This window comes from Colwellia sp. SU-HH01217 (assembly GCF_057543495.1).
The window spans coordinates 57,672-115,342 of sequence record NZ_BAAJLX010000001.1 but is presented as its reverse complement, the minus strand read 5'-3'; the positions used below and the strand labels follow the sequence as shown (position 1 = coordinate 115,342).

Annotated in this window: 47 protein-coding genes (2 of these 47 cut by a window edge); 23 read left to right on the top strand and 24 right to left on the bottom strand. The window is 37.2% G+C overall.

All coding sequences use genetic code 11. The features are described from left to right. Positions 1 to 55, bottom strand: partial view of an A/G-specific adenine glycosylase gene (gene mutY / locus AC27G3_RS00405; RefSeq protein ID WP_487117844.1) — the beginning only. It extends 1,040 nt beyond the left edge of the window; only the first 55 of its 1,095 coding nucleotides appear in the window; it begins with the start codon at positions 53 to 55; its stop codon lies beyond the left edge, outside the window. A gap of 193 nt (positions 56 to 248) precedes the next feature. Here mutY and AC27G3_RS00400 point away from each other — a divergent pair, with 193 nt between their 5' ends. Together AC27G3_RS00400 and trmB are read left to right on the top strand one after the other, a co-directional pair. Continuing rightward, on the top strand, positions 249 to 587 hold the full coding sequence (locus AC27G3_RS00400) for a 50S ribosome-binding protein YggL (RefSeq protein ID WP_487117843.1): 339 nt from the start codon (positions 249 to 251) through the stop codon (positions 585 to 587). Between the two features lie 96 nt (positions 588 to 683). Continuing rightward, positions 684 to 1,424, top strand: a complete 741-nt coding sequence (gene trmB, locus AC27G3_RS00395) for a tRNA (guanosine(46)-N7)-methyltransferase TrmB (RefSeq protein WP_487117842.1) — start codon at positions 684 to 686, stop codon at positions 1,422 to 1,424. A gap of 9 nt (positions 1,425 to 1,433) precedes the next feature. On the opposite strand, the gene AC27G3_RS00390 is transcribed toward trmB, so the two are convergent. After that, complete coding sequence (locus tag AC27G3_RS00390; RefSeq protein ID WP_487117841.1) at positions 1,434 to 1,775, bottom strand: hypothetical protein; 342 nt, start codon at positions 1,773 to 1,775, stop codon at positions 1,434 to 1,436. A gap of 169 nt (positions 1,776 to 1,944) precedes the next feature. Between AC27G3_RS00390 and AC27G3_RS00385 the strand changes: the two genes are divergently transcribed. Further along, on the top strand, positions 1,945 to 2,973 hold the full coding sequence (locus tag AC27G3_RS00385) for a S1C family serine protease (protein ID WP_487117840.1): 1,029 nt from the start codon (positions 1,945 to 1,947) through the stop codon (positions 2,971 to 2,973). Positions 2,974 to 3,054: 81 nt separating this feature from the next. Here the strand turns inward: AC27G3_RS00385 and kynU are convergent, their stop codons facing one another. From kynU to AC27G3_RS00365, 4 genes are all read right to left on the bottom strand, one after another. Continuing rightward, positions 3,055 to 4,290: a kynureninase gene (kynU, locus tag AC27G3_RS00380; protein WP_487117839.1), complete on the bottom strand. Its 1,236-nt coding sequence runs from the start codon at positions 4,288 to 4,290 to the stop codon at positions 3,055 to 3,057. Position 4,291: 1 nt separating this feature from the next. After that, on the bottom strand, positions 4,292 to 5,131 hold the full coding sequence (locus AC27G3_RS00375) for an alpha/beta hydrolase family protein (RefSeq protein ID WP_487117838.1): 840 nt from the start codon (positions 5,129 to 5,131) through the stop codon (positions 4,292 to 4,294). A gap of 127 nt (positions 5,132 to 5,258) precedes the next feature. Continuing rightward, entirely contained in the window at positions 5,259 to 5,738 is a 480-nt protein-coding gene (locus AC27G3_RS00370) for a methylated-DNA--[protein]-cysteine S-methyltransferase (RefSeq protein ID WP_487117837.1), read from the bottom strand. A gap of 15 nt (positions 5,739 to 5,753) precedes the next feature. Beyond that, on the bottom strand, positions 5,754 to 7,184 hold the full coding sequence (locus AC27G3_RS00365) for a DNA-3-methyladenine glycosylase 2 family protein (protein WP_487117836.1): 1,431 nt from the start codon (positions 7,182 to 7,184) through the stop codon (positions 5,754 to 5,756). Between the two features lie 324 nt (positions 7,185 to 7,508). Between AC27G3_RS00365 and AC27G3_RS00360 the strand changes: the two genes are divergently transcribed. From AC27G3_RS00360 to AC27G3_RS00340, 5 genes are all read left to right on the top strand, one after another. After that, positions 7,509 to 10,208: a TonB-dependent receptor gene (locus AC27G3_RS00360; RefSeq protein ID WP_487117835.1), complete on the top strand. Its 2,700-nt coding sequence runs from the start codon at positions 7,509 to 7,511 to the stop codon at positions 10,206 to 10,208. Positions 10,209 to 10,441: 233 nt separating this feature from the next. After that, positions 10,442 to 11,404: a homoserine O-succinyltransferase gene (locus AC27G3_RS00355; protein ID WP_487117834.1), complete on the top strand. Its 963-nt coding sequence runs from the start codon at positions 10,442 to 10,444 to the stop codon at positions 11,402 to 11,404. Continuing rightward, positions 11,394 to 15,131 carry a methionine synthase gene (metH, locus tag AC27G3_RS00350; protein WP_487117833.1) on the top strand — a complete coding sequence of 1,246 codons (3,738 nt, stop codon included), beginning with the start codon at positions 11,394 to 11,396 and terminating at the stop codon, positions 15,129 to 15,131. Before AC27G3_RS00355 ends, metH begins: the two co-directional genes overlap by 11 nt. 287 nt (positions 15,132 to 15,418) lie before the next feature. After that, positions 15,419 to 15,928: a PepSY-associated TM helix domain-containing protein gene (locus AC27G3_RS00345; RefSeq protein WP_487117832.1), complete on the top strand. Its 510-nt coding sequence runs from the start codon at positions 15,419 to 15,421 to the stop codon at positions 15,926 to 15,928. Beyond that, positions 15,928 to 16,395, top strand: a complete 468-nt coding sequence (locus tag AC27G3_RS00340) for a hypothetical protein (RefSeq protein WP_487117831.1) — start codon at positions 15,928 to 15,930, stop codon at positions 16,393 to 16,395. The genes AC27G3_RS00345 and AC27G3_RS00340 overlap by 1 nt, the downstream gene beginning before the upstream one ends. A 156-nt stretch (positions 16,396 to 16,551) precedes the next feature. Here the strand turns inward: AC27G3_RS00340 and nhaD are convergent, their stop codons facing one another. Next, positions 16,552 to 17,949, bottom strand: coding sequence for a sodium:proton antiporter NhaD (gene nhaD, locus AC27G3_RS00335; protein ID WP_487117830.1), 1,398 nt, complete (start codon positions 17,947 to 17,949; stop codon positions 16,552 to 16,554). Between the two features lie 207 nt (positions 17,950 to 18,156). Next, entirely contained in the window at positions 18,157 to 19,260 is a 1,104-nt protein-coding gene (locus AC27G3_RS00330; RefSeq protein WP_487117829.1) for a 1-acyl-sn-glycerol-3-phosphate acyltransferase, read from the bottom strand. Positions 19,261 to 19,476: 216 nt separating this feature from the next. Here AC27G3_RS00330 and AC27G3_RS00325 point away from each other — a divergent pair, with 216 nt between their 5' ends. From AC27G3_RS00325 to AC27G3_RS00315, 3 genes are read left to right on the top strand one after another with little or no spacing between them, the layout of a single operon-like run. Continuing rightward, positions 19,477 to 21,246 (top strand): vWA domain-containing protein, encoded by a 1,770-nt coding sequence (locus AC27G3_RS00325; RefSeq protein ID WP_487117828.1) that lies wholly within the window; start codon positions 19,477 to 19,479, stop codon positions 21,244 to 21,246. A 45-nt stretch (positions 21,247 to 21,291) separates the two neighbouring features. After that, positions 21,292 to 21,921: a sigma-70 family RNA polymerase sigma factor gene (locus AC27G3_RS00320; protein ID WP_487117827.1), complete on the top strand. Its 630-nt coding sequence runs from the start codon at positions 21,292 to 21,294 to the stop codon at positions 21,919 to 21,921. Then, positions 21,911 to 22,786, top strand: a complete 876-nt coding sequence (locus AC27G3_RS00315; protein ID WP_487117826.1) for a hypothetical protein — start codon at positions 21,911 to 21,913, stop codon at positions 22,784 to 22,786. The genes AC27G3_RS00320 and AC27G3_RS00315 overlap by 11 nt, the downstream gene beginning before the upstream one ends. A 263-nt stretch (positions 22,787 to 23,049) precedes the next feature. On the opposite strand, the gene AC27G3_RS00310 is transcribed toward AC27G3_RS00315, so the two are convergent. Further along, positions 23,050 to 24,417, bottom strand: a complete 1,368-nt coding sequence (locus AC27G3_RS00310; protein WP_487117825.1) for a leucyl aminopeptidase family protein — start codon at positions 24,415 to 24,417, stop codon at positions 23,050 to 23,052. Positions 24,418 to 24,479: 62 nt separating this feature from the next. Beyond that, positions 24,480 to 24,818 carry a ferredoxin FdxA gene (fdxA, locus tag AC27G3_RS00305; protein ID WP_487118669.1) on the bottom strand — a complete coding sequence of 113 codons (339 nt, stop codon included), beginning with the start codon at positions 24,816 to 24,818 and terminating at the stop codon, positions 24,480 to 24,482. A gap of 201 nt (positions 24,819 to 25,019) precedes the next feature. Between fdxA and AC27G3_RS00300 the strand changes: the two genes are divergently transcribed. After that, positions 25,020 to 26,663, top strand: a complete 1,644-nt coding sequence (locus AC27G3_RS00300) for an NAD(P)/FAD-dependent oxidoreductase (RefSeq protein WP_487117824.1) — start codon at positions 25,020 to 25,022, stop codon at positions 26,661 to 26,663. A gap of 44 nt (positions 26,664 to 26,707) precedes the next feature. Here the strand turns inward: AC27G3_RS00300 and AC27G3_RS00295 are convergent, their stop codons facing one another. Then, positions 26,708 to 30,376 (bottom strand): response regulator, encoded by a 3,669-nt coding sequence (locus AC27G3_RS00295; protein WP_487117823.1) that lies wholly within the window; start codon positions 30,374 to 30,376, stop codon positions 26,708 to 26,710. Between the two features lie 190 nt (positions 30,377 to 30,566). Between AC27G3_RS00295 and ggt the strand changes: the two genes are divergently transcribed. After that, a complete protein-coding gene (gene ggt / locus AC27G3_RS00290) occupies positions 30,567 to 32,339 on the top strand; it encodes a gamma-glutamyltransferase (protein WP_487117822.1) in 1,773 nt (590 codons plus the stop codon). 93 nt (positions 32,340 to 32,432) lie between these two features. On the opposite strand, the gene AC27G3_RS00285 is transcribed toward ggt, so the two are convergent. Together AC27G3_RS00285 and AC27G3_RS00280 are read right to left on the bottom strand one after the other, a co-directional pair. Beyond that, positions 32,433 to 33,014: a TetR/AcrR family transcriptional regulator gene (locus tag AC27G3_RS00285; protein ID WP_487117821.1), complete on the bottom strand. Its 582-nt coding sequence runs from the start codon at positions 33,012 to 33,014 to the stop codon at positions 32,433 to 32,435. Positions 33,015 to 33,315: 301 nt separating this feature from the next. After that, the gene (locus AC27G3_RS00280) at positions 33,316 to 34,743 is read right to left on the bottom strand and encodes a coniferyl aldehyde dehydrogenase (protein WP_487117820.1); all 1,428 of its coding nucleotides are present in this window, start codon (positions 34,741 to 34,743) and stop codon (positions 33,316 to 33,318) included. Positions 34,744 to 35,152: 409 nt separating this feature from the next. Between AC27G3_RS00280 and folD the strand changes: the two genes are divergently transcribed. From folD to AC27G3_RS00265, 3 genes are all read left to right on the top strand, one after another. Continuing rightward, complete coding sequence (gene folD, locus AC27G3_RS00275; RefSeq protein WP_487117819.1) at positions 35,153 to 36,010, top strand: bifunctional methylenetetrahydrofolate dehydrogenase/methenyltetrahydrofolate cyclohydrolase FolD; 858 nt, start codon at positions 35,153 to 35,155, stop codon at positions 36,008 to 36,010. A 99-nt stretch (positions 36,011 to 36,109) separates the two neighbouring features. Next, complete coding sequence (locus tag AC27G3_RS00270; RefSeq protein WP_487117818.1) at positions 36,110 to 36,508, top strand: hypothetical protein; 399 nt, start codon at positions 36,110 to 36,112, stop codon at positions 36,506 to 36,508. 131 nt (positions 36,509 to 36,639) lie between these two features. Next, positions 36,640 to 37,020, top strand: a complete 381-nt coding sequence (locus tag AC27G3_RS00265) for a YacL family protein (protein WP_487117817.1) — start codon at positions 36,640 to 36,642, stop codon at positions 37,018 to 37,020. A 77-nt stretch (positions 37,021 to 37,097) separates the two neighbouring features. On the opposite strand, the gene AC27G3_RS00260 is transcribed toward AC27G3_RS00265, so the two are convergent. The 3 genes from AC27G3_RS00260 to AC27G3_RS00250 are packed head-to-tail and all read right to left on the bottom strand — an operon-like array spanning position 37,098 to position 40,173. Next, the gene (locus AC27G3_RS00260; RefSeq protein WP_487117816.1) at positions 37,098 to 38,243 is read right to left on the bottom strand and encodes an ABC transporter permease; all 1,146 of its coding nucleotides are present in this window, start codon (positions 38,241 to 38,243) and stop codon (positions 37,098 to 37,100) included. Continuing rightward, entirely contained in the window at positions 38,243 to 39,232 is a 990-nt protein-coding gene (locus tag AC27G3_RS00255; RefSeq protein WP_487117815.1) for an ABC transporter ATP-binding protein, read from the bottom strand. Before AC27G3_RS00255 ends, AC27G3_RS00260 begins: the two co-directional genes overlap by 1 nt. Further along, on the bottom strand, positions 39,229 to 40,173 hold the full coding sequence (locus AC27G3_RS00250) for an HlyD family secretion protein (protein WP_487117814.1): 945 nt from the start codon (positions 40,171 to 40,173) through the stop codon (positions 39,229 to 39,231). The genes AC27G3_RS00255 and AC27G3_RS00250 overlap by 4 nt, the downstream gene beginning before the upstream one ends. Before the next feature lie 326 nt (positions 40,174 to 40,499). Here AC27G3_RS00250 and AC27G3_RS00245 point away from each other — a divergent pair, with 326 nt between their 5' ends. Beyond that, the gene (locus tag AC27G3_RS00245; protein WP_487117813.1) at positions 40,500 to 40,724 is read left to right on the top strand and encodes a DUF6500 family protein; all 225 of its coding nucleotides are present in this window, start codon (positions 40,500 to 40,502) and stop codon (positions 40,722 to 40,724) included. Positions 40,725 to 40,779: 55 nt separating this feature from the next. Here the strand turns inward: AC27G3_RS00245 and AC27G3_RS00240 are convergent, their stop codons facing one another. Beyond that, on the bottom strand, positions 40,780 to 41,622 hold the full coding sequence (locus AC27G3_RS00240) for an HDOD domain-containing protein (RefSeq protein ID WP_487117812.1): 843 nt from the start codon (positions 41,620 to 41,622) through the stop codon (positions 40,780 to 40,782). 183 nt (positions 41,623 to 41,805) lie between these two features. Between AC27G3_RS00240 and AC27G3_RS00235 the strand changes: the two genes are divergently transcribed. From AC27G3_RS00235 to ovoA, 6 genes are all read left to right on the top strand, one after another. Next, complete coding sequence (locus tag AC27G3_RS00235; RefSeq protein ID WP_487117811.1) at positions 41,806 to 44,328, top strand: marine proteobacterial sortase target protein; 2,523 nt, start codon at positions 41,806 to 41,808, stop codon at positions 44,326 to 44,328. Then, a complete protein-coding gene (locus tag AC27G3_RS00230; RefSeq protein WP_487117810.1) occupies positions 44,310 to 44,942 on the top strand; it encodes a class GN sortase in 633 nt (210 codons plus the stop codon). The genes AC27G3_RS00235 and AC27G3_RS00230 overlap by 19 nt, the downstream gene beginning before the upstream one ends. A 36-nt stretch (positions 44,943 to 44,978) precedes the next feature. Then, positions 44,979 to 45,203: a glutaredoxin family protein gene (locus AC27G3_RS00225; RefSeq protein ID WP_487117809.1), complete on the top strand. Its 225-nt coding sequence runs from the start codon at positions 44,979 to 44,981 to the stop codon at positions 45,201 to 45,203. 120 nt (positions 45,204 to 45,323) lie between these two features. Beyond that, entirely contained in the window at positions 45,324 to 47,228 is a 1,905-nt protein-coding gene (locus AC27G3_RS00220; RefSeq protein WP_487117808.1) for a tetratricopeptide repeat-containing diguanylate cyclase, read from the top strand. Between the two features lie 20 nt (positions 47,229 to 47,248). Next, entirely contained in the window at positions 47,249 to 48,394 is a 1,146-nt protein-coding gene (locus tag AC27G3_RS00215; RefSeq protein ID WP_487117807.1) for a hypothetical protein, read from the top strand. Between the two features lie 65 nt (positions 48,395 to 48,459). Further along, positions 48,460 to 50,658 (top strand): 5-histidylcysteine sulfoxide synthase, encoded by a 2,199-nt coding sequence (gene ovoA / locus AC27G3_RS00210; RefSeq protein ID WP_487117806.1) that lies wholly within the window; start codon positions 48,460 to 48,462, stop codon positions 50,656 to 50,658. Positions 50,659 to 50,692: 34 nt separating this feature from the next. On the opposite strand, the gene AC27G3_RS00205 is transcribed toward ovoA, so the two are convergent. The 7 genes from AC27G3_RS00205 to pulA all read right to left on the bottom strand — a co-directional run. After that, the gene (locus AC27G3_RS00205; RefSeq protein ID WP_487117805.1) at positions 50,693 to 50,959 is read right to left on the bottom strand and encodes a hypothetical protein; all 267 of its coding nucleotides are present in this window, start codon (positions 50,957 to 50,959) and stop codon (positions 50,693 to 50,695) included. 232 nt (positions 50,960 to 51,191) lie between these two features. Further along, complete coding sequence (locus AC27G3_RS00200) at positions 51,192 to 53,243, bottom strand: glycoside hydrolase family 97 protein (protein WP_487117804.1); 2,052 nt, start codon at positions 53,241 to 53,243, stop codon at positions 51,192 to 51,194. 221 nt (positions 53,244 to 53,464) lie between these two features. Further along, positions 53,465 to 53,671 (bottom strand): cold-shock protein, encoded by a 207-nt coding sequence (locus AC27G3_RS00195; RefSeq protein WP_033092258.1) that lies wholly within the window; start codon positions 53,669 to 53,671, stop codon positions 53,465 to 53,467. 211 nt (positions 53,672 to 53,882) lie between these two features. Then, positions 53,883 to 54,575: an aspartate/glutamate racemase family protein gene (locus tag AC27G3_RS00190; protein ID WP_487117803.1), complete on the bottom strand. Its 693-nt coding sequence runs from the start codon at positions 54,573 to 54,575 to the stop codon at positions 53,883 to 53,885. 27 nt (positions 54,576 to 54,602) lie between these two features. Beyond that, entirely contained in the window at positions 54,603 to 55,247 is a 645-nt protein-coding gene (locus AC27G3_RS00185) for a LysE family translocator (RefSeq protein ID WP_487117802.1), read from the bottom strand. Between the two features lie 53 nt (positions 55,248 to 55,300). Next, positions 55,301 to 56,461, bottom strand: coding sequence for a tetratricopeptide repeat protein (locus AC27G3_RS00180; RefSeq protein ID WP_487117801.1), 1,161 nt, complete (start codon positions 56,459 to 56,461; stop codon positions 55,301 to 55,303). A gap of 162 nt (positions 56,462 to 56,623) precedes the next feature. Continuing rightward, on the bottom strand, positions 56,624 to 57,671 hold the 3' portion of the coding sequence (pulA, locus tag AC27G3_RS00175; RefSeq protein WP_487117800.1) for a pullulanase-type alpha-1,6-glucosidase. Its footprint extends 1,829 nt past the window's final position; the window shows 1,048 of its 2,877 coding nt (coding positions 1,830–2,877); its start codon lies beyond the right edge, outside the window; its stop codon occupies positions 56,624 to 56,626.

Sequence of the window (57,671 nt, the reverse complement as noted above, 5' to 3'; positions counted from 1 at the left end):
TAAATTTCTTAGCTGAAGAAGAGGATATAGCTACTTGTGGAACAGCATTATGCATAAATAAATTTTATTAGTGTTTTATGTCGGCTAGTCTAGCTAACTTATAGTCGCCTGACTATGCAAAATACGCGATTTTTAATGAGTTAAAGTAAATAATCAACGCCATAGTAAATCACTCAATGCCTTATTATTGGACTAATGAGTTTTGTGAGGTAAAATGCGCACAATGTAAATTAATGTTGGATATAAATATGAAAGTAAATGCTAAAAACCGTAATCGTCGATTGAGAAAAAAATTACGTGTTGATGAATACCAAGAGTTAGGTTTTGACCTTGCATGGAAATTGCCAGAAGGTACTGACAGTGAAGGAATAGACGCATTTATCGTGAAATTTTTCAATGAAGTTATAGAACCAAATGGCTTAGGCTTTGGTGGCGAAGGTGATCTGCTATGGCACGGAATTATCTGTACTCAAAAATTAGGTAAATGCACAGATGAACATCGCAGCATCGTTGAAAAATGGTTGAATGAAAACGGTGCTACTTCAGTAAGTGTTAGCGAATTGTATGACGTATGGTGGGCCGAATAACTTTTACGCGTCATCAATGGCTTTTATGCTGCGTTGCTTAATAAACATTGATTTGTGTTTTAGCCTCTAACCCCCCCATTTTTAAAAGAAAAAGATATGACAGATAATGAAAATGAAAACCGTACTCATAAAACAATTGAGCAGGCGGAAAAAGAAGGTAAATATATCCGTAAAGTGCGCAGCTTTGTTAAGCGCGAAGGGCGGTTAACTAATGCTCAAGGTCGTGCGTTAGAAGAGCATTGGTCTACCATGGGGTTAAATCATAGTGATGGCTTACTGGATTTCGCTAAAGTCTTTGGGAATAACAATCCCGTGGTCTTAGAGATTGGTTTTGGCATGGGAAAATCTTTAGTTGAGATGGCTAAAGCAGCGCCCGAGCTTAACTTTATTGGTATTGAAGTGCATCGCCCTGGTGTTGGGGCTTGTATTGCTACAGCACAAGAAAATAATGTAACAAACCTAAAAGTATATGAACATGACGCCATTGAAATTCTTGCTGATTGTATTCCTGCTCAAAGCTTAACAACTGTACAGCTATTCTTCCCTGATCCATGGCATAAAAAGAAGCATCATAAACGTCGTATCGTGCAGGCAGATTTTGTTGAAACAATCCGTCAAAAACTTAAAGTTGGTGGTGTTTTTCATATGGCAACAGACTGGGAAAACTATGCTGAATGTATGTTAGAAGATATGCAAAGTGCGCAAGGGTTTACTAACTTGTCTTCAACAAATGATTATGTGCCACGTCCTGATTCTCGTCCGTTAACTAAATTTGAAAATCGTGGGCAAAATTTAGGCCATGGTGTGTGGGATATCCAGTTTACTCGTAAAGATTAGTACTGAGTATTAAAGTAACTTATCTCGTTCAATAAAAAAAAGATGCTGGCTGTTTTTCATGTTGCCAGTATCTTTTAACCACTGCTCGTCGACAATCTCTCTGATTAATGCCGCTTGTAAAATCCTGCTGTTATATTGGCCCCAAAAATACAGTGTTGCCGCTTGATGAACATCATTATTGGGAAACGTTTCTGAGCGTGTTTCGTTAAGCTCATTAATAATATGAGCAAACACTTTAGGTTTAATTTCATTTTCAAGACAGTGCTTAAATTGGGTAAATCGTTTAGCTTGCACTAATTGCCAAATAAGCCAAATTAAAACTCCTAACGCAGCCGCAACAATAAATTCCACACTAATGCCCAATACTTTTAAATAAATATATAATTAATGTTAGTTTAACTAGATTCACACTTGTTTAATACATTATTTCAACTAAAGCTAAAAAGTACTTATAAAAGCAAGTAAACTGTTACCTATATATCTATAGTAATAACAAATATCAAATACACAGGGAATTTTAATGTTAAGAGCTATTCTATTGTTAATCGTGGCTGCTTTATCTTTTTCAACTAAAGCAGAGAATACCATACAAAAACTTTATCAAACGATGAATAATACCGTGGTAGAGCTTCATGTAAAAGCACTCTCAGAGCCGGTTCCAGGGCAGGTGAAATATAAAGCGACTACCAAAGATTCACTTGGTTCAGGTGTACTCATTAGTAAAGGCGGCCGTATTTTAACGGCTGCGCACGTTGTTGACCGTGCCACTGAAATAGAAGTTAATTTTGCCGATGGTACTAAAACATCAGGGCACGTGGTTTGGGTCGACTCATTAATTGATTTAGCGATGATACAAGCGGCTCAAGTACCTGAAAGCCTTGAACCTGCATCATTAGCTAAGGCTGGAAGCTACAGCGTAGGCGATCAGTTACTTGTTATTGGTGCACCGTTAGGTGTTAGTCATAGCTTATCGGTTGGTTACTTAAGTGGTATTCGCGATCGTGAAGCTATTCCCGGCACTGGCATTGTTCCACGTTTTATCCAAACCGACGCTTCTATTAATATGGGGAATTCTGGCGGACCTATGTTTAACCTTGATGGTGAAGTGACAGGTATCGTTAGTCATATACTTTCAAAGTCAGGCGGTAGTAACGGCTTAGGCTTTGCGGTGTCTATCGATACGGTACACGATGTAATAAACAGTGCTCCGAGCCATTTCTCAGGGTTTATCCCATTTTTATTAAATGAACAATTATCCAATGCATTGAATAACTCTTCAGGACACGGCTTTTTAATTCAGCAAGTTATTCCTGGAACACTCGCCGACAAATTAGGTTTTAGAGGTGGAAATTTAAACGTAATGATTGGTCGAGTACCCCTGTTACTTGGTGGGGATATTTTACTTAGTGTCGGTAATTACACATTAACGGATATTGAATCGGTTATTAAAGTTAAACAGCGCTTTGCAGAGTATAAAAAAGGGGATCAAGTTGTCTTTCGTTTTTTACGAAATGGCAAACAAAAGCAAGTTTCTTGGATCGTCGATTAATAGGGAAGAATAAAGACCAATTATCTGATGTAACCGTTGTTACATCAGATAATATTCGAGTCGACTATAATTAAAGCTATTTTACGTTACCTTTACGGTTAAACTGAATCGAGGTTCTTTGTAAAAGTCACTTTTTATAATATTAGCCAAAATTGTCACAGCCTTCCATATGTCTTCAAACGAAGTATAAAGAGGGGTAAAACCAAAACGTAATATATTTGGTGCGCGAAAATCAGCAATGACACCTTCTTCAATCAAGGCTTGGCAAATAGCAAATGCGTTTTCGTGCGAGAAAGCCAGTTGACTACCCCTTTCGCTTTCTATTGCAGGAGAACACAACTGTAGTGTTTGTAAACATTCATGCTTTTGAACAAGCTTAATGAAAACATTACTTAGCGCTAGTGATTTTTTTCTAATATGCAACATATCAACATCCTGCCAAACATCAAGAGCACTATCTAAAGCACTCAGGGATATTATAGAAGGTGTACCACACTGAAACTGATTAATATTCTTTGCTGTTTTGTATGTACTATCAAAAGAAAAAGGTGCTGCATGGCCCATCCATCCAGATAGTGGCTGTTTGACTAACGCATGATGTCGTTTGGCCACATATAAGAAGGCAGGTGCGCCTGGTCCACCATTTAAATATTTATAACCACAACCTACAGCAAAATCTACATTACACTTATCAAGTTCAACTGGTAAAGCGCCCGCGCTATGGGCTAAATCCCAAACCACCAAGATCCCTTTGTCATGAGCAAGTCGAGTTAGCTTTTCCATATTTAATAGTTGTCCGGTTCTGAAATTAACTTGAGTTAATAACAATACGGCGACTGAATCGTTGAGGTGTTGTTCTATGTGTTGCTCTTGTACGAGCTGAAGCTGACATAAGTCAGGACCTAATAAATCACTTAACCCTTGTACCATGTACAAATCGGTAGGAAAGTTATCTTGAGTAGACAATACAAGGTTGCGCTCTGGATTAAGGCTCAGTGCGCTACTTAACACTTTAAATAAATTAACAGAGGTAGAATCACAACAAATGACTTGCCCTTGAGCGGCGCCAATCAGTGGTGCAATCTTTTCACCTACGTTAATTGGAAGATCAATCCAACTATGGCTATTCCAGCTGCTAATTAAATGACTTCCCCATTGTTGGCTCACGACATCAGCCACTTTTGATTTTACCGCTATGGGCAGAGCTCCTAGTGAATTCCCATCCAAATAAATTGTATTGTCAGGTAAATCAAACTCAAGACGTTTAGGTGCCAAAGAATCCGCCTTATCTAAAGCGGTAACTTCATCATAATTCATTTTATAATCCATTTAAGGTTTGAGTGAGAGTACTAAAAGCCTCAGAACCAGGGTGGATCCAGTCGAAGTGACCTACGCCATCTAACATAATAACTTTTCTATTTAATTGGCTTAATTTAAAAGGAGGGACAATATTGTCTTTATTACCATGGAGAATAATGCTGCTAGCGTGTAATGGCTGCTTACTTGGATTTGCTAATGCATACTCAGTAGGCTTATCTGTCGGCATACCTAGCATAAAGTCTTTAGTCACTTTTTGACAGCTATTACCTCCCTTAGCATAGGCTTCAATATCGGTAATCGCAGCGAGACCTACCACCCCTTTAAGTTGACTGATTACCCCACCAGCAAGTAATGCTAAATGGCCACCAGCAGAATGTCCCACTACTATTGAATTACTCAGTTGAAATTCACCTTTATTGAAACTACTAGAGGCAAGAATTCCCGCTTTTACATCATCAAAAGATACAGGCCAGCCACCTCCGGTATCGCCACTACGACGATACTCTATCGACCATACATTAAAGCCTGCTTGCGCTAAACCTGTACTTAACGCATATGAATGTTTAATATCGTAAGCGCTTAACCAGCATCCACCGTGCAACAATATAACCAACGGCTTCCCTGCATTGTCTTGAGTTTGTTTCGTACGCCAAAGTAGTGCGTATTGTTCAGTGTCTTCTCCATAGAGAATTTTTTCGTTTGCTGCTGTAAATGATAATCCGGCAACTTTCGAGTAAGCGACATTTTTTTCAACGGCAGGGAATTTAACCAACGTTTCCGCTGTATTTGCAGCGACCGAGAGTAGACTCAGTGATAAAACTAATAACCAGTTCAACATAGTAGGTTTCCTTAACTAAAAAGTGACAGTTAACTGTAACTTTATTAATAGTATTTTTAACATATTGATATTACATTAATTAATAGACGTTAAGTAAAACTAACGTTATTAATTAACCTGAAGACTTCTACACCTTAAATTGTGCACCTTCATGCATCAGTAACTTTGCCTTTAACCCTAAGCCTCCTGCATAGCCAGTAAGCTTTCCATTACTGCCAATAACGCGATGACAAGGCACTATTAATGCTATTCTGTTTGCGCCATTAGCACTGCCTACCGCGCGGATGGCTTTCTCGTTATTTATTGCTTTGGCTAACCAAGCATAGCTTTTTGTCTCACCTTGCTTAATGGTACATAGCGTTTGCCAAACGGTTTGTTGAAAAGGTGTACCGACTTGAGCTAAGGGTAAATCGAAATGTTTACGCTCTTTAGCAAAGTATTGATCAAGTTGTTCGCACACTTGAGTAAAGGGCGTTTTACTTTCTTTTGCTTTTGAATCAACAACTACGGGTAAGGCGCTTTGCACAAATTGTAGGCTGGTTAAACCTTCATTTGTTGCGGTGAGTGCAATTTCACCAAAAGGTGACTGATAATAGGTGTAATACATAAGTGATGCCTGTTATTAATTTTTTGTTGGCGCAATCGCTAGAGATTGCCATAAGTAAATAGCAGCGTAGGCTCGCCAAGGCCGCCATTGTTCGCTTAATGCGAGTATGTCTTTATTGGTTGGCTTTTTATCGTTAACTGTTAACGCTTTAATTATGCCCAAATCAGCACTTGGAAAAGCATCAGGATCGCTTAAGCCGCGCATTGCTAGGTAGTTGACAGTCCAAGGACCTATGCCTTTTATCTTAATTAGTTGTTGTTCTAATGCATCAAGAGAGGCGTAGTAGTGAAAAATTTGTTCGTCTTGTTGATAAAATTCAAGCCAATTTTTTAGTGTACTAATACGCGAGCGAGTTAAGCCAATATCTTGATACTCTGCCTTTGATAATTCATCAGCACAAGGAAAAGTATGCGTTAAACCATATGGATTATCGGCACATAAACTGCCGTACTTTACAGCAATACGATTAGCTAAAGTAGTAGCACCTTTTACCGATATTTGTTGTCCCAAAATGGCACGGATAGAGAACTCAAAAATATCCCAACACCCTGGCAATCTCAGACCAGGTGTTTGTGCAATCACTTTGGCTAAACTTGGATGCTTTATTAAGGTTTTGTGAATTTGTTGCATGTCTGTATCAAGGTCAAACATTTGTCTAACCCCTTGAATTACTTTGTTAAGGTATCGGTAGTCTTCAAGTTGTACTTTAAGTAACAAGGCACTTTTGTTATTAGTTTTACTAACACTGAACCAACCCTTACAGCCGTTAATGCTAATCGTTCGACAATATTCACTGTCACTGACATGTTCAACATTAACCAATTGTCTTTTTTGAAAAAACGACAACATTAGCGGCCAATCAAAAGGCTCACGATAAGGTAGGGAGACTTCAATATAAGCGAGCTTGGTAGGGTTACTTTCTTTTCTGCAATCGCTAGGGCTGCACTGGTAAGCTTGTTTAATTGCTTCGTTAAAGCGCCTAACACTTGAATACCCCGACGCAAAAGCAACATCGGTAATGCTAAGTTGCGTTGTTTTTAAAAGTCGTCGAGCAAGAAGTAACTTTTGGTTTGCTAAGTATTTTATTGGCGATAATCCATAATGTTTCACAAATAAACGCCTAATTTGCCGTTCACTTAAAGAAAATTGTTGGCTTAGTATTGGCAGTTTAATGCCAGACTCTAACGCTTTACATAGCTTTTTAATTTCTATGGGCGGTGAGGCTTGCGGGGCTAGTTCGGGTAAGCAGCGTAAGCAAGGTCTAAAACCTGCCTCTTGTGCTTGCATCGCATTGGAATAGTAACGAACATTTTCAGGCTTAGGTGGGCGAGCAGGGCATACTGGACGGCAGAATATGCCTGTTGTTATTACTGCAGTGTAAAATTTGCCATCAAACCGAGCATCTCTGCTTAATCTTGCTTGTTGATATATTTGCGTGGTCGACATTAATAATTCCTCAATTAGCAAACATCATAGCGGAAAAAAGTGTAACTGACTGGCGGTTTTCGGACAAGGATACTGTTTTAATTTTGTCAGGATAAAAACGATTTCATCTATTGAAGTAATCTGTTTTGTGGTGTTTTTTTAATAATCACTTAGCTTATTTTAGAATTTCGTCAGTTGTTTTGAAAAATACGTAAGCAATTTAAATTAGTCATGACATATAGTTAATGAGGTAATTAGAAATGCCATTCGATAAGTTTATAAAGTTAGAAAATAATAATAAAACAAAAATTTAAAATAAATAAATCAAACAAGCAGGGAAAAATTATGACGTTAATATCGCAAAATCTTCAATTCTCAGTACCCAAGAAGAAACACTCAGTTGCCCAAGCTATTATTTCAGCTCTCGCACTTACTCCACTATGGTTGACGGCAGCCGAAGCTGAGCAAGAGCAGAAAGAGTTTGAAATAGAGGTTGTTACCGTGACGGCCCAAAAACGAGTGCAAAATATTTTAAAAGTACCGGTAACCGTTGGGACCGTATCTGCAGACACCATTGAAGAAAGTAGCTCTGTTTTATTAAGCGATATTGACAAGTTTATTCCGGGTTTTGATTTTAGCGACGGCAATATGACACAGGCGGGTGTCACAATGCGTGGTGTCTCAAGCCCAAATATTAGTGTCGGCGGCGATCCATCTTCTGCAACATTTTATGATGATGTTTATATGCCAAGAGCAGCACAAAACGTTATTTTTTCCGATATGGCACGAGTAGAAGTATTAAAAGGTCCCCAAGGCACCTTGTTTGGCCGAAATGCCGCTGTAGGTGTTGTTAATATGGTGCCAAATAGTCCTGACAGCGACTTTAATGGATTTATTAAGGCCACTCTTGGATCTGATAACTTGCAACGTTATGAAGGCATGATCAATATTCCAATTACCGATAATTTTTATATGCGCGCCAACGTACTAACAAACAATCAAGATGGCATAGTAGAAAACATTGCAACACCAGCTTGGAATGATGGTAATAAAGTGTGGGACTTAGGTGAAAGAGCACATAACGCCGCGAGATTATCGTTATTGTGGGACATTAGTGAAAGCACTAATTTTCAACTTTCTTATGATATTGACGATTTAGAGCAGGCGCCACCAATGGCGGTAGGGGTGAGTGAATATGCTTATAATAGCGGAAAAACGCCTTTTAATGATAAAGCAGAGAACGATGTACGTAACGGTGTTGAATCTCGAGATATGTACGGTATAACGGCTAAATTAAATCATGACTTTAATAATACATTATCGATGAAATACGTGTTGAGCTATCGAGATTGGCAAACAGAAAATCGCGAAGATGAAGATGGCACGGCGGATATAACGCGCTATTTCGATACCTCAAATAATGAAGACTCTGATATTTTATACACTGAATTACAGTTTAACTACGTCACTGATAATGTAAATGCGGTTACCGGTTTTTCATACTCTAAAGAGAATGTTAATCAAACAACAGAGCTCAATATTACTACCGATACTGCGGCGCGATTAATTACTGGCGATTTAAACAATCAAATTAATGGTCTAGTAAGCGCACAAGTTGCTCAAATGATAGGTGGTAACACTGATGCTGCTGCATCAGCTGCTTTTGGACCTGATGTTACGTTTGATGGAGCAGTAAGTACTCTTAAGTCATCAATGGGCTTAGACGATATGGATCATATGTGGAATTCAGATGATTGGTCGCGAACACTCATCGGCTTAGGTTATGAAGATCAAATTATCGGAGCTTTAGTGGGATTAGGCTTGGTACCTCCAGGGACACCACTAACTCCTGAGTTAATTGAAATGACGGGAAATTTAACTTACGACATGATTTCTGCTGAACTTCCTGCTTTGGTAGGCAGCAGCCAAGTGTATATTCCTGAAGTATTTGGTCCTGGCTATGCAGGTCAATTTTGGCAAGAGAGTGTCAACAACACTGGCGAGTTCACTAACTGGGGTGTTTATGCTGACGTTGATTATGCACTTACTGATAAGTGGCATGTTATTGGTGGTCTTCGATATTCGAGAGATGAAAAAGACTTTACTTGGTTAATCCCTTTGAATGATTTTTCAGGTGTGCCGGTTAATCAGGTTGTAGAAATGATGGCACCAGGACTTGGTAATTCAGAACAAATTGGTAATATTGTTTTTCCGCAAGCAAATTTAGCTGCCTCAGATACGTGGGATGAAGTCACAGGTCGCTTAGTTACCAGTTACCAATTTACCGATGATCACATGCTCTTTACATCTTACTCTACGGGTTATAAATCAGGTGGTTATGATTCACTAGAGCCTAGCATGGAAGCATTTGCACCAGAGAACACGTCAGATCTTGAGTTTGGTTATAAGGGGATTGTTTGGGGTGAGGTTGTAGCTAACATCAGTGGTTATTTTCTAGAAATTACCGATTTACAAAGTTCTATTAGCTCTAAAGTCCCGGGAAGCCCTGCTGCTGTACCTACGATTATTAGCATAGATAAAGAAGTAACAGGACTAGAAATTGATATTCGCTGGTTTGCTACTGACAGCTTAACACTAGGCGCGGTGAGTGAGATACGCTCAACCGATACGCATACCCCCGATTTTTATAACGGGGAAGGTGATTTTATTACCGCACAAAAAAGTAGTGTGGATGCTAGCTTAAATTACACCTTAACCCTTGATTGGATGCCAGATTTCGGAGTAGGAACCACGAACTTCCATATCGATTATGTATTTTTAGAAAATAATAATGCCAGTCAAGCTGGATTAGAGGATTACAAAAAAGCAGTGCCTGCCTACTTTAAAGACACCAAAAACTTAAATGCTCGAATATCTTGGACAAATGATGGTGACGACATAGAAATTGGTTTGTGGGGGAAAAATTTACTTGATGAACGCTATATGTTGAGCTTAGGTGGACTGACGGCAGACATTTTAGGCACACCATTTGGTCGTATTGATCGAGGTTTAGAAGCAGGTATTGATGTGAAATACATGTTTTAGCTGCTAAACATTTAATTGCCTGTTTAAAGCCTGATACTTCGTCAGGCTTTTTTATTGTAAATTAAGTGCAGGAATATGTTGGTTTAACCCTCTCGTTCGATCTTATTTATAACAAAATCGCCTAGGTGTTTTTAGACGTCTAAACGTTTAGATGTTGACATAGCCAGAAATCTGCGTCACATTACACGCTATACTCGTTAAATACATTTTTCTTCAGTGTTAGGTTGCTTTTTATGCCGATTAAAATTCCCGATAGATTGCCTGCATTATCTGTTTTAGATAATGAAAATATTTTTGTGATGTCCGAAAACCGAGCGGCAAATCAAGAAATACGACCTATGCAGGTGGCAATTTTAAACTTAATGCCGAATAAAATTGAAACCGAAGTTCAAATTTTACGTATGCTTGCCAATACTCCGTTGCAAATTAATATTGAATTTGTCCGTATTCATGCCAATGAGTCTAAAAATACTCCGAAAGAGCATTTAGAAAATTTCTATTACTTATTTGATGATATTAAACACAAGCAATACGATGGTTTAATTATTACTGGTGCCCCATTAGCTTTACTTGACTATAGCGAAGTGAGCTTTTGGGACAAAATTTGTGAAGTATTCGATTGGGCAGAAAGTAATGTAACCTCCACTATGTTTTCGTGTTGGGCAGCACATGCTGCTTTGTATCATCATTACGGTTTAAATAGGCATTTAAGACCTCAAAAGCTTTCAGGTTTATATAAACATACGGTATGTGATGCAAAAGAGCAGTTAACTCGCGGTTTTGATGAATGTTTTACCGTCCCTCATTCTCGTTACGGTTACATTGATAAAACCGATTATCAATCGGTTGATCAATTAAAGGTTATTGCAGAATCTGAACAAGCTGGAGTTTATCTTGTTGCAAGCGAAAATAAACAACAAGTCTATTTAACGGGACACCCAGAATACGATGCATCAACGTTACATGAAGAGTTTTTACGAGACCTTACGGTTAATGATAATGTCATTAAACCTGTGAATTATTATGACAACGATGACGATATTTGTCCGCCTGCAAACTCGTGGCGAAGTCACGGTAGCCTATTATTTACTAATTGGCTTAATTATTACGTTTATCAAATTACCCCTTATAAATTAGACGCTGACAATATAAAAGCAATGCAAACAACTAAATCTGGAGTTTCTCTTGAAAAATAAGCAAGCCGAAAGTGGTTTAAAAAAATCAGATTCATACCAATTGTTTGAACAACAATTAGAGAAACGTATTCTTATTCTTGATGGTGCAATGGGCACCATGATCCAAGCGTATAAATTTGAAGAGCAAGACTATCGAGGTGACCGTTTTGCAGATTGGCACAGCGATGTAAAAGGCAATAACGATTTACTTGTATTAACCCAGCCAGATGTGATCAAAGCGATTCATGATGAGTACCTTGAAGCAGGTGCAGATATTCTTGAAACGAACACCTTTAACGCGACAACAATAGCCATGGCCGATTACGACATGGAAGGGTTGAGTGCTGAAATTAACTTAGTTGCCGCACAAATTGCTAGAGCATCTGCGGATGAGTACACCGCAAAAAATCCAGACAAACCGCGTTTTGTTGCTGGTGTGTTAGGACCAACTAACCGTACCTGTTCTATTTCTCCAGATGTAAACGATCCTGCTTATCGTAATGTTACTTTTGATGAGCTAAAAGAAGCGTATATCGAATCAACAAAAGCCTTGATTGAAGGCGGTTCAGATTTGATTTTAATTGAGACTATTTTCGACACATTAAATGCAAAAGCAGCAATTTTCGCGGTAGAAACGGTATTTGACGAATTACAACTGCGCTTACCGGTTATGATTTCTGGTACGATTACTGACGCCTCAGGTCGTACTTTATCAGGACAAACTACAGAAGCTTTTTATAATTCACTGCGTCATGCTAAACCTATTTCTTTTGGTTTAAACTGTGCATTAGGCCCTGTTGAGCTACGCCAATATGTTGAAGAGCTTAGTCGAATTGCTGATACAGCGGTAACAGCGCATCCTAATGCTGGCCTACCGAATGCTTTTGGTGAGTACGACTTTACCGTTGAAGACATGAATACTCATGTTGCTGAATGGGCTAATTCAGGGTTTTTAAACATTATAGGTGGTTGTTGTGGCACCACGCCAGATCACATTAAAGGCATGGCTGAAAGTGTTGCTAATATCGCACCTCGTGAAATCGCACCTCGTAAAATAGCGTGTCGTTTATCGGGTCTTGAAGCGTTAACGATTGACGCAGACAGTTTGTTTGTCAATGTTGGTGAGCGCACAAATGTAACAGGCTCTGCCATTTTTAAACGTTTGATCACCGAAGAAAATTACGATCAAGCTATCGCTGTTGCATTGCAACAAGTTGAGAATGGCGCACAAATCATCGATATAAATATGGATGAAGGCATGTTGGATTCAAAATCCGCGATGATTCGCTTTTTGAATTTAATTGCTGGTGAGCCTGATATTGCTAAAGTGCCGATTATGATCGACTCTTCTAAATGGGATATTTTAGAAGAAGGCTTAAAATGCATTCAAGGTAAAGGCATTGTTAACTCTATCAGTTTGAAAGAAGGTGAAGAAAATTTCCGCCATCAAGCTGAGTTATTACGCCGTTATGGTGCAGCGGTTATTGTTATGGCATTCGACGAGCAGGGCCAAGCAGACACCCGTGAGCGTAAGTATGAAATATGTAAACGCGCCTACCATATTTTAGTCGACGAAATTGGCTATCCCGCAGAAGATATTATTTTCGATCCGAATATTTTTGCTGTAGCCACAGGTATCGATGAGCACAATAACTACGCAGTAGATTTTATTGAAGCAGTAGCTGACATAAAAGAGAACTTACCGTATGCGATGATCTCTGGGGGAGTGTCTAACGTCTCTTTTTCATTCCGTGGTAATAATCCTGTTCGAGAAGCGATTCATGCGGTATTTCTGTATCATGCGATAAAAAATGGCATGGACATGGGGATTGTTAACGCTGGACAGTTAGCCATTTACTCAGACATTCCTGAGAACTTAAGAGTTGCTGTAGAAGATGTTATTCAAAATAAAGATGACGGCGCTACAGAGCGCTTATTAGAAATTGCTGAAGAATATCGTAACCAAGGTGGGGCGAAAAATGCTAAAGCTGATTTAGCATGGCGTGAACTACCGATAAATGAACGTTTATCACATGCGTTAGTTAAGGGCATAAACGAGTTCATTATAGAAGATACCGAAGAAGCTCGATTAATCGCTGCTCGACCTTTAGATGTTATTGAAGGTCCATTAATGGACGGCATGAATACGGTAGGGGACTTGTTCGGCGCTGGCGAAATGTTTCTGCCGCAAGTTGTTAAGTCAGCACGAGTAATGAAGCAGGCAGTCGCTTATTTAAACCCATTTATTGAAGCTGAAAAAACAGAAGTTAAGTCTAACGGTAAGGTTTTATTAGCAACAGTTAAAGGTGATGTTCACGATATTGGTAAAAACATCGTTGGCGTAGTTTTACAATGTAACAACTATGAAATTATCGATTTGGGCGTCATGGTGTCTTGCGAAGATATTTTAAGAGTAGCCAAGGAAGAAAAGGTCGATATTATTGGCTTATCTGGCTTGATCACACCATCTCTTGATGAAATGGTGCATGTAGCGAAAGAGATGAAACGCCAAAACTTTACTTTGCCACTGTTAATTGGTGGTGCGACCACATCAAAAGCGCATACTGCGGTTAAAATAGAACCTCAATACGATCATCCTGTGGTTTATGTCTCAAATGCTTCACGTTCAGTTTCTGTAGTGAGTAGCTTGTTATCTGATGAATTACGTCCAGATTTTGTTGCTAAAAATAAAGATGAATATGCCAGAGTTCGTGAACGTCATTACACTAAAGGCCCTCGCTCTACATTGATCTCTTTAGAGCAAGCAAGAGCCAATGCCACTCCTCTAAGTTTCGAGCAATACACGCCTGTTAAACCGAATAAACTTGGGGTAACTGTGCTAGATGAACTTGATTTAAACGAGGTAAGAAAATACATCGATTGGACGCCATTCTTTATGACATGGCAATTATCGGGTAAGTACCCCAAAATATTGTCTCACGAGCTTATTGGTACTGAAGCGACTAATTTATTTAATGATGCTAATAAAATAATTGATGATGTTATTAGCAATAAAAAGTTAACGGCAAAAGCGGTATTCGGGTTATTTCCTGCTGCGCGTACTAATGACGATATTGAAGTTTATGCGTGTGATCAAAACAGCGGAGCAGAAAGTCGTGATGAACGTGTGATGAGGTTGCATCAATTACGTCAGCAAAGTAAAAAACCGTCAGGGCAATATAACCGTTGTTTAGCCGATTATATCGCTGAAAAAGGGAGCGGTGTCGACGATTATATTGGTGCTTTTGCTGTCTCGGCCGGTTTTGGTGCTGATGAACTTGTTAAAGTGTTTGATGCTGACCATGACGCATATAACAGCATTTTATTAAAAGCGGTAGCGGATCGACTAGCAGAAGCAAGCGCAGAGTATTTGCATGAGAAGGTACGTCGTGAATACTGGGGTTATGCTAAAGATGAAAGCTTAGACAATGAAGCGTTAATTCGTGAGCAATACCAAGGCATTCGTCCTGCACCCGGATATCCTGCTTGTCCTGAGCATACCGAGAAAGGGCTTTTGTGGGATTTATTAAATGTTGAGCAAAACATAGGTATGGAGTTAACCTCAAGTTTTGCCATGTGGCCAGGTGCAGCGGTAAGTGGTTGGTATTTTGCCCATCCAGACTCAAAGTATTTTGCTGTAGCGAAATTAGCTAAAGATCAAGTGATTGATTATGCAACACGAAAAGAAATGACCTTGCCTCAAGCTGAACGTTGGCTTTCGGCTAATTTAGATTACGAGCCTGAGTAAAAATTAGTGGTATTGATTTTGGTGAAATAAGAATAACTAGCCATTTTTTTGTGCAAATATCATAACACTGCTTTATCAGAGCGTTATAAACTTTGATTCATTAAAAGCTATAAGACACGCTAATTGTTCCGTTAGCCGGAGCCCCATAATAGCCAATGTTGTATAAACTATTAATGTATTTCTCATTAGTAATGTTATTAATATTTGCTTGAATGTTAAGTTGCTCTGTTACATCCCAACGAGCAAAAACATTTACCACGGCGTATGCACTTTGTTTAACAGCATAAGTGTCATTTTTTATTTTAGACTGCCATTTGCCACCAAGCCCTAGTGTTAACCCTTATACATTAAGCGATGCTTTGGTTATTGCTAAAAAGCAATTTCCTGACTTTAGAGCGACGTATATAACCCCACCAGAACATAACCGCGATACTTATAAACTTTATGGTGAAGGCGACTATGTTTTTTATGATCAGTACTCTTATGGCGTTATGGTTAACCCATGGACCGGAAATATTGAAGGGACAAGAACACCTGATGAAATGAATATACTACAAACATTATCACATATAGCTAACCCTCTTCATTACGGCACTATTGGTGGTATTTGGACAAAAATAATCTGGTTTGTTTTTGGTATATTATTAACGGGGATGTCGATTACAGGCTTTTTAATGTGGGGAGAAAGAACTTTTAAAGCGGGAAGAAAGCAAAGCCTTGTTGCAGAAGAGTTTACTGACAAAAATCTAACTAATGATGCATCATCTACTACATTCAACCAACAGGAAGTTCATTAATGGCTCGCGTTAAATACAACTTTTGGAACCGTTATAAATTTAAAATAAATGGCTTGGTATTATTATTATCCTGTTATTTTCTTTATCAATCGTTATTTCCACAATTTCCAGCACCTCTTGAAATAAAGCAAATCGGATCGTTTGAGGTGTCTCCAATGCCATACAATCTAGAGCCTCCTTATTTACATGACGGTGTTTACACCAAAGATTTTTTTATTACTTTCAGTAAAGGCGAGGTTAGTCATATTCGCCAAGCATATTTATCTATCGGTAAAAGTTTACAACCACTGACAGAGCTAGAAAAAGGAAGTGAAGGGATTTTGCATGGCAGTCAACATGGTCAAGAAGTTCATGCTATTGCTCCGAAATTATTAAAACCTGAGCATAAAATATGGCTAATTATAGAAAACTGGCAAGGAGAGCAAATGGTGACATTTTGGGAGCTACCTGAAGCCTTATTAGAGTAATCTCAACCTCACTCACGATGTGATCATTTCACCGGGTTAAAGTAGATCCCTAATTAATGAAATTGGGATTATAGATGTATTAGATACCTTCTTTTACCTCTAATAAAAAAGGGGCTGTTAAATTACTTTAACAGCCCCTTTTAACATGATGAAATGCTAACCATTAACTAAAAAGTGGACCCAAATGCTTGCTGCATAACCTAAGGCAATAACAGGCATCCATTTTAAATGGCTAAAAAATGTGTAGTAACCGCGTGCTTGTCCCATTAATGCAACACCTGCGGCAGAGCCAATCGACAATAAACTGCCGCCAACACCCGCCGTTAAGGTAACAAGTAACCATTGAGTTTGAGACATCTCAGGGTTCATGGTTAGTACAGCAAACATCACCGGAATATTATCTACGATTGCTGATAAAATCCCGACTAGAATATTCGCGTAAGTAGGGCCTAATTGGCCATACATGAATTCTGATGTCATGCCTAAATAACCAATGAAACCTAAACCTCCGACAGCCAAAATAACCCCGTAGAAGAAGAATAAGGTATCCCATTCGGCTCTGGCTATTTTATCAAAAACATCAAAGCCTTTGGCTTCAACTTGATGGCCTGTTGGAATATCTGAATGATCAATTTCGTTTTCTCCAGTTTTGCGGATGTAGTAGCCAAAAAACTTAAGATAAGCTAAGCCTAACATCATGCCAAACACGGGTGGTAAATGAATAAAGTTATGAAAAGAAACTGCGGTAATAATGGTTAAAATAAATAAACCAACAATTGTTAAACCACCGCGTTTAATTGTTGTTATTTCACCTGCTACCTTTTGCGGACTACCTTCAGGAATAGCAAATTGCATTATAAATGCAGGGATTAAATAATTAACAACCGACGGTAGGAATAAGTTAAAAAATTCTTCAAATTGTACAATACCTTTTTGCCAAACCATCAGTGTGGTGATATCGCCAAACGGGCTAAAGGCACCGCCAGCATTTGCACCAACAACAATGCCAATACAGCTAATAGCAATAAATTTTGGCTCATCTTTACCTACAGCTAAGACTACCGCACACATAATTAATGCGGTGGTTAAGTTATCTGCGATAGGAGAAATAAAGAAGGCAAGAATACCGGTTAACCAAAAAAGTGCTTTATAACTAAAGCCCTTACCAACCAACCAGTCACGTAAAGCATCAAATACATTACGCTCAAGCATTGCGTTAATGTAGGTCATTGCGACAAGTAAGAAGAAGAATAGTTCAGCATACTCAAGGAAGTTATGGCGAATGACCACTTCTGCCGCATGAGGCATACCATTTGAGGTGTAATAGGCGGCAATTAATATCCAAATTAATCCAGCGGCAAGTAAAACTGGTTTCGATTTTCGTAAATGTAATTGTTCTTCAAAAATAACCAAAATGTAGGAAATAGCAAAAATAGCAATTGAGGTATAGCCAATCCAATGATTTGTTAAATCAATGGATTGATGAACGGCATCTGATGAAAAAGCAATGCTAGGAAAACACATTACCAATAAAACGAATAAAAGTTTCTTCATATTATTCTCAAAATTAAGTTAGGTTGTTATGTTAAAAGTTAGAGTAATTAAATTGGCGCGATTCTATCAAAAGGGAGGGTAAATGAAAGCAGATGATTTCTAATTTAAAGAAAAGGTTATTTTAGGTCATATTTTTAGTCTGAGAAACCAACAAAATTCACGACAAAATAGTAAACAAGCCAATTAAACAGAACATATTACTTATTTTTACTGTTCTAAAGCTAATTTTGCCAATACAGGATTAGCGTACATAGTAAGTAGCCAATGTTGCTGTAATTCATCTAAATTTTTCATTCGCTCTTTTAGTTTTTTCAGTACTGCATTGTCAGCAAACTTATTATTAAGGTGAGCAAAAGCCGCAAGATTACTATCAAATAATTGATAGTGACTGATAATTTTTTCATCGATTGCCATCGCAATGTCTTTGCTACTTTCAAAATTTCCTTGCACTGGAGCGCAAAACTCAAGGTGAATTCTCCCTTTTTGTCCTAATAAACCTTGAGTAATACTGTGCAAATCTTCATTATCTGTTTTGTTATATTCGCCTGTACTTTCTTTGATAGCTAATTCAATGGCCTTTTGGTTATCACAGGGATCAAATTCATATGAAATAGCGACAGGGATAATGTTTAATTGTTGAAGATAATCACCAATTGACATTGTTTTTTCTTTATTTAATAACAACATTGATATTAATGCAGGGTTGGTTTTATCTAATCCGTCTTTTGCTCTGCCTTCTCGCTGAGCAATCCAAATATTTTGTCGATTCTGGTTAAGAGAGTGGTGAATATAAGCGGATAATTCTTTTGATGCGTTTAACATGCCGCGTTTTGTTTTTTCGCTGCGCTTAACGATAAAGCTTTTATTGACTCGCATTAAATCGGAAACCCACGGTGTGGTAAGTAAGTTATCACCAACGGCAGACTCTACAGTATCTATGCCATTTTCATGTAAAGCTAAGTTTATTAATGCGGCATCAAGAACAATGTCTCTATGGTTACTAATAAATAATGCAGGCTTACTTAAATCAAACTTTTCTAAACCGTGATAAGTAAAACCTTGAGTGCTTTTGTTAATAATTTTTTTTAAATATTTAGCCACTTCAATATGAATTTGATTGACTGTTGAAAAGCGCTTAGTTTGAAACTTCAACAAGGTTTTTATCGCTTTTTTAGCTAACCAAGATGATACACGGTACAGGCGGGGAAGCGCTAACTGAGCCACCGATGATTGAAAGTCTTCTTCATTAATTAATTGATTAATAACGTGAGTTACTTCGTTATCTCGAAAAGGGCGAATGTCATCAAACATTAAAAGTCTCAAATAGAAATTTTGCCATTTAAGGCGTCTAAAAGCAGTGTAAATTATATGACAATGTACCGATTAAATTTAGTCATTTATCGTATTTATTTTAATTATTTTAATATTAATTAAATTTAGTTAACCCTTTTTCATGACTTGTCCGTTTATTTCAATAGAGCCTATAAAACTGTCGAATATAAATTTTAACTAAAAAAGAGAGACGTCATGAAAAAACAATATATCGTTTTAGCAATAACCACGGCCTTATTAATATCAGCTTGCGCTCAAGAACAAATTGTTAAAGAGCACAATCAACAAACTAAGGTATTAAATAAAGTTGAACAAAAAGATGTCTCTAAGCCCTTAAAAGAGACATTAACTCCTAAGCCGTTACTCGCTGATGAAAGACAAATGAATTTATCGCAATTAACAAGTAAAAGCCCACATCAAAAAATGAAACGAGGACAGCAACCCCTACCGTATCAAAAAAGCATGATAGTTGCGCCTGTGTCTATGCAGCCTCCCAATGCTAAGTTAGCAGTAGATAATGAGAAATATCGTCGTCAAATTGAAAATAGTATTAAACAAGTTGTCTTATCCCCTGTATCTACTTTTTCAATTGATGTTGATACTGCGTCTTATAGTAATGTTCGCCGATTGTTAAACCAAGGAAATCTACCTCAAAAAGATGCAATTAGAGTGGAAGAGTTAGTGAATTATTTTTCTTATAACTACCCAACGACTCCAGTAAATAACGAAGCAGCGTTTAGTGTTTACAGTGAAATAGCCCCGAGCCCCTATAACGCAGATAAACATTTATTACATCTTGGTATTCAAGGGAAAAAAATAGTTGATGATGAAAGGCCACCGTCAAATTTAGTATTTTTGATTGATGTATCTGGTTCGATGAATCGAGCGAATAAGTTAGGTTTATTGAAAAACTCATTAAAAATGCTTACTAAGCAGTTAGACCAACATGACAGCGTAGCGATAGTTGTTTACGCTGGAGCAGCTGGTACTGTATTAACGCCTACACCAGGAAATGATAATCAAGCTATTGTGGATGCACTTTCTCGATTAACTGCGGGCGGCTCTACTAACGGTGGTGCCGGTATTAATGCTGCATACGCTTTAGCGAAACAATCATTTATTGATGGAGGAATTAATCGGGTTATCCTAGCAACCGATGGCGACTTCAATGTTGGCACTACTAATCAACAAGTATTAAAAGAGTTAATTGCTAAGCAGCGAGAGTCAGGCATAGCTCTGAGTATTTTAGGTTTAGGTGCAGGAAATTATAATGATGCCTTAATGCAAGAGCTAGCGCAAAATGGTAATGGTAATGCTTATTACATAGACACGCTGAATGAAGCTCGTAAGGTATTGGTGGAAGAGCTATCGTCAACCTTAATGATTATTGCAAAAGACGTAAAAATTCAACTGGAATTTAATCCTGAGATTGTCAGTGAATATCGTTTAATAGGTTATGAAACAAGGCAGTTAAAACGCCAGGATTTTAACAATGATAAAGTTGATGCGGGTGATATAGGCGCAGGACATTCTGTAACCGCGCTATACGAGATTGCTTTGGTCGATTCAGCTAATAAAGCGTTTGACCCTCTTCGCTATTCAAAACAACAACCTACAAATGGGGTTAGCGACGAGTTAGCATATTTGCGCTTACGTTATAAAAAACCAGAAGAGGCAAAAAGCCAATTAATTGAGCAACCTATTCAAGTAAGCCAAATAATGCCGAGTATTGCTGATGCCAGTAATAACTTTAAGTTTTCTGCTGCTGTTGCAGGTTTTGGGCAATTCCTTAAAAACAGTGATAATGTTTCTACATTAACGAGCGACAAAATTATTGCATTAGCTCAGCAAGGCAGGGGGGAAGACCAACACGGTTATCGCAGTGAATTTATTAATATGGTTAAATTAGCTCAAGCATTATCCCCAACGCAAAACGCACGTGAAACGAAGATAGCAAAGCATTAATATGTCAGGACTGTATTAGGATTTACGACAAGGAAATATGAGCATTTGAGTAGTTTTAACCACCAAAGTAGCGAGCAACAAACAACGGATGAGTTGTTAATGCTCGCTTATGCTAAAGGAGATGCGAGTGCATTTGATAAACTCTACCATCGCCATAAAAAAGCTGTGTTTCTTTTTTTTATTAAACAAAATACATCTGCTGCTGTAGCTGAAGAGCTTTGTCACGACACATGGCTAAAGTTGATTAATGCACGTGAGAAATATGAAGTGTCGGCATTATTTCGGACATACTTGTTCACTATTGCCAGACACGTCATGATAGATTTTTTTCAAAAAAAGAGTACTCAAAACGAACAAACTTTCACAGAACATGTTACCGATCAAGCTACACAAAATAATGTAGAGCCTTGCGAAGATAATGTTAAAAATGCGGAAGCTACAGAACAGCCATCAACAATGAATCAATACCAAATGGAACAGTTGAAACAGGCTTTAAACTCACAAATTTTACAGCTCCCGTTTGAGCAACGACAGGTTTTTTTATTGAAACAAGAAGCGGGTTTTACTGTCGACCAAATAGCAAAAATCACGCAAAATCATAAAGAAAAAGTAAAAAGCCATTGGCGTTACGCCTTACAAAAAATTAGGAAGGGGTTAACTGCTTATGTCAATTAACGATCCATTAGAAAAAGATAACGAAATAACTGAAGATGAAGCGTTTATTCAATCTTTGTATGACGATTTATCCAAGCAAGATACTGAGGTAAAACAAACCTTTGCAACTAATCCTGAGCAAGAGCAACCTAGTAAAGATGCGGATAACAAAATATTAGCTGCAGCACACAGGGCAGTTAAGTCAGCCCCTAAAGCTGAAGTAAAAAAGGTCGCTAAAAAGCTCTCGTGGTATATACCTCTTGCCTCTGCTGCATCGTTAGTCCTTGTGTTTTCATTATTTATCAATCAGTTAAATACACCTTTGATGCAACCAAGTAATTTAGCTCCAATGCAGCCGTTAGCTGAAAGTAACGATTCTGAGCAATTATTAGCCGTTGAAGAAATATCACAATTAACTAATGAACCTTCACAATCAATATATAAGCAAGCTCATAAACAAGTGAAGCCAAGTGCGATAAAACAAAAAAACAAACAATCGAGTAACGAAATGAAACGCGCATTTTCACCGGTAGCAAGCCAAAGTTTGGCTAAAAAAGAGCAACAGTTAGCTGATGAACAAGCAGCCGGTTCGCTTAGATTGCACAATGATAATTTATTAATTGATAACCATGCAGCTTCATTAGTCGCGGATAAAAAGTCGATACCTTATCTGTCGAAAAAACGCTATGAGTTGCTATTATCAGAAAAATATAACTGGATTTTTATTAGTGAAGAAAAAGAGTATTATGTAATTCAACTAGTTAGTAAAGAGGGGAAAAATACTCTTTATAAAGTGAATAAAACGACCTATTATATTAATAAGTCAATGCAAAAGAATAATATTATTCGATCATTGAAAGTGCTTGAAATGCTAACAGATAACTAAAATTTGGCCGCTAAAACTATTCTCTACTTTAGCCGCTATGTCGTTTGTCAGTCAGTTTATAATGTTAGGAGGTACTATTATGATGAAGTTTAGTGTGAATCATCCTCGTAAACTAAAAAGACTACCTATTTCAGTTGAAATATTACTGCTTTGTTTTTTAGCTACGACTGTGTGTTTAGTCTTCTTATTTACTTAAAACCCGTAATGTTTAAAACAGTCTTGCGACTGTTTTAAACGAGTTAATTTGTGTTTAACTAACTTTTTTATGAGTATTTTTCTTGTAAGTAGTCGAAAACTGCTCGAATACCGAAAGCTTCTCCACCCAGTGGACGACCCGATAATGCGCGAATATTAAACGCCATAACGTCGAAATGAACCCAATTAGTTTCACTTTTTACAAATTCTTGTAGGTAAAGCGCAGCGGTAATTGCACCACCAAAAGGTACTGTTGCACAATTAGTCATATCAGCAACCGAGCTTTTTAGTAAATTGCGATAAGCTTTATATAATGGCATGCGCCAGACAGGATCATTATTCATGTTACCTGCTTGAGTAATACCGGTAGCAACTTGATCATTAGTCGAGAAAAAGCCTGGTAACTCAGTACCTAAGGCAACACGCATTGCGCCTGTTAACGTGGCAAAATCGACGATTAATTCTGGATCATCAGCATCCGCTTCTGTTAACGCATCACATAAAACTAAACGGCCCTCAGCGTCGGTGTTGTCTATTTCTACGGTAATACCTGCACGTGTGGTAATGACATCACCAGGTCTAAGAGCATTACTTGATACCGCATTTTCTACGGCTGGAATAAGCACCCGTAAATTTATTGGCAAGTTATGCGACATAATTAATTGGGCTAACCCTAAAACATGAGCAGATCCTCCCATGTCTTTTTTCATGTTACGCATGCCTGAAGCAGGTTTAAGATCTAAGCCGCCACTGTCAAAACACACGCCTTTGCCAACTAAGGTTATTTTAGGGTGCTTGCTATTGCCCCAAGTTAAGTCAATTAATCTAGGAGCATGTACACTCGCTCGTCCAACGGCATGTATCGTTGGATAGTTATGAGCGAGTAGGTCATCGCCAATAATTTGATTAACTTTACCTTGGTACTGTTCAGCCAAATGTTGAGCGCATTCACCTAAATTAATCGGCATCATGTCTACAGCAGGTGTATTAACTAAATCTCGAACAAGTGCCGTGGCTTGTGCATATTTTATAGCGCTATCAACAAGCGCTTGATCATTAACGGCTAAACAAGGAGAAGCTTTATCTTGTGAATTATTAGAAAAGTAGCGATCAAATTTATAAGCGCCAACTAACCATGAAAAGCAAATAGCTTTGCGGTGTTCAGCTTCAGCTTGTAGTACGTATTGTTTAGGTGGAAGTTGTGTAATTAAATCACCACAAGCAAAGAAATCAGTAGCATCATCGACTACAAATAACGCTAAGGCAAGTGCGCCTTTAGCATCAGGTAATATTGCTAACCCATCTCCTTTGTAGTGACTGTTCGTTAACCATTCTTGATTAAACTGGTTTTGCTTTATTAACCAGTTGTTATAATTATCTTTGTTAATAATAACAAGTGGTATGCCACTGTTTTCAGAATTAATTAAGTGATTCATGAGCTTCCTTGGTAAGGTTAAAGGGGATGATGAAAATATAGAAACAATAGTTTAAAGAATGTTTACTCGCTAGCTTTGCCAAGATCTAAGTAATTTATTTTGTTGTTAACTCCATCCCATGTTTTTGCATCATCTGGTGGCGCTTTTACTTCGGTAATGCGTGGCCAAACTTGTGAAAGTTCAGCATTAAGTTCAATAAAGGCTTGTTGATCTTCAGGTACTTCGTCTTCTTGATAAATAGCACCGGCAGGGCATTCAACAGGACACAAGTCGCAATCAATACAGTCAGTTGGGTTAATAACTAAAAAATTAGGACCTTCAAAAAAGGCGTCAGCAGGGCATACCGCTACGCAGTCGGTATATTTACATTTGATACAGTTATCTGTTACCACAAAGGCCATAGGTTGTGCGTTATCTCTTGCTAAATAAAATAATGTTAAGTTGTCGATCATACCTTGGTTCAGACGTAATACCAAACAGATTACCTTATTTTAAAATCAAGATTAACTAAGATTAAAGTAAATTAGTTTCGTATCTTAGCTCCGATACGTTAAAATAGCGCCCGATATTACCTTATTCAAAATTGTACTACTGGATTCACTATGTTGCGCTTAACAGATATAAAACTCGATCTTAATCACCAACCCGAAGAGTTACGTCAAGCTGTGCTTGATAAACTTAATTTAAGTGATGAGCAACTTATCAATTTTACCGTGTTTAAACGGGGCTACGATGCACGTAAAAAAAATGTGATCACCTTAATATACACCTTAGATATTGAAACACCTTTAGAAGCCGAGTTATTAACCACATTTGAAAAAGATCATAATGTGAAAGCCACGCCTGATATGCGTTATAACTATGTTGCGCAAGCGCCAGTAGAGATTACTAAGCGGCCCGTAGTTATTGGTTTTGGTCCCTGTGGTTTATTTGTCGGTTTAGTGTTGGCGCAAATGGGGTTTAAACCAATTATTCTTGAACGAGGTAAAGAAGTGCGTGAGCGTACTAAAGATACCTTTGGTTTTTGGCGAAAAAAGGTACTTAATACTGAATCGAATGTGCAATTTGGTGAAGGTGGCGCAGGCACTTTTTCTGATGGAAAACTCTACAGCCAAGTAAAAGATCCTAAGCATTATAGTCGTAAAGTATTAAACGAATTTGTTGAAGCAGGTGCACCAGAAGAAATTTTATATGTTAGTAAGCCACACATTGGTACCTTTAAATTAGTGACTATGATTGAAAAAATGCGCGCTAAAATTACTGCGCTTGGTGGTGAAATTCGCTTTAGTCAGCGTGTGGATGAACTGCACATAGAAGGTGAGGGCGAAGCAAGAAGAGTTACTGGACTGACATTGGCAACGGGCGAAGTAATAAAATCCAACCATGTGGCGTTGGCGATTGGCCATAGTGCGCGTGATACTTTTAAAATGTTGTTTAACAATGATGTATTTATTAAAGCTAAGCCGTTTTCAGTTGGCTTTAGAATAGAGCATGAACAATCTGCTATTGATTCTGCTCGTTTTGGTAAACATGCCGGACATGAAATATTGGGTGCAGCCGATTATAAATTAGTGCATCACTGTAGTAATGGACGTTCTGTTTATAGCTTTTGTATGTGTCCTGGAGGTACTGTTGTCGCTGCTGCATCCGAAGAAGGGCGGCTAGTTACCAATGGTATGAGTCAATACTCACGCCATGAACGTAATGCCAATAGCGCAATTGTGGTCGGTATTTCGCCTAGCGATTACCCGCTTAAAGAAGGAAAGGAAGATGTGTTGGCGGGTATTGAGTTGCAACGTCGGTTAGAAGAAAAGGCTTTTAAATTAGGTGGCGAAAATTATGATGCGCCAGCACAATTGGTTGGCGACTTTATCGCGGGTCGTGCCAGTGGCGAGCATGGCGAAGTTGTTCCATCGTACAAACCAGGCGTAACCTATTGTGATTTGAGCCAAACACTACCCAGTTATGCTATTGATGCGATTAGAGAGGCGATTCCTGCATTTGAGAAAAAAATTAAAGGTTTTGCTAATAGTGATGCGACGTTAACAGCTGTTGAAACACGTACCTCTTCTCCTATTCAAATTAGCCGAGATAAGCTATCGTTTGAGAGTGTAAACACTAAAGGGCTTTACCCCGCAGGTGAAGGAGCTGGCTATGCTGGTGGTATTTTGTCAGCTGGTATTGATGGTATTAAAATTGCCGAAGCAATGGCGTTATCTATGCTCAAAAACCAAGAGTCGAGCTAAATTTAGCTCCCTATTCTGCTCATAGATGCTTGGGGCTGAGCACTTTAACCTTGATCGCTCAGCCAGCGAGTTATTTCAGCAATTAATAAGTTACTTTCGTTCGTAAACTCTTCCATATTTTGTGTTATCGCATCGATCCCTTCTTCTTTTAGCGTTAACTCCATAGAGGCAGCTAGTGCCTGAACATTCATCCCGCCAATATTACCTGCAGAGCCTTTTATAGAGTGAAGTGAGAATTTGATTTTCTCTTTATCTTTTTCAGAAATCGCGGTGTTTAGTTCATTAAATTTTTCTGTGTTATCTTCGATATAAGCATTAATCATCATGCTCATAAATTGTTGGTTGCCATTAACACGTTTTGACAATGAGGATTGATTCCAAACTAGATTCTTATTTGCTTGATCCAATGACATTTCAGCTACTGCTTCTGTTTTGTCATTAATGGTTTCAAGCACTGGGTTATCTCCATTATTTTTATCAACTTTCAACCAAGTCATCATCATTTTATGAACTGTTTCAGGTTCTATGGGTTTAGATAAGTAATCACTCATTCCGGCAGCTAAACACTTTTCTTTATCACCTTGCATTGCATTTGCTGTCATAGCGATAATTGGAATTTGTTTGTTCATCTCTTCTGCTGCGCCAAGCCTAATTTGTTTAGTGGCTTCATAGCCATCCATTTCAGGCATTTGGCAATCCATAATTACTATAGAATATGGCTTTGTATCTAGGGCTTTTTTTAATGCATTAATTGCTTCAATGCCATTGGCACTTACATCAGCAGTCAAGCCCATTTGTTTTAAAATACTAATAGCAACCACTTGATTTATACGATTATCTTCAACGAGCAATATGCGAGTCTCAGCCGGCCAAAGTTGCGGTAATTGTTGAATATTTTGTTTAGCATCAACAGAGTTAAGGTAGTGATGTGTGACTAAAGGCTTAGCGCCTTTTAACGCTTCACCATTATCAGCTACTACAGAAAGTGCATTAAATATATCGACCGTGGTAGCAGGTTTAGGGAAGTAGGCGCTAAAGCCAATATCAGCGAAATACTGGGCATCTCCTTTCTCCCCCATAGAGGTCATCATAACGAGCTTTATATCATCAAAAAGTGAATTTTTTCTTATTTTTATAGCTAAATCTGCGCCGTTCATTTCAGGCATTTGCATATCAAGAATAGCGATATCAAATAATTTGTTGTTATTATTTTCGATTAGATTTTCGCAGATGGTTAGTGCTTGTTGGCCATTTTCAGCCTCGGTAACTTTTGCTCCCCATAAGTTTAATTGTCCCCGTAAAACTTCTCTGTTGGTGGCGTTATCATCAACAATTAAAATATGTAACGATGAAACATCTATTTTAGGGACTACTAATTGAGACTGTTCACTCTTTTCAACTTGTAGGGTGAAAGTAAAGCAACTGCCTTCACCATCACTGCTTTCGACATGGATATCACCGCCAAGTAACTGACAAAATTTCTTGGTAATGGTTAACCCTAAACCTGAGCCTCCATACTTTCTTGTTGTAGAGGCGTCAACCTGGCTAAAAGCATCAAACATATTTTGTTGTTTATCTTTTGGAATGCCAATGCCTGTATCGGATATACTACAGCGTAATTCCATTAAGTTAGTTTGAGGTAAAGGATTAAGCTTGGCTGTTATTACTACTTCTCCGGCATTGGTAAATTTAATTGCATTACCTACAATATTGGTAAGTATCTGTCTGATTCTACCAGGATCAGACTTCACCATAGAATCCTCGACTCCTGTTAAGTCTAAAATAATTTCTAGATTTTTTTCTTGGGCATTTAGCGCCATAGACTCTGTGAAGTCGCCAAAGAGATTACGGACATTAAAATCTAAGTATTCTAATTCAATCTTTCCTGCTTCTACTTTCGAAAAATCGAGAATATCGTTGATTAAAGTGAGCAGAGCATCGGCACTAGACTTGGCAATATTAAGTTGATGGTGTTGTTCTTTAGATATTTTGCTATTGAGCAATAACCCTAACATTCCTAATATACCATTCATTGGTGTACGAATTTCATGGCTCATATTGGCTAAAAATTCAGATTTTAATTTAGCCGCCTCTTCTGCTTTATTTAAAGCGGCAATTCTTTGCTGATAAGAAAGGCTAATATTTCTACTAATAATAATTAATAAAGCGATAACGAGTAAAGTTAATATAAGGGCGAGAGTGGCAGTAAGATAAGATTCTCTGTTCTTTTCTATTAATACTTCATCTAACTTGTTTTGCATGCTTGTTGCTATGTTACTTTCAATGTCATTAATAATTAATTGTTTATCGATAATTAATTTTAATGTTTGGTTTGGATCGTATTCCCATAAACTATTTTGAAAATATTGTAGCGCTAGACTTGCTGGCTTATCGTCTATTGCGACAATCTTGTCTATTTCGGTCACGCTCAAACCTGATTCTCGATATTTTTTTATTAATAAAATTTTTGCGTTATATTCATTCATAACTTCATTAAAAGTATCTAAATATTTTATTGCTTTTACATCGTATTGAAGAATTTCTCGTAAGTTATTAGAAATACCCACAATTTTTTTATGTAAGGTAACAAACGAATTAAGGTATTCTTCATTACCTCTTAATAAATAATTTTTAAATTGGTGGATTAAGCCGTTATAGCCTAAATAAGCTTCGAGTTGGGCTGATAGTTGTTCGGTTTTTCTTTCTTCAAGTGCCTCTTGTCGAATAAGTGAATCTTTAAAGGTTTTTTGATTAAGTATTTGTAAAATATCATCTTTATACTCTTCAACGAGAGAGGAAGTGAAAATGTCGAAGTAAGTTTTTTCTTGATTGTTCTTTAATCGAATACTGCGCTTTAATGGCCTAATATCCTCATCAAATTTATCATGTTTCGCGTTATAAGTTGCTGCAGTTAACACCACGCGATTAACATTGATAATGCTTTTTATTTTTATCAAGGTGAGAAAATTAACATGCCGCTTATTAATGTCTTTATTGATTATTTGTTCAGAAAAAGTGTTAAGTCTTGACAGCATATCTTTATTTGAGGCTACGAAAAAATTGATAATGTACTGCCAAGTCACTGAGCCATCATCAACATTTTTTCGCATGAGAGCTAAATTTTGTTCAAACGTTTTAATATAGGATCTTTCTATCCGACCAACATAGACCCCTTTATTTAATAAAAAATCTTTTATTTGGGGAGATAAGTTGTCGACTAGCTTACGCTGTGCCTTTAAATCTTTTTTAATTGAGTCATCATTATTTATTAGTAGTAACATGCTCAACTCTATTTCTTTATTGTAAGCATCAATAAAGTTGCCAAAAGCAATGTCAAAATCAACAATAACTTGAGTGAATTGCAAAGTCGCAATTTGATTTTGCTTTTGAATAACGATATTAAGCATTAATGAAATAGCAATAATTAAAGGAAGCCCTGCTGAAGTAACTAACTTATTTCGTAAATTTGCTTTATTTGATAACACACCGGAGTTACGTTTTTTAATTGTTAAATAAACAATTGGGGTGATTGATAAGCTAAGTAGTATCGTGCGAAGAATCGTTTCAGAGAGTGCAGGGAATAGTGTGGCTAACCACGGAATTAGATGTGCGATTATAAATTCGATACAGCCTATGCTAATTATTAATATCAGAAGATATATAAAAATTGAATAGGGATTTTTTTTATTGCTTTTTAATTTTTCTTTTATCACAAAATATTCAACAATAATACAAAACGTAAATTATATATAAAATAATAGGCTTATATGCAAATTAAGTAAATGAATAAACAAGTAAAAACGGGAATGGCTTGAGTATAGAATTTCTAATGGCGTATACTCTTCAATCTATTAAACGATAAAGTTAATGTGTAACACACTATTGTATGCAATGGAGTAATACTTGAATAAAAGCGAACTTATTAAGTCTAAAACAACTGCAACACTACTATTTTTCACCTTTGTTTTGTTCACGTTGATGATACAAAGTCGAGCAGTGCTTGCTGAAGAAACCATTTCACCCCCTTTGTTAGTTGATTACCGTGATATATTTCATCCTACTATTGCGCGTAAAGGGTTAGTTGTCAGTCAAAGTGAAATAGCGAGTAATATTGGTGCTGATATTTTAAGTCGCGGCGGTAATGCGGTAGATGCCGCTGTAGCTGTTGGTTTTGCTTTAGCTGTTGTTTTACCACGGGCAGGAAATTTAGGTGGTGGTGGTTTTATGCTAGTGCATTTAGCAAAAGAAAATAAAACTATAGCTATCGATTATCGCGAAACCGCACCAGATGCTGCCTATAGGGACTTATTTTTAGATGAAAACGGCGAACCCAATAAAGCAATGGCATTAGATACCTTAGCGGCTGCTGGCACACCGGGAACTGTCGCTGGGTTACACCATGCTCTTAAAAAGTACGGCACTATGTCATGGGCAGATGTTATTGAGCCTGCCAAATTAGCGGCAGAAAAAGGCGTTGTTATTGACGATGATATGCAAAGTTTAATTGAGCGTTCAGCTTATTATTTACGGTTAAATGCTGAAGCATGTCGAGTTTATTTTAAAGAAGGCTGTCAATCTTATAAGAGTGGCGAGACATTAAAACAGCCAGATTTAGCTAATACCCTAACTTACTTACAAAAAAATGGTCGTAAAGGTTTTTATCAAGGCGATATAGCCCATAAAATTGTTGATGCGATGGAAAAAAGTAATGGTTTAATGACATTAAAAGATTTAGATAATTATCGTGTAAAAGAAGTTGAACCTATTCGAGGCACATACCAAGGGTATGAAATTGTTACCATGCCGCCGCCAAGCTCTGGTGGTGTTCATCTTATTCAAATGTTAAATATGCTTGAAGCGCTGCCGCTAGACAATGTGGCTCAAGGTAGTGCTAATCTGTTACACTTTCAGGCGGAAATATTCAAGCGTGCCTACGCTGATAGAACCACATATTTGGGCGATCCTGATTACGTTGAAGTACCAGTGAAAGGTTTAATTGACAAACGCTATGCTGAAAAATTAGCTCAAGGGATTAGTGCTGATAAAATTACCCCTTCTAGTGATATTAAAGCGGGCGATCCTGCTAGATATGAAAGCCCAGATACCACTCATTTTTCTGTAACCGATAGCCAAGGTAATGCTGTGAGTAATACCTATACGTTAAATCATTATTACGGTAGTGGTATTATTATTCCTGGCACGGGATTTTTCATGAATAACACCATGGATGATTTTTCAGCAAAACCAGGGAGTCCAAACAGTTACGGATTAATTGGCGGTGAAGCTAATGCTATTGAAGCGAATAAACGTCCATTAAGTTCAATGACTCCTACCATTGTACTAAAATCAGGTAAGCCATATTTAATGACAGGCTCTCCCGGTGGCAGTAAAATAATAACCTCAGTGTTTCAACAAATAGTCAATATTTTACATTTTGATATGAATGTCGCTGAAGCGACAAATGCACCGCGTATCCATCATCAATGGCAGCCAGATATTTTATATGTAGAGCATGATGTTCCAAGTGATACCGTAGAGCTTTTAAAAGCAAAAGGGTATACGGTAAAAAAATCATCATCGCTAGGGAGTTTGCAATCTATTGTGCTTAAAGGTGGTGTGATGTTAGGTGCAGCTGACCCTCGTCGCCCAGGCGCTAAAGCGGTTGCTGCGAATTAATAAGCATTCTTCAGTATAAGTTGTATAGATTTTATTGAAAAACATCAATTAACTATCGTTAAAAAACGGTATTTAATTGATGTTCAATAGAAGCTAGATAGAAAAAGCTCGCCAGAACATTTCAAAAATTGCCTCTCGATGCTTGGCATCATGCGCTAGTTCAGGGTTGTTTGCTAAGTAAGTACTACTATTAATAAATTGCCCATGAGCATTATCAACCATTAAAGCTATTGGGTAATGGGCGATAATATTGTGTTGCTGACCAAATAAAATAAGTTGCGGTAAATAACCAAACTCTTCTTCGAGTATTTGAGATTTAACTTGCGCTGAAAGCTGTTGGTATTGACTTACTTGTAAACAAAATTGTTGCTTATCTGCATTATTAATAGCCCAGTTAATTGCTTCATCCCACACGGTTCTCGCTTGCTTTTTTAATTGTGCTTTATTTAGTTGAAAAGGTGTAATTTGCAATGAAAAATCTTGCTTAATATTTTTATATAAAGCTAATACAAGAGCTTCTTTAGAAGGAAAGTGATGAAATAAAGTGCCGTTTGCTACGCCAGCATGTTTAGCAATAGATGCGGTTGATGTTGCATCAATACCTTGGCTAACAAACAAGCTGAGTGCACTATTGAGTAGTTGTTGTTTTTTGTTGATAGTTACTTTTTTATTCATCTTTATTGAATCAATCAGTTGTCGTTTATATATAAATAAGTGTTAACGGGCGTTTGGTTTGCACTAGCTAACCTGAACTCGGTTTAAGAGATGGTTAACAGTTTGAAAAATAGGTAAAGAATTATTTTACTCCACTCTAGCTTGATAGTTTTCCTTAATTCAAGGCAAATTTCGCGTCAATAGCTAGCCTATTGCAAGAAATTTAACGAAGAAGTAAGGAAAAATAGCTGCTAGAAAAATATTTGTTAAGCCGAGCTCAGGTTAACTAACCTGGTTAACACTCAAGACAGCTTGATGGTATTTATCTCATAAACATTTTTAACATCATTTTTTGTATAAAACCGCCATAAGGAGGATGCACCAGTTTACCTGTATTTAGCTTGCCACGAGATAATACCGTTTTTGCTTTTGAGAAGGTCAAAAATCCTTCTTTTCCGTGATAATGACCCATACCTGAATCACCAATACCACCAAAAGGCGCATCATCTGCCGCCACATGAAAGACAGTTTCGTTAATACAAACACCACCAGAGTGCGTATTACTTAGTAAGGTTTGCTGTGTTTGTTCGTCAAAACTCATAATATAAAGTGCAAGAGGGCGAGGGCGTTGGTTTATATAATCAATAGCTTCGCTTAAACCCGAATAACCAATAATGGGCAAAATAGGGCCGAATATTTCGCCCTGCATTAATAACATATCGTCTGAAGTGCCAGTGACTAGTTGGGTGGCTAATTGACGAGACTCTCTGTTAATTGTTTGGTTGTTGGCAGGCGTTACCGTAGCACCTTTTGCAACAGCATCATCAAGCCAAGAAAGTAAACGGCTATGCTGAGCTTCATTAATAACATTACCGTAATCTGCACTTGTTGATTGCTTACCATACATTTTTTGGAAAAGGGATTGATAAGTACTAATAAAGTCAGCGATTTTTTCTTGTGGACAAAAGATATAATCAGGGGCGACACAAATTTGTCCAGCATTTAAACATTTACCATAGATTATACGTTCCACGGCAGTTTCAATTGGCATATCGTCTGCAATAATTACCGGTGATTTACCGCCAAGCTCTAAAGTGACAGGTGTTAAATTATCAGCTGCCGCACGCATCACATGCCGACCGACAGTTGTTGAACCAGTAAACAGTAGATGATTAAATGGCAGTGCAGAAAACGCAGCAGCAACCTCGGCTTCACCTTCGACAACAGCTACAGTATTAGTGTCAAAAATGCTCGCAAGTACTTTTGTGATAATAGTATTTGTTTCAGGGGTGAACTCAGATAGTTTGATCATGGCTCTATTACCTGCGGCAATTGCAGTAATTAATGGGCCAATTGACAACATAACCGGAAAGTTCCAAGGTACCATTATCCCAATAACTCCTAGAGGTTGATAATGGACAGTCACTTTCGCTGGTGATAATAATAAACCTGCATGACGGCGTTGAGGTTTCATCCACTTTTTAAGGTTCTTAATTGTGTAATTAATATTCATTACACAGGGAAGAATGTCTGATATTAACGTGTCCTGTGTTGATCGCTGACCATAGTCTTGATCTAGCGCTTTAACCAACTCGTCTTGATGTGATAATAAGGCATCTTTAAGTTGTGTTAGTTGGCTAATTCTTAACTGTAAAGATGGAGCAGGAGCAAGTTGATATGCCGATTGTTGATTAACTAATATTTCTTGTAAGGACTCTTTGCTTAACTTTATTTCAACGGACATATTCATGCTTCTCCATGGTTAATATAGCTGATTAATTACTATGTTATTAATCAGCTATTTGTTACTTATTAATAATATAGTTACGACTGACTGATTAGTCGGTCTAGTTTGTTTATTAAACACTAATTTATTGATGAAAACAATAGTTAAGCTAAGTATAGCGGGAGTGACTTTATAACAAGTTAATTATTAATGTTACAAATCAAAAAGAGTGTCGATATTCTTTACTATAGAACTAAATATGCAATTTCCATTTTAATGTTGAATGGCAATAAGTTTAAAAACTGCACTGTTATGCCTTTTTCGTATTTTAAAGCTATTATTACCTGTTGCTGTTACCTTTATTTTCATGAACAATAGACTATCTGAAGTATACGCCAATCAATTGTAATTTAACGCTATTTGAGACTTTGAAATGATCATCGATGGTAAACAAGCCGCGGCAAATTTACGTGCCGAATTAGCTGTTGAGGTTAAAGCCCTTCAACAAGAAAAAAATATCACACCAAGTTTGACTGTCGTGCTAGTAGGTGAAGATCCTGCCAGCCAAGTTTATGTTCGAAATAAAGTTAAACAGACTCGCGAGATTGGCATGATCTCAAATGAAATTAAGCTACCTGCTAACACTTCACAAACAGAGGTGTTAACTATTTTGGAGCAATTAAATAACGACCAAAATGTACATGGAATTTTAGTACAATTACCATTACCTAAACAAATTGATGAGAGCACAATTATTGCCGCTATTGCACCAGAAAAAGATGTTGATGGTTTTCACGCAATGAATTCAGGCCGGTTAGTTAACGGTGAAGATGGAGCACTTATTCCGTGCACTCCTCAAGGCTGTATTATTTTAGCTAAACAGCATCTAGGTAATGATTTATCTGGTCAACATGCCGTGGTGATTGGCCGTTCTAATATTGTTGGTAAACCTGTCGCTCTATTGTTGTTACAAGAAAATTGTACGGTTACAGTAGTGCATTCTCGTACTAAAAATTTAGCTCAAATATGCAAACAAGCAGACATATTAGTCGCCGCGGTTGGACGACCAGAATTTGTTCAAGCTGACTGGGTTAAATCGGGCGCGACTGTTATTGATGTTGGCATTAATCGTATTGAGCGTGATGGTATAGCTAAGCTTGTTGGTGATGTCGAGTTTGCTGGTGTATCTGAAGTATGTGATGCTATTACTCCCGTACCTGGTGGTGTAGGGCCGATGACTATTGCCTGCTTATTGAAAAATACAGTCACAGCTGCAACACGAGCTAGTTAGTTATTTTAAATTAATTTTGTTTAACCTCATTTAATTTAGGTTATTTAAACACGTATAATCATGTAACTATCGAATGGTTATTATTTGGGAAGTAAAATCATGCAACAGTTTGCTCCACACGGAAAATGCAAGCTATCTATAGAAGGCTCTATTCTTATTGCCGATGTGGAAGGGCCATGGAATATTGAGTTTGTGCATTTATTGCATGAACAACTATTAGATAAAACTAAAGAGCTCAACGTTAACAATTATGGCGTTTTACTCATTCCTCGAGGAGAGGCTTTGGCTTCTCAAGAAGCTATAGAATGTCATAAAAACTTTCTTAAACAAGTAAATGCTAAGGCCGTAGCCATCAATTTAACCGATACGTTGGCGCCGAGCATAAGCAAGAATATGTACGAAAAACTCTACCAATCGGTTAATTTAACTGCTGATTTTTTCGACGATAATGTATCTGCTAAGAAGTGGTTAGCTCAGCAATTAACACCAAATGAATAGAAAGCCCCATTTCGCATGCTATCGATAGGTTAATCTTTCACTTTTTTGCTACAATCAAAGTGTGCTCTAAATAGTTGATGAGTCACTAAGGTAGTTAAGTCTCTCCTTCAGTATAAAGATACGGAGTTCCTATGGAATACGAATTTATTAATGATCCTATAACAGGTGTAGCTAAAGCTAATTTTTCACTTGAACATGAAATCATGGGTCCATGGTTAGAGGTTGAACTCGGTGAGAATACAGCTAAGCTCACGCAAATTTTAACTGCGCTTAACGATGTTAGTAAAAATCGACAGCATGAAGTGTTAATAACTGGTCATGAATATAGTGTCGAAATATCTCATTCAGATGTTGTTGTTAAAAATAATGCTGGTATTAATGGTACAGCGACTGATATTCCACAAGAGTTATCAGAGGAGTTTGAAAACTTTGATCAAAACAATGAAGCCTGCTGTGGCACAGAAGACTTTAAAGCATTGTTAATGTCGTGGGCACGCTTTACTAATAAATAGTAATAAATAGCAATAAATAGTAATAAATGTTCATGACTCCTCAACCGAGAAGAACTTAGCTGCAATAAGGTAATTTATTAATCGAGGGTTTTCTTAAATCGTATTGCGGCAACTAATAAGCCAATAACTGTAAAGGCAATTAGCCAAATCATATCAAACGTCATTTCAACCACAGCGACATCTCTTAATACTACGCCGCGAATTAAACGAATAAAGTGTGTGGCAGGTAACGCTTCTGAAATATATTGTGCTTCAATAGGCATTCCTTCATAAGGAAACATAAAACCAGATAATAATATAGACGGTAGTAAAATAAACACCGTCATTTGCATAGATTGAAGCTGGCTTTTTGCGATAGTGGAAATAACTAAACCAAGAACTAAACTAGCACAGATGAACAAAAAGGTAGCGAGGGCTAATTGAGTTAACCCACCATTAATAGGTACATTAAAGAGTAAATGGCCCAGACCTAAGATAATAAACACCTGTATAGCGCCAATAAATATATAAGGAATTATCTTTCCCAACATAAGCTCTATTGGAACAAGTGGTGTGGTGATTAACATTTCCATATTACCACGTTCTTCTTCTCGTACTATAGCTGCAGAGGTAAACATGATCATTGTCATGGTTAAAATTACACCAACGAGTCCGGGCACAATATTAACCACGCTGCGCTGTTCAGGGTTATATAAAAGTGTCACTTCAAATGTTGGTGTACTGCGATTAGCTGGTTTATCGAGTAGTTCAGTTAACGGCATGCTGCGAAGGCTTTTAATACTGCTGGCAATAACGGTGTCTGAACCATCTACTAGCCACTGCGCAATAGGACGAGAAGTTTCTTGATCACTAGACGGTGGTAGGCCAAAGCCTACGCTGGGGTGGCGAACTAAACGTTGACTAACATCTTTAGGGATAATAAAAACAGCCTTGACTTCTGCTTTATCTATTGCCGCTTGCGCGGCTTTAATTGAGTGGTATTGATGCGTAAATTTGACGATACTTGTCGCTTCAACCGTTTGAGTTAATACACGACTTAATCCTGTTTGACTATGATCAATAATGCCAACAGGAATATCACGTACATTGGTATTAATGGCATAAGCAAAAAGCAGTAATTGAATAAACGGGATCATGATCACCATACCAAAGGTCATTTTGTCTCGTTTAAGCTGTAATAGCTCTTTAAAAACGATAGCTTGAATTCTTCGGAGCGACTGCATCAAGTGTTTCCTTTTACCAAGTTTGAGCCAGTACAAGTGACAAAAACATCTTCTAGACTAGGTCTAACTAACGACAACTCATCATTGGCAGGTATGATATTCAGCTGCTTTAAAAAATGAATAGGATCATCAATACGCTTTTTAACGAGCACTCGTAAATGTGCTCCTAATTGCGCTGCAGTGACAATTTCGGGGAATTGTATTAACTGTTGTTTTAATTGACGTAAATTATTAGACGCTATCTCAACCACATGTGATGACATGTCATTCATCAGAGTGGAAGGAGAGCCATCAGCTCGTTTAATTCCGTTTTCTAGAATGGCGAGTTTATGGCAACGCTCAGCTTCGTCCATGTAATGTGTGGAAACTAAAATAGTGGTGCCTTGATCGCATAAATCAAATAATTGCTCCCAAAATTCACGTCTATTTTCGGGGTCAACCGCTGAAGTGGGTTCATCTAAAAATAATAATTTAGGTTTATGCATAACCGCTGCAGCGAGTGCTAACCGTTGTTTCTGACCGCCGCTCATACTACCTGAAAGTTGGTTTGACAAAGCATTTAGTTGATAGGTACTGATTAATTCTTCAATACGATTTTTTTGTTCTTTAGGTGTTAAACCAAAAATTTTTCCAATAAATTGTAAGTTCTCTTTGACTGTTAAGTCTTCGTATAACGAAAATTTTTGTGTCATGTAGCCGATTTGTAATCGCAATTGATTGGCATCGTTAGGTAGCGACAAGCCTAGAACATTGACACTGCCAGACGTAGGTTTAAGTAAACCAGTAAATAAACGAATAGCGGTAGTTTTACCCGAACCATTAGGGCCTAAAAAGCCATAAATCGTTTGTTTCTCAACTTGAAGACTTAGCGAATTTACTGCGGTTAAATCACCAAATTTTCGCGTTAAATTGACCGCAGATATCGCCAAATCACCATTGTCATCAATACTATTATTTATGATGGGATTTCTGATAGTTTTAATGCTCATGGCATTTGCACTTGTGCAGGAATACCTATAGGTAAATTGTTAGCAATATCAGGTAGTTGTATTTCTGCTAAATACATTAAATTACTTCGCTCTGCTTGGTTTAACGCATAGTAAGGACTAAATGCAGGCTCTGAGGATACCCAACGAACTTGTCCTTGAATCGACTCAGTTAAGCCATCAATGTTAACGGTGAGTTGATCACCGACGTTAATCATTACCCGATAAGGCTCTGGAATATAGACCCTAGCAAATGGCGCTTTGCCTGCTAAGATAATTGCCACAGGAGAGCCTGCTGTGACGCGTTCGCCAAGGTTCCAAGGTAAATTATCGAGTATACCGTCGCGTTTTGCTGTGATGGTTAAATCTTGTAAATGCTTTTCTTCGCTCGCTAATAGTGCAACAGAGGTGGCTAAAATAGCTTCTGCAATGCGTAAGTCTTCAATGCGGGCACCATTGGTAAGTTGTAATAATTGCTCTTTAGCACTATTGAGTTTAGCGGTATTTTCATCTCGGGCAGCTATTGCGCTATCAAGGGTTGCTTGGCTTGCTAAATCTTTCGCAATAAGCATTTTTGCCCGTTGATAATTTGTTTCACTTTTAATTAAAGCGGCCTTTGCGCCTTCTACTGCGGCAGACGCTGCTGCAATTTCTTCTTCTCTTGCGCCATTGTGTACCTTTTCAAGGTTTGCTTTTGCTTGCAACATTTGAGCATGCGCTTTAGCAACCAAAGCATTTTGTAAGGTATCATCTAATTGAACTAACACTTGTCCTTTGGTTACCTGACTACCCGCTTGAACGGGGATCTGGGTGATAACTTCGCTTACGGTAGCTGTATGAGCAATTCTATCTCGTTCTAACGTGCCTAAAGCAATACCTTGATCATTGTTATTACAGGCAAATAAAATAAAGGAGAGTACGGAAACAGAAATAAACTTGACCATGATGTTGTATCTTTTAAATTAAAGAGTTATTCATTAGTCTAAGTGTTTTTCTTAAAATGTAAAGCGTGTTATCTTTTGTAAGTTGTTGATTTTAATAAGGGGTCTAAATAAGTTTACTTTTAAAAGAAACTAATTTTATTAAAAGTGTGTGAGGCATAAAAAGTATCGCTCAATTAATTATCAATACTTTATTTATTAATTGTTGATTGAAACTTTTAATGGGCTAATAGCAACTTCCTAAGGTTGTTTTCTATAGTTTTGTAGACTAGGTTATGACCTTTAAATTTCACTGAAAGATAAGAAAAAAACTGGAAAGGGTATATAACATGCGAACGAGCTTACAAGCAAAAATTATTGAGGTGTGTGAGAAAAAAATTCTCGCCAAAGGAGAAAATGTCGGTTTATCGTTTTACGCGTTTTTTGCTAATAAAAACGATGATCCTCAATTGTTAATGGAAGCGGCGCATTGGTGGATTATTACCCATGAATTAGATCATTTCGAAAAAGCGGTAAAAATTAAGAAAATGGTTGAATCATTAAGTACAAAATAAGATTAATTGGCAGGGATCTGTCAAACTGTTGAAAGTAAGTTTTAGGCTAAAATGCTTAAATTAATTGTTCACTAACATCTTCAATAATATCTTGAACATCTTCTTCGTCTAAGTCGAGAGCAGTTAACACCGATTCATTGAGGTACGCCCAGTCACTATTTGCCCTAAAATGCTTATGTTGATGAACAATGTATTCACTAAGCTTTAAGATAGCAAAACAAAGCTGGCTTTCAGAGCCATCGAGCCGATATAAAAAATCACGGTCGTGATGGCGGAGAATTAACTGGCACATATCTTTAGGTAAACGCCATGAAGAAGCTACATAAAAGCCAATAGTGGCATGATTAACCTGATATTGAATCTCTTCAATCTCAGGTAAGGTTTTGCTAGGGGTATTTATAGCAGTTTCGAGTGTGTCTTGATAATTTTTATACTTCATTGCCATTACGGGTATGCCACAATCGTGAAATAGCCCTAAGGTGAATAGTTTTTCACTCGACAAGTTATGCTTAATATTTTTACCTATATACACTGCTGTGTTAGCAATATTGCTGGCATTTTGCCAAAAATCATTTAATTCAATACTACAAGTATCTTGTTTGAAGCTTTGTTTAATTAAACTACTGGTTACTAATGTATTGATACCATTTAGTCCAATATACCGTACGGACTTTTTGATATCACAAATAGTTCTCGCTAAACCGTATAGTGGCGAATTAATGGTTTTTAAAATTGTGGCACTTACTGCTAGGTCTTGCGAAATTGTGTCTGCAATAGCATTAAGGTTAATATCTTTTTCAGACATTAACTTTTGCAGTTTTATTAATAGGTCTGGTTGCGCGGGAACAGAAAACCCACGACCTATATCATTTAATACTTCATCATTAACTTCTAGCATTTATAAATAATAAGTAATGTGCTGATAAAAACAACGACTTTAGTGCGTTTCTTGTCATTATTTTTTTACCCATTATTCATCCGCCGCCTTATTTGGTCATAATTGATCATCAAAAAGGCTTTATTCACTTATTAATAAACCATTGTTGCTTGGCAATCTAAGGTTTTTAATAAGGAGGTAAAGATGAACAATAAAACGAGAATAAAGCGAACAGTTACTTTAATAAGTTTGCTTCTTTGTGGTTTTGCGATCACGAGTGTATCAGAGGTTGTTAAAGTGCCTCAGTCAACAGGGATTAAAGGTGTTAAACAGACTGCTCATGCTCTTGATATTGATAAACAACTCCCTTCTTCTTTAGAAGCGCTTGATTATTTACCTGCAAATTCAAACGGTGATGCTAATCCAGCACCAACCAGGCAGTTAAAGTCACAATCGACTATTCAAGATACAACTACTTCAGTACAGACTGATAAACAATTGTTGTCAGAGATTCCTTTTAATGAGGTTAAAACAGGCAGTTTATTTTTTAAAAATAATCAGGGCTACTATGCGCAATTGTCCCAAAAAAGTGATTTTAATGTGGAAGTTAATGGCTTATTAGCGCGAGTTAAACTTAGCCAAACTTTTACTAATAATAGTAATGAGACTTTAGAAGCGATTTATGTTTTTCCATTAAATAAAAGTGCTGCGGTTGATGGCATGATAATGCAAATAGGCGAACGAAAAATTGTTGGAGCAATTAAAGAAAAAACACACGCCAGAAAAGTTTATCAACAGGCAAAAAAACAAGGAAAAAAAGCTAGCTTAGTTTCCCAGCAGCGACCAAATATGTTCACTACTAAAGTCACTAATATTGCTCCCCACGAAAGTATTACCGTTTCGTTAAGCTATTTGCAGTCGGTTAGTTTTTCTGATGATGAATTTTCATTACGATTACCTTTAACCATTACTCCAAGATTTATTCCACAACCGACAAATTTGGCTGAGGCCAAACAACTTAATAACAAGCGCAACGACAACGAGCAGACAGGTATAGATAACTCGCCAGCCATTAAAGTGAACCAGTCGCATGGTTGGGCATTGAATAATGAGCGGGTGCCAGATGCAAATGAAATAACGCCTTACCAAACTCGCCATTCTCGTGGTCAACAAACGACAATAACGGTAAACATTAACAGTAAATTAGCTTTAGCAAATATCAAAAGTGGCTATCATCGTATTAACAAAAGTGTTTTTTCCATAAAAGATAATATGAAGGGTAATCTAGGAAATACACATCACCCGTCTGTTGTGCATTCAAGACAAGTGACGTTAAAAAACAATGCTGTGTTACTCGATCGTGACTTTGTGCTGCATTGGCAGTTAGCAGAAGGGGAGTCACCAAAAGCGGCATTTTTTTCTGACCAAGATAGTACTCATGAGTATGGCCTATTGATGGTAATGCCACCGAAAGGTGCTTTAGGTGAGGTGATCGCTAAAGAGGTCGTTTACATTATTGATACATCAGGCTCTATGGGCGGTCGAGCAATAGAGCAAGCAAAAGCGGCATTATCAACGGCAATAGACTTACTTAACGAGCATGACCGTTTTAATATTATTGAATTTAATGATAAAACGAGTCGGTTATTTGCCGCTAGCCGCCCAGTCACTAGACATTATCGTGAACAAGCAAAACAGTGGATAAGCCAACTACAAGCTGGTGGTGGCACACAAATGCTCCCTGCATTGCAATTAGCTTTAACAAATCATTCGCAAAAGCGTGAAACACAACTCATTGATGATCAAACCAAGGCTATGCCTCACCATAAACAAATTATTTTTATCACTGATGGCGCGGTTGGTAATGAAGATGAACTATTTACTTTAATCGAAAACCAAGTAAAAAATAGTCGATTGCATACCGTAGGTATTGGCTCTGCACCTAATGGGTATTTTATGAATCAAGCGGCGGAAAGTGGGCGAGGGACATATCGCTATATTGGTAAAATAAACGAAGTACAAGAACAAATGCAGTACTTATTTGATGAAATAAGTCGGCCATTAATGACTAACATTGCCATTGAGTGGCCCAACGAACAGGTGGAAAGTTTTCCAAATAAGATCCCCGATTTGTACGCAGGACAACCATTAGTCATTAGTGCCAAATGGCCAAAAAACTCTAGCAATCAATCGTTACAAGAGAATCAAATAACACTAACAGGGCAGTTAGCCTCTATACAGTGGCAACAAAGTATTGTTTTACCGGTTAAGGTATCAAAAGATCAACTCTCTAGTAACGGAGTTGGCACTTGGTGGGCGCGGCAAAAAATTAAGTATTTAAATAATTTATATCGTAAAAGCTCAGGAAATCTACAAGAGCAATTAAAACAACAAATTACAGACTTAGCCTTACATCACAGTGTGTTGTCAAAATTTACCAGTTTTGTGGCGGTAGAAGAAAAAATTACCCGTCCAGCAACGCAAGGTATAAAAAGCCAAGGCATTGCTAATGTTATGCCTCATGGCTCTACACAATCAATTCCGCTGGCGAACACCGCATTAGGTTTATTAACTTATCTGTATGTCGGCGCGATTATGTTGATGATTGCACTATTTCTAGCTTTATTATCCCTTCCACAGTGGTTAGTACTGCAAAGGCGCTTAAAAAAGAAGGTTTCGCCAAGTAGCGCACAAGATATGGTAAATAAATGCAAAACTCATATCTAAAATTATCTTTACTAAAGCGAGTTGCCATTGGTTGTTGTTTGTTGGTCAGCCTCGTGTGCTTTGCACACATTGGCTACTTAGCGTGTAAAAGCTATTTAGCACAAGTTCTGTTGGATCGTGCTTGGACTAAAACACAAACTCAAGCTGGCGAAAATTTTAGACTTAATATCAAGCCTTGGCCGTGGGCAGATGTTTACCCTGTAGCTAAACTTAGTATAGAACGTTTAAACTTGTCTTATTTAGTATTAAATAACGATTCAGGACAAGCGTTAGCGTTTGGTCCAGGGTTAAGCGGTATTGCTAATGAGTTAACTTTTGATATTAATAAAACCCAAATTGTCTCCGGCCACAGAGATAGCCATTTTCAATTTTTATCTCAATTGATTGTTGGAGATAAGTTATCTGTAGAAACAGTGTCAGGGCAGGTCACACAATATGTTATTGAGCAATTTTCAGTGATTGATAGTCGAGTAACAGAACTTTATTTACCCAATGAAATATCAGATAATACAGAAAGCTCAATAGCAGGCCTTGTTTTACTGACATGTTACCCGTTTAATAGTGCACTAACTTCTACTCCTTATCGTTTTGTAGTTGAAGCACATAAAGTTTGATGAGCTGTTTGATTGATTATTTAAGAGTAACTACACATGAAAAAAGTCGTTTTATATACCATGAATAAATGCCCACATTGTCAAACAGCTAAGAGTTACCTTGATAAACAAGGTATTACTTATCGCTTATGTAATGTGCAAACACCCAAAGGACAAAAAGAGTTTGCAAAATTGCGTTTACGCGGTGTTCCGGTTTTAAAAATAGGTGATCAAATTTTAAATGGCTTTTCAGTTAAGCAATTTAATGCCCTTTATGGTTAAAAAGGCCAACAAGTAATAAGATTAATTTATAACCAAATACGCTATTAAATCGATAAACCTTTATGTTAAGCTCTAAATAGTCCATTTTATTATGGTTTTAATTGTTGTCATGGAAGTTAAATGCCTAAAATTATACCTTTCTTTATTTTATTCATTTCAGTAATCAGCTTTGCTAGCTTTTCCAATGACGCTAAAGTCAATAAACTTACCGCATTAATTGAAGAGATTAACCTAGAGCCCTGGGAGAGTTATCAAAAGTTAATTCAATTAGAGCCAACCATTGAATCTCAAAGCGTTGAGAATAAGCTTTGGTTTTTAGTGCGAAAAGCACAAGCTGAAAACTTACTTTATTTTTATAGTGACTTTGATATTACCGTTAGTAAAGCGTCAAAGTTATTATCTTCTGAAACACCCGTTGAATTATTTACTCGCTTTAAGTTCTATCAAGGTGTTGTCACTCAAAGAAAAAGCCAATATAAAAAAGCCATTGTAATCTTTCAAGACGCTATGGAAGTAGCCAAGAAGGAAGGTTTAAATCATTTATATGTCGAAATTAAACAGGAGATGGCTTATACCAAAAGTCTTTACGAAAGCTTTGCGATATCTTTAGCCGATCTTCAAGAAGCATATATTGACGCCTTTTCGATGCAAGATGATTTACTTGTGGGAATTATTAATGAAAATTACGGTGCGATATATGGGTTTATGGGGGAATATGAAAAATCTACAGAGTACTATAAAAAAGCAATCGCGATATATACTCGTTTAGGTTATCGCGCTCATATTGCTGAAGCAACTTATGGTTTAGCTATTACCTATAGATATTGGCAGAAATATGATTTGGCTATCAGTATTTTCGAAAAATATAGCGAGTTGATTAATTATACTCCGAATCAAGATATTACATTTTTTGCTGCCTACGGCTTAGGTATGACACTCGCTGAAAAAGGTGATTGTAATCAAGCAATAACGATAATAGATCACGCATTAACGTTACAAGGTGATATTGATTACAATGCGGAATTATATAAGCGTAAAGCACAATGCTTATTGTCACAAAATAAACTACAAGAAGCGCAAAAATCACTTGAAATGGCGAAGGGTATTTTTGCCTCACTACCAGAATTAACAGGAACTAGGTGGCAACTTGAAGTAATAAAAATTGAAGCAGAAATTGCCGCTGAAATGGGAGATATTGAAAAGGCTTATCAATTTTCAACTGATTATTATCAGCAATATAATCAATTAGTTAAAACCAGTTTTTCTGAAAAACTTGCAGGTTTAAGAGTTTCTTCAGAGCTTGAACAAAAAAATATTGAAATCGCATTTTTACAACAGCGCTCGCAGGTGCAAAAGCTTGAAGTTGAAAAAGAGCGCCAACGCAATAAAAATCAGCAATATTTAATACTCTTTGTCATCTTTATTGTTATTGTGGTGTTGGCAATAGTGATGTTTCAGCGTCGTAGCCACAATAAAATTTATGCGTTATCGATTAAAGATTCACTTTCTAACTTATATAATCGTCGTTATATTTTTGAATTACTTACCGAGCGATTAGATAAAAACATAAGCTATCAACCACAAATGTCGATTATTCTCTTCGATATTGATAATTTTAAAGCGATTAACGACCAATATGGTCATCCTTTTGGTGATTATGTTATTAAAAAAATTGCTGAAATTGGTCTAAGTACCCTAAGAAGTGAAGACGTAATGGGGCGTATCGGCGGAGAAGAGTTTTTATGTATTCTATCTCGCCTAGACACTAAACAGTGTTTACGCATTGCCAATCGGTTATTAAAAAATATTGAACAATATGATTTTGCATTTAATGGTGCCGATGGTTTAATTAATGTCACTGTTACAGTCAGTATTGGTGCATCGCATACCGATAATATTGACACGCAAAATAGTGATTTAGTTAATAGCGAGGCTTTATATAGCCAAGCAGATCAGGCTTTATATCATGCCAAGAGCATAGGAAAAAATAGTGTTGTTGAATACAGCGAAATAGCCCCTAAGTAAATGCTTACTTCTTACTTTTTATGAAGCAAAATATTGCCAGGCAAACATTAACTTTATTACAGCATTATATTTATGCGATAGGCTTTAAACCTGTCGTGCATTTTGAGTTGGAAGGCTGTTATGTTTTTCCTGCCAATACTAACCATCAAAAATTAGATTTTTCAGCAGTTAATACTATTTTTTCGGCTTTAAATATAGCGGGTGAACTTATACCTGAGTATTGGAAAAATCAATGGGAATACGTCTCTAAATTTAATGGTCAGTCTCCGGTGGAAGAGGCAGATAATCTTGCGAAAGTTATTAAAAATCTGCCCGCAATATTTGCTCTGCAGGGAGTTTCAGAAACGTTAATAAAACCTGTTGTTTGGTCTGGAGATAGAGGTAAACTTGCTAGTAATTGTGAAAATGTATTTACTGCTGATAGCAGGTCGGTGCATATTCCCAACGCAGTACAAGTTAATGTGAGTGTGCTAAATAGCAATAAAGAAAATTTAGTGGCTAACACAGAGTTTGGTCAATATTTACAGCAATCATTTATCAAGCGAAGTTTAGCTTGTTGTCTTTTATATTTGCCTGAAGAAGAGGCTTTTGAACGTTTGGCGTTAAAAACTCGCTTTGGCTTAGCGCAAGAGTTATGTTCGCCTGTAAATATTTCAGGAGGACATCAAGGTAGCATCGCTTTATATAAAGAGGTCGGCAAACATAATCAAGCGATGGGAGTTAAACCCTTGTTAGTTGATAAATATAACAAGGTTTTAGCTAGCGAATCTCATTGGCAAGAGACCGCGAGAGTAGAGCACAGGTTAGGGGCATCAAGTGTGCTCTATTGTCCTTATACTAATTTAGTTTTTACTTTACTTAATGTTATTGACGCCTTGCATTCCTTTAAAAGTAATCAGCCATTAGGTGAGATTTTACCAGATGTATTACTACCGACATCATTAAAAAGTGACGAGCATTCAGAAGGGGCTATTACGATTTTTGAACGCGATGATTGGTTTAATCAACGGATAAATGAGATTCAACAGACTTTTATCAATGAGCTTGATATTACTGTTGCAGATAAAAAAATGCTTCGAGAATTCCCCAAAAACCTTGGCGATGTGTTAAAAAAGAGTATTCTTGATAAATATCAGCAGTGTCATGAAATTATTCTTACTCAATAGCTTTCATGTTAACAAGTGAAATAAATTTGCTAAACCATCGGCCTATATTATTTTAAAGTGACTTAATGACCATATCTAACATTGAACAAAACATTCTCTCTAATACTCCTCAAGACTCAGCAATAAGTGGCCCAATTAATGGCCAACTTAAAACGCCCTTGTTAACAGGCAATTCGGTAAGTGATAAGCGCACTGAACTCAAGGATTATTTTAATCAAACATGGGCAACTTATGAGTCGTTATTTTCACTAATCAATTCTGATAAAGCTTATTATTTAAGACCTGAGCCTTTACGACACCCTCTTATTTTTTACTTTGGTCATACGGCAACTTTCTATATCAACAAATTAATGTTGGGTAAGTTTATTGCTAAGCGAGTCAATCAAAAACTCGAAGCAATATGCGCTGTTGGAGTTGATGAAATGAGTTGGGATGATCTTAATGCTGAGCATTATGATTGGCCGAGTGTCGATGAAGTTAGGCATTACCGACAGCAAGTAGCTTGTTTGGTTAATCAGTTAATCGACACGATGGAGCTTTCTTTACCTATACAGCAAGACTCTTTAGCTTGGGTAATTTTAATGGGGTGTGAGCACGAGCGTATTCATCTTGAAACATCTTCTGTAATTATGAGAATGTTGCCTCTTTCATATTTAACCGATAATGCTAATTGGCAAGCTTGTGATACTACGGGTCATGCACCGAGTAATGAATTTTTAACTGTTGAACAAGCGTCAATAACTCTAGGTAAGCCTGATGAGGATGAAACCTATGGTTGGGATAACGAATACGGTAAAACTCAGTGTAGCGTTATTAGCTTTCAAGCATCAAAATACCTTATTTCTAATCAAGAGTACCTTGCTTTTGTGCAAGCTGGCGGTTATCAAAATCCAGTTTTTTGGACAGAAGAAGGCCAACAGTGGTTAGCTTATACTCAAGCAACAATGCCGCGGTTTTGGCTGCTAAATAAAGAAAGTTGCACTACTGAGCGCTCGTCGTATTTACAACGAAATTTAACCCGTGAAATACCTCTGCCTTTAAATTGGCCTGTGGAGGTTAATTACTTAGAGGCAAAAGCTTATTGTAATTGGCAAAGCGCAAAACAATCAGCCTTTATACGATTACCAACAGAAGCTGAATGGTTAGTGCTAAGGAATAAGATAACAACTGATCTGCCTTTTTGGCAACAAGCTCCTGGTAACATTAATTTAGAGCATTACGCTTCCTCGTGCCCAGTCAATCGTTTTGAAACAGATGGTTTTTATGATGTGTTAGGTAATGTATGGCAATGGACAGAATCTGAGATTGATGGTTTTGATGGTTTTAAAGTACATCCTTTATATGATGATTTCTCCACACCTACTTTTGATGGTCGACATAATTTGATCAAAGGTGGTTCGTGGATTTCAACAGGTAATGAAGCTATTAAGCATTCACGATATGCCTTTAGACGACATTTTATGCAACACGCAGGTTTTCGAACAGTTGCAGCTCAAACTGAGAAAATACCTGTTCTTGAGGTTAATCACTATGAAACCAATGAAGATATCTGTCAGCAACTTGAAAGCCATTATGGCCAAGATTATTTATCTATCCCCAATTATCCTCAACAAATCACTGAGGTGTTAATGCGATATGTTGAGCAATTTAGTGTGAGCCAAAGTAAGCTGTTAGATCTAGGCTGTAGTGTAGGGCGTTGTTCATTTGAATTGTCGCAACATTTTGAACAAGTTGATGGTGTTGATTTTTCTGCAGGAGTGATTAAGCATGGAGTTCAGTTAAAAAATAATAATGTTGTTAAGTATTTAATTGAGAATGAAGGCGATATTGTTGATTATAAATCGGTTGAGCTAACGAAGTTTTCACTAAATAAGAGCGTTGATAGTGTCAACTTCTTTCAAGGAGATGCCAGTAATTTAAAAAGCATTTTTAAAGAGTATGATGTCATCCTTGCGCAACATGTGGTTGAAAGTAGTTATGATCCTGCATTATTTTTAAAGGCGATTAATGAGCGTTTAAATAAAGGTGGTTTGTTAGTGATCGTTTCAGATTATCGATTTAAAGAAGAAACAACAGCAAAAGAAAAATGGTTAAGTGGCGTCAAAGTTAATGGTGAAAATGTCTGCGGCGTTGATGGTTTAAGTGGTTTTTTAACCGATAAGTTTTCGCTTGTAGGTCAAGAAAAGCTAACGAGAGTATTAAAAGAGAATCAACGACATTATCAAGTGAGCCATTGTCAGTTAACGGTTTGGCAACGTCAATAACGGTAATAATAAATTTACTTGGTTAGCTTGTAAGTTAACCAAGTGCCATCATTAGCACAACAAGAAAAGGAGTAATAAAAGCAATTAAAAAACTGCGAATTAAAATAGATAAGCCATTTAAGTTCGGACATTTCTTTATGTAGGTAAAGTTAACCAATGCGGTTGCGGGAACAGCAAAAATCCCGAGTAAAAACGCCCCTAATCCAACCCAAGAACCGTTGCCAGTATTCATCTCAATTATTAAAAAAATCAATAAACACTGAATAAGCAGTGGAATAAACACACCGATAAAATAACGCATAATCTCAGCCTTGAGTAGTAACTTACAATTGTATAGGTTTTAATATATTGCCAATCTATGTCGCTATCAGCAACATTTATTATGACAAGGACGTTATACTTGTTTTAATTAACCTGAGATCAGGTTAATTAGGTGAGCTACTTTATACACAGGAAAAATAACGAAGTAATTGGTTATTTTAACCAGTAGAAAAATCACCTAATTAGGGCGTGTAGATATTATTCTACCTTGTTTAATTTTGCTCTTTTAAGGCTTGAAAGCGAATCGCCGTACCACCACTTTTTGCAAGTTTAAGGGTTAAAGAATCTTTCGATGTGACATTTTGATTTTCGATAACTATGTCATAAGGGTTATTAACCCATTCGGCGTTTTCGCCATCGCGATAAATCTGGGCTTGATAACGGGTAGAGCTATCTAGGAAGTCGAGAGAAATTGTAATCTCTCTCGTTTTTTCATCTGTAAGTGCGCCTAAATACCAGTCGTTACCGTCACGCTCTTGTCGAGTAAACACCACATATTCAGCTACTTCTCCTGCAATCGCCTTACTGTCTTGCCAGTCGGTTGGCACATCTAAAATAAACTGAAAAGCAGGTAAGTTTGCTTCGTAGTTTCTAGGTAAGTCTGCTGCCATTTGAATTGGGCTATAAAGTACCACGTAAAGCGCTAATTGTTTGGCCAGTGTCGTTTGAGGACGATTAGTTTTATCGCCTAAGCCATTAAAGCTTAAATTAAATATCCCTGGAGTAAAATCCATAGGTCCTGCGAGCATACGGGTAAAAGGTAAAATAGTGGTATGTTCGGGTGGATTAGGAGGACTTCCCCAAGCGTTAAACTCTTGTCCCCGAGCCCCTTCTCTTGATATCCAATTAGGGTAAGTTCTACGTAATCCAGTATCTTTTACTGGCTCGTGAGTATTAATGCTTATTTTACGTTTTGCAGCTTCTGTGACGCTATGTAAATACTCGCCAATAGTAAATTGCGAGTCGTGCCATTCGTGACGAACGATACCGTTTTCATCTATACGTTTGATCATGCCTCCGTCGGCGACATAGCCTGTTTTTATTTGGCTAACGCCATGTTGTTGGTATAAATCGTAGGCCGCTGCCATTTGGTTACGGTAGTTGGTGACACTACCTGAAGTTTCGTGATGGCCAATTAAGCGAACACCTTTACTTTTTCCGTATTGCGTCACTTTTTCTATATCAAAATCATCATAACTTTGAGTAAAACTAAACACGTCACCATTATCAAACCAACTGCCATCCCAACCGATATTCCAGCCTTCAACTAATACGCCTTTAAAATTGTATTTAGCAGCAAAGTCCATGTAACGAAGCGCTTCACTTGTGGTTGCGCCATGTTTTTCACCGCTGCCCCAAGTGTTTTCATTAATATGCATTCCCCACCAGATACCGACGTATTTTCCTGGTTCAACCCAAGAAACATCACCGAGTTTGTTCGGCTCATTTAAATTTAAGATCAAATCTGAATTAAGTAAGCCAACGGCATCTTTACTTATTTGAATGGTGCGCCAAGGTGATTTAAAGTCTGTTTTTGTTTTCACTAAGGTGCCGTCAGACCAAGGTGTGAGATCAGCTTTTAATCTACCGTCACGCTGTTGGTTAATTGTCATCGAAGCATAATCTACCAGAGCAGCTTCGTGAATACTTAAGTGAGTACCATTGGCTAATTTAAACGTAAAAGGAGTGTGGGCGCGATCAACTGCTGTTAATGGGGTTGTATTGTAGGTATATTCATAGCGATTCCAGCCACGAGATGGGATCCACCAAGCGGTTGCTGTCTCATATTGAGTTATGGCAAACTCTGTGGCTTCATCAATAATTTCCACATTATCCAGTCCTACTTGTTTCGCAACTTCATAGCGAAAACCGAGACCGTCGTTAAATACTCTAAATCTAACGTGGTAACTATTTGCCGTTTTTCTTTGGCTGATAAAATGCACGAGCAGCTCATTATGGGCATCTTTTACGTTTTTACGCTCTCCCCAAGGAAGCTGCCAACTACTGTTATGTTGATTTTTTTTACTGCTTTCAATCGTAAAGCTTTGATTAAATGCTGGCGATTTTTTAAAGGCAAGGCCTAGACGAGAACTTTCTATAACGTTTTGATCATTAAAACGCACGGCATAAGTCGGGCCGTTCTTATCTGAAATGGTGAGTTGTATTTTTCCATCAGGTGAGGAAATTTTTAATGATTGAGCTGTTGCGGAAGTAGCAATAGGTACAATAGTGAGGATAAAAAAGGCAATGTGTCGTGCGTTCATAAAACTTCCAGCAATTAATTAAAGTCTTAGCTTACCTGTTTTTTACTTTAAATCAGTAAGGTGCATACGTATTCAGCAGACAAATATTAACGCGGAAAAGTGATGTTATTCGTGGGATATTGTCCTTGAATTTCAGACAATAAAAAAGGCTAACCTTTCGGTATAGCCTTTTTATTATGAATATACTCAAAGAGTTATTTCATAAAATACATAATTGCTAATTAAAGTGCAACGATGTTTTCAGCTTGAGGACCTTTTTGGCCGTCAGTAACTGTAAATTCAACTTTTTGACCTTCAGCAAGAGTTTTAAAACCTTCACCAACGATAGCGTTGAAGTGAGCAAAAACGTCTGGACCATTTTCTTGCTCGATAAAACCAAAACCTTTAGCTTCGTTAAACCATTTTACTGTACCAGTAGTTGTAGACATAATATATCCTATTAATTTTAAGAGTAATTTAAACTTCTTAATTTATAATTAAATTAAGTAAGCTGTTGAGCTAAAAGGGTTACTATTACTTATAAAACAGGACGAGGTACGATAAAACTTCGAAATTGTGTACATAAATATTAAAACTTACTTTCAAGCAAGGCAATTATATACTTGGGCAAAATCCTGTCAATCTTTTTTATGGACTTTCCTATAAAATAGCAAGGGTTGCAGCCTTAGTCGCGTGAATGTCTGTTGTATCAAATAATGGGATTTGACTATCACTTTGTTGAATGAGTAAGCCGATTTCAGTGCAGCCTAAAATAACGGCTTCTGCCCCTTGCGCAACAAGTTTATCGATAATGTCTAAATATTGTTTTTTTGAATTAGTATTGATAATACCAAGGCAAAGTTCTTGATAAATTACCTCGTGAATAATTTGTCTGTCATTCTCGTTTGGAACGATAACATCAATATTATGTTGTTTAATTAACCTTTCTTTATAAAAATCTTGCTCCATCGTAAAAGCGGTTCCCAACAAGCCAACTCGTTTAATTTTTTGTTGTGTAATATGCTCTGCAGTTGCATCTGCAATATGTACGATAGGGATATTAATTGCTTGGGATATTTCAGGGGCGACTTTATGCATAGTATTAGTGCAAATCAGCAAAAAATCAGCGCCAGCATTTTCAACTGACTTTGCAGCGCTCTTAAGTATTTCCGCAGTGCCAGCCCAATCGCCTTGATGTTGTAACTGCTCAATTTCAGCGAAATCAACACTATTAAGAATTATTTTAGCAGAATGCAGTCCGCCTAAATGCTGCTTAATCGATTGATTAATTTTCTGGTAATACCCTAAAGTACTTTCCCAACTCATTCCTCCGAGTAAACCAATCGTTTTCATAGGTAATCCTTTAATTAAAAAATGGTTTTAAATTTTTGCTAGTAAAATTTTAAGACCTAACGCGATCATCGCAAGTCCAAAAACACGATCAATCCAATGACCCATTAGTTTAAATTTGGCATTAATGACAGGACGAGAAAGTAAAAATACCACCAGAGAAAACCAACTAAGTTGAATACACATCATCCATAAACCATAAATGGCAATTTGATAAAGCGGCATGTCGGGTGTTAATACTAAAGTAAATAATGCCACAAAATAAATCGGCGCTTTGGGGTTTAAAGCGTTACAAATAAAGCCAGCAGCAATGCTCTTTCTAGGAGAATACTCCTTTATTGTGATTTTACTTTCAGGTGTGTTATCAGGAATTTCGGCTGGAAGTGCTTTACTGCTCATTAATCCTTTATAGCCTAAATAAAATAAATAACCGCCACCTAATATTTTTATTACCCAAAGCGCTGTTGAAGAGTTTGCAATAACTACCGCTAAACCAAAGGCAGAATAGATGATATGAACAGACAAGCCTAACGCAATGCCAATACTGCACATAAAGCCCGCTTTTTTGCCGTGGCTTAATGTTTGTTGTGACACTAATACAAAGTCAGGGCCAGGGGAGGCCGCTGCAAGTAAGTGAATGGTAGTAATAATGACTAAACCTTGGAATAAATCCACAACGCTCCTATTTGAGTATATTTATAGTATGATTTTTCAAATACACCATAGTGCTAAATTTTACTAAGACTATAAAGTTTTCGCTGATAAAGTTTACGTTCATCTTCTTTGTAAGTCCACTCAAGAGCGCTTTTAAGTACATTAACTGCTTGATTCTCTTTACCTTTAGCATAATAAATTTGAGCTAACCCTAAGTAAGCTTGATGAACATAAGGGGCCATGTGAATAACTTTCTTAAAGTAAGTTTCTGCATTTTTAAGGTCATTTTTATTTTTAGCTAAATAGGCTTGTTCAAGCCAAGCATATGGATTTGGATCATCTAAAGTTTTCATTCTATCTTTAATTTTATTCAGTTCATCAAAGCGTTGTTGAGATTTAAGAAAGATCGCATAATTTTGTAATACAGAAAGATTAGCGTCTTTCATTTTTATTGCACTAAGATAGAATTTTTCAGCAGTTTCCGCATCGCCTTTTTGACGATGTAATATAGCAAGCAAATTAGCTATTTTGGATGATGAATTATCGTATTGATAAGCGAGTTCAGCATTAGCAAAAGCTGAATTTAAATCGTTCGCAACAATATAGTTGGCGGCGATATTAATATAATATTGCGCAATTAATGCATCTTTTAATACTCGCTTATTTACCCAATTCGACTTAACAGGGAAGTAATCTATGACAATGGCGGGTTTATTGAAATAGTAAAAGTCACTTTCTGGCACAAAGGTAGGATCGTAGATAACCGACTGTAAGTGTGAAGAAACTAAAATAACCTTTTCGTGTTTTTCAAATACAGGTACTGTGGTTACTTCGCGGTAATCTACTTCTAAATTGATGGTTTTAGCCAATGCCGTTGTTAAAATTGCAAGACTCATGCAATTACCTTTGTTGAGCTTCATAGACTCAGTGGCTATTAAGGTTTCGCCATAAAAAGTAAAGTTAGACAATCGCGTAGAAATAAAGTTATCTAGCGCCTGATGAGGTTTAACATTCTTAATTAATTCTTTTTGGTAAAAGGTTAAGAATTCATTTTTTTGCTCAGTTGATAATTTAAAAATATCTTCTTCTGCAACTAGTTTTATGTGCTCTTTCTGATAAAGGTTTTGATTTATTTTAATGAGGTGGCTTTGACCTTTAACTTGTTTATTTTCAGATAAGCCTGTGCAGCCAAGTAAAGTAGATATTAAAACTAGGGTGAAGAGTATTTTTATCATTTAACTTCCTTTGATCTTTGTTTATAACTACGAATTCCTTAATAGTTGTGCTTAAACAATAACCATTGTTCCAATAGTTGTCTAGTGTCTATTCAGTTGTTAAATAATATCTGCAGTGTCAATTAAACTTTATTGTTCACTGCAGATAGCTATAAATGGGAATTAGCGATTTTGTTTTACAAATACAGCAGTCGTTAATTTAGGAATACTAAAACCTGTTTGTTGTGCTTTACTGCTTTTCACTAATTCATCCACTCCATTTTGCTGCACAGGGTGAAGTTGGTATTTTTCAGCGTCAGTAAAAGGAAAATGTTGTGATTGTAAACTCATATTGAAAAGTACGATCATTTTATCAGTCACGGAGCTTTGGCTTTTATGCTGACGTTGAGCTATCGACATCACAATTAAACCTTTCTGCTGATCTTTCCCGGTATTATGAAACTTAACTTGATCAATAATTTGTTCGGCGGTATTCAACCTAAATAGTGGCGAGCTCATGCGCATTTTAATAAATTCATTAAAGACCTCTGCACTAAAGTGAATGTCTTCACTGCTAACCATATCGCGCTGTTCATTGTTAATTAACAATTCTTGAATTAACGGCCAGTTCGCCTCATCTTTATCAGCTGGCGGTAGCCCAACATTATAGTTGTTGGTTTGTTTGGTAAAGTCGACTTTATTAAACCAATCGCCATAGTCGTAGCTGTCGCGTAAGAAAGATTTTGAACGTAAAAGCTCTGAACCCATATGTAAAAACGGAATGCCTTGAGCTAAAATTGGCAAGCTTAAACTCTGTAAATGAAAGCGAACACGATCTTTTGTTGAGGTGTTATAAGGGAGTCGATATTGGTTATTGTCCCATAAGGTTTGGTTATCATGTTTAGACACATAATTAATACTATCCGCGGGATCTAATGCATAACCTGTGGGTTGAGAGCCGTAAGGAATATCTTTACCTGTTACCTTTATTCCTTGGCTATTTATCAGTGGAAATTCGGCAAGGTTACCTGCTAAACCAATGCGGAGTTGATCCATCATTAATTGATATTTTTCTGTGCGATCTGCTGATTGTAATTCATTAGGTGCAGTCACTAGTCCGTTGCCAAGCCCTTGATCTTTTCTAAGATCATTGCCAGTGGCGGTAAATGCACCACCTCGCACGGCATCTCGTAATCTGTCGGTGAAAGTGCCAATTTCTGTGCCACTCAAC

Bases quoted from the DNA above. Each gene is read 5' to 3' on its own strand.
- AC27G3_RS00400 (WP_487117843.1), top strand. From the start codon at position 249: ATGAAAGTAAATGCTAAAAACCGTAATCGTCGATTGAGAAAAAAATTA.
- trmB (WP_487117842.1), top strand. From the start codon at position 684: ATGACAGATAATGAAAATGAAAACCGTACTCATAAAACAATTGAGCAG.
- AC27G3_RS00385 (WP_487117840.1), top strand. From the start codon at position 1,945: ATGTTAAGAGCTATTCTATTGTTAATCGTGGCTGCTTTATCTTTTTCA.
- kynU (WP_487117839.1), bottom strand. From the start codon at position 4,290: ATGAATTATGATGAAGTTACCGCTTTAGATAAGGCGGATTCTTTGGCA.
- AC27G3_RS00375 (WP_487117838.1), bottom strand. From the start codon at position 5,131: ATGTTGAACTGGTTATTAGTTTTATCACTGAGTCTACTCTCGGTCGCT.
- AC27G3_RS00370 (WP_487117837.1), bottom strand. From the start codon at position 5,738: ATGTATTACACCTATTATCAGTCACCTTTTGGTGAAATTGCACTCACC.
- AC27G3_RS00365 (WP_487117836.1), bottom strand. From the start codon at position 7,184: ATGTCGACCACGCAAATATATCAACAAGCAAGATTAAGCAGAGATGCT.
- AC27G3_RS00360 (WP_487117835.1), top strand. From the start codon at position 7,509: ATGACGTTAATATCGCAAAATCTTCAATTCTCAGTACCCAAGAAGAAA.
- AC27G3_RS00355 (WP_487117834.1), top strand. From the start codon at position 10,442: ATGCCGATTAAAATTCCCGATAGATTGCCTGCATTATCTGTTTTAGAT.
- AC27G3_RS00340 (WP_487117831.1), top strand. From the start codon at position 15,928: ATGGCTCGCGTTAAATACAACTTTTGGAACCGTTATAAATTTAAAATA.
- nhaD (WP_487117830.1), bottom strand. From the start codon at position 17,949: ATGAAGAAACTTTTATTCGTTTTATTGGTAATGTGTTTTCCTAGCATT.
- AC27G3_RS00330 (WP_487117829.1), bottom strand. From the start codon at position 19,260: ATGTTTGATGACATTCGCCCTTTTCGAGATAACGAAGTAACTCACGTT.
- AC27G3_RS00325 (WP_487117828.1), top strand. From the start codon at position 19,477: ATGAAAAAACAATATATCGTTTTAGCAATAACCACGGCCTTATTAATA.
- AC27G3_RS00315 (WP_487117826.1), top strand. From the start codon at position 21,911: ATGTCAATTAACGATCCATTAGAAAAAGATAACGAAATAACTGAAGAT.
- AC27G3_RS00310 (WP_487117825.1), bottom strand. From the start codon at position 24,417: ATGAATCACTTAATTAATTCTGAAAACAGTGGCATACCACTTGTTATT.
- fdxA (WP_487118669.1), bottom strand. From the start codon at position 24,818: ATGGCCTTTGTGGTAACAGATAACTGTATCAAATGTAAATATACCGAC.
- AC27G3_RS00300 (WP_487117824.1), top strand. From the start codon at position 25,020: ATGTTGCGCTTAACAGATATAAAACTCGATCTTAATCACCAACCCGAA.
- AC27G3_RS00285 (WP_487117821.1), bottom strand. From the start codon at position 33,014: ATGAATAAAAAAGTAACTATCAACAAAAAACAACAACTACTCAATAGT.
- AC27G3_RS00280 (WP_487117820.1), bottom strand. From the start codon at position 34,743: ATGAATATGTCCGTTGAAATAAAGTTAAGCAAAGAGTCCTTACAAGAA.
- folD (WP_487117819.1), top strand. From the start codon at position 35,153: ATGATCATCGATGGTAAACAAGCCGCGGCAAATTTACGTGCCGAATTA.
- AC27G3_RS00270 (WP_487117818.1), top strand. From the start codon at position 36,110: ATGCAACAGTTTGCTCCACACGGAAAATGCAAGCTATCTATAGAAGGC.
- AC27G3_RS00265 (WP_487117817.1), top strand. From the start codon at position 36,640: ATGGAATACGAATTTATTAATGATCCTATAACAGGTGTAGCTAAAGCT.
- AC27G3_RS00260 (WP_487117816.1), bottom strand. From the start codon at position 38,243: ATGCAGTCGCTCCGAAGAATTCAAGCTATCGTTTTTAAAGAGCTATTA.
- AC27G3_RS00255 (WP_487117815.1), bottom strand. From the start codon at position 39,232: ATGAGCATTAAAACTATCAGAAATCCCATCATAAATAATAGTATTGAT.
- AC27G3_RS00250 (WP_487117814.1), bottom strand. From the start codon at position 40,173: ATGGTCAAGTTTATTTCTGTTTCCGTACTCTCCTTTATTTTATTTGCC.
- AC27G3_RS00245 (WP_487117813.1), top strand. From the start codon at position 40,500: ATGCGAACGAGCTTACAAGCAAAAATTATTGAGGTGTGTGAGAAAAAA.
- AC27G3_RS00240 (WP_487117812.1), bottom strand. From the start codon at position 41,622: ATGCTAGAAGTTAATGATGAAGTATTAAATGATATAGGTCGTGGGTTT.
- AC27G3_RS00235 (WP_487117811.1), top strand. From the start codon at position 41,806: ATGAACAATAAAACGAGAATAAAGCGAACAGTTACTTTAATAAGTTTG.
- AC27G3_RS00230 (WP_487117810.1), top strand. From the start codon at position 44,310: ATGCAAAACTCATATCTAAAATTATCTTTACTAAAGCGAGTTGCCATT.
- AC27G3_RS00225 (WP_487117809.1), top strand. From the start codon at position 44,979: ATGAAAAAAGTCGTTTTATATACCATGAATAAATGCCCACATTGTCAA.
- AC27G3_RS00220 (WP_487117808.1), top strand. From the start codon at position 45,324: ATGCCTAAAATTATACCTTTCTTTATTTTATTCATTTCAGTAATCAGC.
- AC27G3_RS00215 (WP_487117807.1), top strand. From the start codon at position 47,249: ATGAAGCAAAATATTGCCAGGCAAACATTAACTTTATTACAGCATTAT.
- ovoA (WP_487117806.1), top strand. From the start codon at position 48,460: ATGACCATATCTAACATTGAACAAAACATTCTCTCTAATACTCCTCAA.
- AC27G3_RS00205 (WP_487117805.1), bottom strand. From the start codon at position 50,959: ATGCGTTATTTTATCGGTGTGTTTATTCCACTGCTTATTCAGTGTTTA.
- AC27G3_RS00200 (WP_487117804.1), bottom strand. From the start codon at position 53,243: ATGAACGCACGACACATTGCCTTTTTTATCCTCACTATTGTACCTATT.
- AC27G3_RS00195 (WP_033092258.1), bottom strand. From the start codon at position 53,671: ATGTCTACAACTACTGGTACAGTAAAATGGTTTAACGAAGCTAAAGGT.
- AC27G3_RS00190 (WP_487117803.1), bottom strand. From the start codon at position 54,575: ATGAAAACGATTGGTTTACTCGGAGGAATGAGTTGGGAAAGTACTTTA.
- AC27G3_RS00180 (WP_487117801.1), bottom strand. From the start codon at position 56,461: ATGATAAAAATACTCTTCACCCTAGTTTTAATATCTACTTTACTTGGC.